Origin of the sequence: Chitinophaga skermanii, assembly GCF_003259335.1 — a bacterium.
In the GTDB taxonomy this organism is placed as follows: Bacteria; Bacteroidota; Bacteroidia; order Chitinophagales; family Chitinophagaceae; genus Chitinophaga; species Chitinophaga skermanii.
On the sequence record NZ_QLLL01000006.1, the window covers coordinates 1 to 57,671 of the forward strand.

At 42.1% G+C, this 57,671-nt stretch carries 46 protein-coding genes (1 of these 46 running past the window's edge); 22 read left to right on the plus strand and 24 right to left on the minus strand.

The window, feature by feature from the left end; genetic code table 11:
* Window positions 1-4,934 (minus strand): Calx-beta domain-containing protein (locus LX64_RS15740; RefSeq protein ID WP_158538640.1); only part of this gene is annotated, 4,934 nt, incomplete at its 3' end.
* A 588-nt stretch (window positions 4,935-5,522) separates the two neighbouring features.
* Between LX64_RS15740 and ahcY the strand changes: the two genes are divergently transcribed.
* Window positions 5,523-6,851 (plus strand): adenosylhomocysteinase, encoded by a 1,329-nt coding sequence (gene ahcY, locus LX64_RS15745; protein ID WP_111598648.1) that lies wholly within the window; start codon window positions 5,523-5,525, stop codon window positions 6,849-6,851.
* A gap of 130 nt (window positions 6,852-6,981) precedes the next feature.
* On the plus strand, window positions 6,982-7,713 hold the full coding sequence (locus LX64_RS15750) for a pyridoxine 5'-phosphate synthase (RefSeq protein ID WP_111599086.1): 732 nt from the start codon (window positions 6,982-6,984) through the stop codon (window positions 7,711-7,713).
* 20 nt (window positions 7,714-7,733) lie between these two features.
* Here the strand turns inward: LX64_RS15750 and LX64_RS15755 are convergent, their stop codons facing one another.
* From LX64_RS15755 to LX64_RS15790, 7 genes are all read right to left on the minus strand, one after another.
* Window positions 7,734-9,419: a hypothetical protein gene (locus tag LX64_RS15755; protein WP_111598649.1), complete on the minus strand. Its 1,686-nt coding sequence runs from the start codon at window positions 9,417-9,419 to the stop codon at window positions 7,734-7,736.
* Window positions 9,420-9,424: 5 nt separating this feature from the next.
* On the minus strand, window positions 9,425-10,207 hold the full coding sequence (locus tag LX64_RS15760; protein ID WP_111598650.1) for an ABC transporter ATP-binding protein: 783 nt from the start codon (window positions 10,205-10,207) through the stop codon (window positions 9,425-9,427).
* Between the two features lie 31 nt (window positions 10,208-10,238).
* Complete coding sequence (porQ, locus tag LX64_RS15765; RefSeq protein WP_148707343.1) at window positions 10,239-11,273, minus strand: type IX secretion system protein PorQ; 1,035 nt, start codon at window positions 11,271-11,273, stop codon at window positions 10,239-10,241.
* Between the two features lie 152 nt (window positions 11,274-11,425).
* A complete protein-coding gene (lon, locus tag LX64_RS15775) occupies window positions 11,426-13,828 on the minus strand; it encodes an endopeptidase La (protein ID WP_111598653.1) in 2,403 nt (800 codons plus the stop codon).
* A 204-nt stretch (window positions 13,829-14,032) separates the two neighbouring features.
* Entirely contained in the window at window positions 14,033-14,632 is a 600-nt protein-coding gene (locus LX64_RS15780; RefSeq protein WP_111598654.1) for a porin family protein, read from the minus strand.
* 557 nt (window positions 14,633-15,189) lie between these two features.
* Window positions 15,190-16,083, minus strand: a complete 894-nt coding sequence (locus LX64_RS15785) for a hypothetical protein (protein ID WP_111598655.1) — start codon at window positions 16,081-16,083, stop codon at window positions 15,190-15,192.
* Between the two features lie 109 nt (window positions 16,084-16,192).
* Complete coding sequence (locus LX64_RS15790) at window positions 16,193-17,464, minus strand: metallophosphoesterase (RefSeq protein WP_111598656.1); 1,272 nt, start codon at window positions 17,462-17,464, stop codon at window positions 16,193-16,195.
* A 290-nt stretch (window positions 17,465-17,754) separates the two neighbouring features.
* Between LX64_RS15790 and LX64_RS15795 the strand changes: the two genes are divergently transcribed.
* The 9 genes from LX64_RS15795 to LX64_RS15835 all read left to right on the plus strand — a co-directional run bounded on the left by LX64_RS15795 (window position 17,755) and on the right by LX64_RS15835 (window position 25,444).
* Entirely contained in the window at window positions 17,755-18,435 is a 681-nt protein-coding gene (locus LX64_RS15795; RefSeq protein WP_111598657.1) for a metal-dependent hydrolase, read from the plus strand.
* A gap of 33 nt (window positions 18,436-18,468) precedes the next feature.
* Complete coding sequence (locus LX64_RS15800; protein WP_111598658.1) at window positions 18,469-19,290, plus strand: ParA family protein; 822 nt, start codon at window positions 18,469-18,471, stop codon at window positions 19,288-19,290.
* Window positions 19,274-20,191 carry a ParB/RepB/Spo0J family partition protein gene (locus tag LX64_RS15805; RefSeq protein ID WP_111598659.1) on the plus strand — a complete coding sequence of 306 codons (918 nt, stop codon included), beginning with the start codon at window positions 19,274-19,276 and terminating at the stop codon, window positions 20,189-20,191. Before LX64_RS15800 ends, LX64_RS15805 begins: the two co-directional genes overlap by 17 nt.
* 10 nt (window positions 20,192-20,201) lie before the next feature.
* Entirely contained in the window at window positions 20,202-20,939 is a 738-nt protein-coding gene (locus LX64_RS15810; protein ID WP_148707344.1) for a DUF5683 domain-containing protein, read from the plus strand.
* Between the two features lie 75 nt (window positions 20,940-21,014).
* Window positions 21,015-21,731, plus strand: a complete 717-nt coding sequence (gene dapB, locus LX64_RS15815) for a 4-hydroxy-tetrahydrodipicolinate reductase (protein WP_111598661.1) — start codon at window positions 21,015-21,017, stop codon at window positions 21,729-21,731.
* A gap of 161 nt (window positions 21,732-21,892) precedes the next feature.
* The gene (locus LX64_RS15820) at window positions 21,893-22,309 is read left to right on the plus strand and encodes an RrF2 family transcriptional regulator (protein ID WP_111598662.1); all 417 of its coding nucleotides are present in this window, start codon (window positions 21,893-21,895) and stop codon (window positions 22,307-22,309) included.
* Between the two features lie 155 nt (window positions 22,310-22,464).
* A complete protein-coding gene (locus LX64_RS15825; RefSeq protein ID WP_111598663.1) occupies window positions 22,465-23,154 on the plus strand; it encodes a phosphoadenylyl-sulfate reductase in 690 nt (229 codons plus the stop codon).
* Between the two features lie 49 nt (window positions 23,155-23,203).
* Window positions 23,204-24,109, plus strand: a complete 906-nt coding sequence (gene cysD / locus LX64_RS15830) for a sulfate adenylyltransferase subunit CysD (protein ID WP_111598664.1) — start codon at window positions 23,204-23,206, stop codon at window positions 24,107-24,109.
* Between the two features lie 84 nt (window positions 24,110-24,193).
* Window positions 24,194-25,444: a sulfate adenylyltransferase subunit 1 gene (locus tag LX64_RS15835; RefSeq protein WP_111598665.1), complete on the plus strand. Its 1,251-nt coding sequence runs from the start codon at window positions 24,194-24,196 to the stop codon at window positions 25,442-25,444.
* A gap of 512 nt (window positions 25,445-25,956) precedes the next feature.
* Here the strand turns inward: LX64_RS15835 and LX64_RS15845 are convergent.
* A complete protein-coding gene (locus LX64_RS15845) occupies window positions 25,957-26,913 on the minus strand; it encodes an NAD-dependent epimerase/dehydratase family protein (protein WP_111599087.1) in 957 nt (318 codons plus the stop codon).
* A gap of 220 nt (window positions 26,914-27,133) precedes the next feature.
* Between LX64_RS15845 and kdsA the strand changes: the two genes are divergently transcribed.
* Window positions 27,134-27,961 (plus strand): 3-deoxy-8-phosphooctulonate synthase, encoded by an 828-nt coding sequence (gene kdsA / locus LX64_RS15850; RefSeq protein ID WP_111598667.1) that lies wholly within the window; start codon window positions 27,134-27,136, stop codon window positions 27,959-27,961.
* 1,052 nt (window positions 27,962-29,013) lie between these two features.
* On the plus strand, window positions 29,014-29,409 hold the full coding sequence (locus tag LX64_RS15860; protein ID WP_111598669.1) for a hypothetical protein: 396 nt from the start codon (window positions 29,014-29,016) through the stop codon (window positions 29,407-29,409).
* 176 nt (window positions 29,410-29,585) lie between these two features.
* On the opposite strand, the gene LX64_RS15865 is transcribed toward LX64_RS15860, so the two are convergent.
* A complete protein-coding gene (locus LX64_RS15865; protein ID WP_111598670.1) occupies window positions 29,586-29,807 on the minus strand; it encodes a PspC domain-containing protein in 222 nt (73 codons plus the stop codon).
* 216 nt (window positions 29,808-30,023) lie between these two features.
* Between LX64_RS15865 and LX64_RS15870 the strand changes: the two genes are divergently transcribed.
* Together LX64_RS15870 and LX64_RS15880 are read left to right on the plus strand one after the other, a co-directional pair.
* On the plus strand, window positions 30,024-32,288 hold the full coding sequence (locus LX64_RS15870; RefSeq protein WP_111598671.1) for an aconitate hydratase: 2,265 nt from the start codon (window positions 30,024-30,026) through the stop codon (window positions 32,286-32,288).
* A gap of 779 nt (window positions 32,289-33,067) precedes the next feature.
* Window positions 33,068-36,436 carry a M43 family zinc metalloprotease gene (locus tag LX64_RS15880; protein WP_111598673.1) on the plus strand — a complete coding sequence of 1,123 codons (3,369 nt, stop codon included), beginning with the start codon at window positions 33,068-33,070 and terminating at the stop codon, window positions 36,434-36,436.
* A gap of 195 nt (window positions 36,437-36,631) precedes the next feature.
* Here LX64_RS15880 and LX64_RS15885 read toward each other — a convergent pair whose 3' ends face one another.
* Window positions 36,632-39,091, minus strand: coding sequence for a TonB-dependent receptor domain-containing protein (locus tag LX64_RS15885; protein ID WP_111598674.1), 2,460 nt, complete (start codon window positions 39,089-39,091; stop codon window positions 36,632-36,634).
* 422 nt (window positions 39,092-39,513) lie between these two features.
* On the minus strand, window positions 39,514-41,976 hold the full coding sequence (locus LX64_RS15890; protein WP_111598675.1) for an outer membrane beta-barrel family protein: 2,463 nt from the start codon (window positions 41,974-41,976) through the stop codon (window positions 39,514-39,516).
* 327 nt (window positions 41,977-42,303) lie between these two features.
* Between LX64_RS15890 and LX64_RS15895 the strand changes: the two genes are divergently transcribed.
* Complete coding sequence (locus tag LX64_RS15895; RefSeq protein WP_111598676.1) at window positions 42,304-43,446, plus strand: hypothetical protein; 1,143 nt, start codon at window positions 42,304-42,306, stop codon at window positions 43,444-43,446.
* A gap of 62 nt (window positions 43,447-43,508) precedes the next feature.
* On the opposite strand, the gene LX64_RS15900 is transcribed toward LX64_RS15895, so the two are convergent.
* Together LX64_RS15900 and LX64_RS15905 are read right to left on the minus strand one after the other, a co-directional pair.
* On the minus strand, window positions 43,509-43,865 hold the full coding sequence (locus LX64_RS15900) for a hypothetical protein (protein ID WP_111598677.1): 357 nt from the start codon (window positions 43,863-43,865) through the stop codon (window positions 43,509-43,511).
* A gap of 108 nt (window positions 43,866-43,973) precedes the next feature.
* Window positions 43,974-44,717 (minus strand): glucose 1-dehydrogenase, encoded by a 744-nt coding sequence (locus LX64_RS15905; RefSeq protein WP_111599088.1) that lies wholly within the window; start codon window positions 44,715-44,717, stop codon window positions 43,974-43,976.
* Between the two features lie 85 nt (window positions 44,718-44,802).
* Here LX64_RS15905 and LX64_RS15910 point away from each other — a divergent pair, with 85 nt between their 5' ends.
* Window positions 44,803-45,159 carry a winged helix-turn-helix transcriptional regulator gene (locus LX64_RS15910; RefSeq protein WP_111599089.1) on the plus strand — a complete coding sequence of 119 codons (357 nt, stop codon included), beginning with the start codon at window positions 44,803-44,805 and terminating at the stop codon, window positions 45,157-45,159.
* Here the strand turns inward: LX64_RS15910 and LX64_RS15915 are convergent, their stop codons facing one another.
* The 4 genes from LX64_RS15915 to LX64_RS15930 all read right to left on the minus strand — a co-directional run bounded on the left by LX64_RS15915 (window position 45,160) and on the right by LX64_RS15930 (window position 49,022).
* Window positions 45,160-46,647 (minus strand): arylsulfatase, encoded by a 1,488-nt coding sequence (locus LX64_RS15915; RefSeq protein WP_111598678.1) that lies wholly within the window; start codon window positions 46,645-46,647, stop codon window positions 45,160-45,162. It abuts the gene before it with no gap.
* Between the two features lie 67 nt (window positions 46,648-46,714).
* Window positions 46,715-47,128: a hemerythrin domain-containing protein gene (locus LX64_RS15920; protein ID WP_111598679.1), complete on the minus strand. Its 414-nt coding sequence runs from the start codon at window positions 47,126-47,128 to the stop codon at window positions 46,715-46,717.
* Window positions 47,129-47,137: 9 nt separating this feature from the next.
* On the minus strand, window positions 47,138-48,430 hold the full coding sequence (locus LX64_RS15925; RefSeq protein WP_111598680.1) for a prolipoprotein diacylglyceryl transferase: 1,293 nt from the start codon (window positions 48,428-48,430) through the stop codon (window positions 47,138-47,140).
* A 178-nt stretch (window positions 48,431-48,608) separates the two neighbouring features.
* Window positions 48,609-49,022 (minus strand): BrxA/BrxB family bacilliredoxin, encoded by a 414-nt coding sequence (locus LX64_RS15930; RefSeq protein WP_111598681.1) that lies wholly within the window; start codon window positions 49,020-49,022, stop codon window positions 48,609-48,611.
* Between the two features lie 215 nt (window positions 49,023-49,237).
* Between LX64_RS15930 and LX64_RS15935 the strand changes: the two genes are divergently transcribed.
* Complete coding sequence (locus tag LX64_RS15935; RefSeq protein ID WP_111598682.1) at window positions 49,238-49,687, plus strand: Hsp20/alpha crystallin family protein; 450 nt, start codon at window positions 49,238-49,240, stop codon at window positions 49,685-49,687.
* Between the two features lie 167 nt (window positions 49,688-49,854).
* Window positions 49,855-50,754: a hypothetical protein gene (locus tag LX64_RS15940; protein ID WP_148707345.1), complete on the plus strand. Its 900-nt coding sequence runs from the start codon at window positions 49,855-49,857 to the stop codon at window positions 50,752-50,754.
* On the opposite strand, the gene LX64_RS15945 is transcribed toward LX64_RS15940, so the two are convergent.
* Complete coding sequence (locus LX64_RS15945; protein WP_111598684.1) at window positions 50,738-51,217, minus strand: nuclear transport factor 2 family protein; 480 nt, start codon at window positions 51,215-51,217, stop codon at window positions 50,738-50,740. The genes LX64_RS15940 and LX64_RS15945 overlap by 17 nt on opposite strands.
* Before the next feature lie 319 nt (window positions 51,218-51,536).
* Between LX64_RS15945 and LX64_RS26065 the strand changes: the two genes are divergently transcribed.
* Window positions 51,537-51,689 (plus strand): hypothetical protein, encoded by a 153-nt coding sequence (locus LX64_RS26065; RefSeq protein ID WP_158538641.1) that lies wholly within the window; start codon window positions 51,537-51,539, stop codon window positions 51,687-51,689.
* A 100-nt stretch (window positions 51,690-51,789) separates the two neighbouring features.
* Here the strand turns inward: LX64_RS26065 and LX64_RS15950 are convergent, their stop codons facing one another.
* The 3 genes from LX64_RS15950 to LX64_RS15960 form a co-directional block, all read right to left on the minus strand.
* Window positions 51,790-53,211, minus strand: a complete 1,422-nt coding sequence (locus LX64_RS15950; protein ID WP_111598685.1) for a type III PLP-dependent enzyme domain-containing protein — start codon at window positions 53,209-53,211, stop codon at window positions 51,790-51,792.
* Between the two features lie 250 nt (window positions 53,212-53,461).
* A complete protein-coding gene (locus tag LX64_RS15955) occupies window positions 53,462-54,103 on the minus strand; it encodes a WbqC family protein (RefSeq protein ID WP_111598686.1) in 642 nt (213 codons plus the stop codon).
* 1,172 nt (window positions 54,104-55,275) lie between these two features.
* Window positions 55,276-55,629 carry a hypothetical protein gene (locus tag LX64_RS15960; RefSeq protein ID WP_111598687.1) on the minus strand — a complete coding sequence of 118 codons (354 nt, stop codon included), beginning with the start codon at window positions 55,627-55,629 and terminating at the stop codon, window positions 55,276-55,278.
* On the opposite strand from LX64_RS15960, the gene LX64_RS15965 reads away from it, so the two are divergent.
* Window positions 55,628-56,083, plus strand: coding sequence for an LEA type 2 family protein (locus LX64_RS15965; protein ID WP_111598688.1), 456 nt, complete (start codon window positions 55,628-55,630; stop codon window positions 56,081-56,083). The two genes, LX64_RS15960 and LX64_RS15965, sit on opposite strands and share 2 nt — an antisense overlap.
* A gap of 141 nt (window positions 56,084-56,224) precedes the next feature.
* Here LX64_RS15965 and LX64_RS15970 read toward each other — a convergent pair whose 3' ends face one another.
* Both LX64_RS15970 and pyrE read right to left on the minus strand, forming a co-directional pair.
* Window positions 56,225-56,614, minus strand: a complete 390-nt coding sequence (locus LX64_RS15970) for a heavy-metal-associated domain-containing protein (RefSeq protein WP_111598689.1) — start codon at window positions 56,612-56,614, stop codon at window positions 56,225-56,227.
* Window positions 56,615-56,654: 40 nt separating this feature from the next.
* The gene (gene pyrE, locus LX64_RS15975) at window positions 56,655-57,290 is read right to left on the minus strand and encodes an orotate phosphoribosyltransferase (protein WP_111598690.1); all 636 of its coding nucleotides are present in this window, start codon (window positions 57,288-57,290) and stop codon (window positions 56,655-56,657) included.
* A gap of 68 nt (window positions 57,291-57,358) precedes the next feature.
* On the opposite strand from pyrE, the gene LX64_RS15980 reads away from it, so the two are divergent.
* A protein-coding gene (locus LX64_RS15980) for an NUDIX hydrolase (protein ID WP_111598691.1) crosses the window boundary here: on the plus strand, window positions 57,359-57,671 show its start. Its footprint extends 314 nt past the window's final position; the window shows 313 of its 627 coding nt (coding positions 1-313); it begins with the start codon at window positions 57,359-57,361; its stop codon lies off the right edge, out of view.

The window sequence follows — 57,671 nt, forward strand, 5'->3', positions numbered from 1 at the left end:
CCGTTATTGGTTAATGTAACTGTAATAGGCGTAGCTGTAGAAATTCCACTAGGCAGGCTAGCTGTAATGGATTTCGTTTCGCCTTCTTTGATAGAAGTTGGCGCAGTAATGGTGATTACTTTATTCGCAGCAATTGTGCTGGTTTTATCTGCAATACCTACTGTAGTTGTGGCTGTGGATGTTGTACCGAATACGTTTGCACTGGCAGCGATTTGGAGGTTTTCTAGTCCTTCCAATACATTATCATCTGCACTTGCTGTTAAGGTAAACGAACCTTCATTGCTATTCGCTGGAATCGTTACGGTTGTTGGGAAGCTGTATTCGCTGGCTTGTAAAGCGGCATCGCTTAATGCACCACGACTTAAGTTCACCGTGATCGCTTCTGTTGTAGTAATATTACTAGGTAAGCGTACAAACACTTTCGTGCTGTTGCCTTCTAAAATTGTTGTTGAATCGGCTGTTAATGTAATGGCAACATTTGCTGGTATATCGCTGGTTTTATCTGCAATTAGTAAGGTAATTCCGCTTACTGTATAACCATCGCTATTTGTACCTGTAATTACCAATGTTTCTTCTCTTTCCAATAAATCATCATCCAAAGCAGCAACTGTAAATGTTGTAAAGCTGGAATCTTTCTTAATGGTTACACTTGTAGGTAATGCACTATGGTCGCTAGCCGATGCCGTAGAACTAGCGTTTTTACTCAAATTCACCACAATATCTTTTCCTGCTACAGCACCACTTGGTAAACTTACTGTAACTACTTTAGCCGGATCACCTTCTGTCATACCTAATGGCGATGCTGTTAAGGCAATAATACCACTCACATCCTCATCTTCAATATCTATATTAATACCACCATTAAAAGTAAATCCATCTGCACTACCTGCTGTTAACTTCAAGGTTTCAGTACCTTCTACTGAATTGTCGGCTATGGGTGAAATGGTAACAAATGCGCTATCGTTATTAGCCGGTATAATGGCTTCCGTTGGAAAACCACCGCTAAAGTCGGCCGCTACCGTTGTACTACCATTGTTTACTAAGCTAAATGTAATAGGGTATGTGGTTGAAATACCAGCTGGTAAACGGAATACAATTCTGCCAGTATTACCTTCTTTAATGCTAGCAGGCGTAGTAATGTTTACTACCCTATTCGCTGCCTTCGTAATGGTTATATCTTTGATGTCTACATCTTCATTAATATTATTCGCTGTTCCCCAAACATTTGCTGTAGCATTAATTTCCAAACGCTCATTTCTTTCAAACAAATTATCATCTCCTGTAGCGGTTAATGTGAAAGATATTTCGTTGCCGTTTGCAGGAATGGTTACAGTTGCGGGGAAGCTATACTCACTTGCCAATAAAGCGGCATCGCTAGATGCACCACGACTTAATGAGACCGTTATAGCTGTTGCTGTTGTAATATTTTCCGGTAACCTTACCCAAACAGTTGCACTATTACCTTCAAATAAACTTGTAGAATCGGATGCGATCGTTAATACCTTGTTAGCCGCTACGGTACTTGTTTTATCGGTAATCGTAAAGCTGATACCATTAATTGTATAACCATTCACATTCGTACCTCGAATCGTTGCTATTTCATCTCCTTCTAATATATTATCATCTTTCGCAGTAAATGTGAACGATGCACTATTCGTTCCTTGTAGAATTGTAACGCTGGTGGCCGACAAATCAAAGTCTGTTGCCGCAGCTGTAGAGGCTGCATCTCTTTGCAAGTTCACTACAATGTTCTCCCCTGCCAATACGCTATTCGCTAAGGCAACGGTAACTGTTACCGCTGTAGCACCTTCTTGTACCGTGGTGGTGGTAGCCGACATGCTAATCGCCTCATCGTAGTTGATTACGCTCATTTCAAGATTACCACTACCATTTACATTGCCACCGAAAGTAAAGCCTGCTGCTGTTGGTTTCATTTGCAGGTATTCAGTTGGCTCGTGTTTATGGTCTTTCACAGCTTCTACGCTTATCATACCACTTGGTGCACCTTTCGCAATAACAATCTGTGTTGGCAATCCTCCTACAAAATCAGCAGCATCTACCGATGATGGTACTGCAACTTGACTTAAGCTTACCGTAATAGGATAACTTGCTGTAATACCAGTTGGTAATGCAGCGGTGATTGTTTTTGTTTCACCTTCCGTAATGCTAGCCGGTACGGTTAAACTAATGACTTTATTCGCTGGAATCGTGCTAGTTAAATCTTTGATCGTAATAATTGTATCTGCCGATGCAGCAAATCCGTATACGTCGCCACTAACAACAATATCTAAATCTCTTGCTAATTCTAATATATTATTATCTCCCGTTGCTACTACATCAAACGAGGCTTTCGTTTCACCCGTGTGAATCATCACAGTACTAGGGAAAGTATAAGCGCCCGCCGGTAAATCGGCCGATGTACCACTGCCAGCCGCAATATTGAAAGTAAGATCTTGGGTAGCTGCTACGTTGCTCGCCAATTTCACCCACACCTTCACGGTACCACCTTCTAATACTTCAATAGCTTCAGGTTCTAGTTTAATATTCTTATCTCCACTATTATTATCTACCGGTTTATTAATAATGGTAACCGGCACACTGTAAAAGCTGAAGTATGGAGAGGATAATAATACATAGGCATCCTCGTCACTTTCCTCCTCATCATCATGATCAGGATACAACGTGAAACGGAACTCGCTCGCGTTTTTCGGGAAGGTAACTTTCGATGGGAAGTTCACAAAGTCGGCTGCTTCGGCAGTTGAACCACCTTCTAAACTTAGATCTAGGTCAAAGTCTTTACCGGCAATTTTATTACCTGGTAACGTTACTACGAATGTTACACCAGCAGGGTCGCCTTCTTCTATCGTGAACACGAATGGATCGGTGTACATATTGCCCCAAGGGTTGCCTGGATCGTAGTCAACATCCTCTACTTCAATTACACCTGGTTCTACGGTAAAACCTTCGGCATAGCCATTCAACCAACATTCTTCTTTGAACTCGATTTTATCATCTAATAAAATAGATAAGTATTCTATGATCGCGCTCGATTCGCCCGGGTTGATGGTAATTTCTGTTGGAATTGGATCGAAGTCGGCATTGTCGGTGGTCGATTTTGTAGGATCTACAGAAATCGTCACTTTCAATTCTTCTTCCGTTGTAATACCTGCCGGTAAACTTACACGTACCCAGAAGAAATCGCCTTCGTAGGCTCCGAGGATATCATCGATTCTAATCACCATATTATCCGGGTTCAAACGTGTTTCATCTACAATGTTCACGTTGGCTTTCGCGAATTTGGTGAGGCCCGATACGGTAGCTGTGGCTGTTAATTCCAACAGTTGCGTAGGTTTTTCGATGATTTGATCTGTGGCTGCTGTTAAGGTGAAAGTTGCTTCATTGCTGCCTGCCGGGATGGTTACGGTGAATGGGAACGGCGTAGCTACTTGGTAATCTTCGTCTTGTGCATCGGTATTGCTGCCTTTGTCGATTGTTACTGTAATATCTTCGCCCGCGATACCACCGTTTAACTTCACGCGTACTTGCATGCTTTGCCCTTCGTGTAATAAAGTATCGATAGGTTCAAGGGCAATTTTACCATTGTCGTCGTCTAAAATAGTATAGGCCGCTATGTTAGCAGCCGGGTCGATGTTGACTAACGGGGTTCCGCTTTCCAACTCGAGTTGCATGCTACGGTTGGGTTGAAGGGAGGTATTGCCTTTGATAAGAATGTTCGTGATGTCGATTTCTACCGGGGTTGCATATACGTTGGGTTGAATCACTAATGCGCCCAGGTATTCGTAATCGGTATTCGTTACGCCGGCAGATGTGTGCGGCTTCACTTTAATTTTTAATAATTGTGGTGAAGTAAGTACACCGGTCGACACCCTAATTTTCAGGCCATCTAGTATATGCGTATCATCCCCTTCTGCCACCCCTACAGAATCGGCTGTAAATCCAACTGTTACGCCAGTACTGTTATTAGCAACAAATGGATCGGTGTAGTCCAATCCATTGAAAGTAGTATCTAAGCCGTAGCCAACTAATATTCTTTTTGTTTTAGGTTCGTAATATGAGCTACCAAGGGTACCATTGAACTCGATCATTTTGTGCACCGAAATACCTTTGGATGGTTCCGGGAAGAGCGAGGCGTTGGTAACACTGCGTAATAGGTAACCGGGTACTAGCTTTTCATCGCGCAAATCGGGGTTGGAAGCGAAGTACGAAGTAAAACCACCCGATGTTCTATATATATGAGCGTCGAATGGTAAGTTGCTACATTCATTCTCTGGTCTATACACACGAACAATATCGGGGAGTAATACGGCAGGACCACGGTATTCGTCCCAATTAATTAGCTCTCCTGCTTGCCCCATGCTACAGCCAGAGCCACCCATCCAAATTCTTTCACTATGGTACAAGTGTACATAGTAAGATTCAGTACCGGGAGGGGCTAAGATTACGTAGTCTAGGAAAAAGTAATTATCTCCTGCTGTATAGGAGATCGTTGTATTGATGGTATATCTTTTATGATCGAAGTTGCTAACGGTGTCCGTCATGATCACTTGCCATGGCGAAGACACGTCGCCTGTGCCGGTGATTTGTGAGATGAAGCGGTTTTGGATGCGGTGTATCGAGGGGCTCCCCGATGCCGATAATCTTTTTTCGAAGATAATGTAAGGCCTGATCCCTTGGTCGCCCGCAGCGCCGGCCACATTGGCGGCTTCCCAAATGCCGTTCCTACGAACGACGATATTGGTGTCGGTGATTTTGATTGCCAAGCCATCGGTTGTAGTGTTACCACCGTTGGGGTTAATGATAGTTCCGCTTTGAGCATAAGCATGGCTCGAAGCACCCACCAAGATCATCAACATGAATAACAACGAAGCATACGCAGCACGGAATGCTTTGCATGCAGCTGCAAGCTGTTTCATAGGATAGGATAGGACAAACATAAAAAATCAAAATTTCTTTATAATGACAATACTATAAAGGATCGCTTCCTCGTTAATAAGCTACTACTTGCGTGTGTATAGGTTTACATATTCCTAAAAACTCGTTACAGCATATGTCGCCTCGATGGCCTTTTACAAGGCACTACTTTTCCGCGCTTTCACAATAGCGACCAATAAAAAATTGCTGAAGCTCCTACCTCGGGGTTGAATTATTCTAATCTTCTGCTTTCAAAACCTTCCTATTAGTCTATTTTCCAATCTATAGGAGAAATGGTACATATGTATGTAATAGAATTCGTGCAATCTATATACTACAATAAGCAAATCTATATTATTTATTATATTAAAACAAATAAACTTGCGTGTATTTTATACTATCTGGGTTGATTTTGAGGTTATTAAGCATTAAAAGTTACTTGCTGACTTGGATTTGAAAGGGCAAAATAAAGGGGTGGATAAGAAGAGATAAGCCCTTGTTATCGAATTGATTCACACTCACCGCGGTATAGGTCAAAAACATTATGGAATAAGTTAAAATAACGGTAACTTTGCGAAAAATTTATTAGCATGTCTATCGTTGCAAATTCAAAAATAGATTTAAGCTTGCCTTACAAAGTAAAAGACATGTCTCTTGCTGAATGGGGCCGTAAAGAAATCGAACTAGCTGAAGCAGAAATGCCAGGCTTGATGAGCTTAAGAGAAGAATATGGTGCTGCACAACCATTGAAAGGTGCTCGTATCGCCGGTTGCTTACACATGACAATCCAAACAGCGGTTTTGATCGAAACTTTAGTAGCATTAGGTGCTGAAGTTCGTTGGAGCTCTTGTAATATATTCTCTACGCAAGATCACGCTGCTGCTGCTGTTGCTGCTGCAGGTGTACCTGTTTTCGCTTGGAAAGGTTTGAATGAAGAAGAATTTGACTGGTGTATTGAACAAACCCTTTTCTTTGGTAGCGAAGACCGTCCTTTGAACATGATCTTGGATGATGGTGGTGATTTAACGAACATGGTGTTCGATAAATACACAGAATTAATCCAACACGTGAAAGGTTTGAGCGAAGAAACTACAACAGGCGTTCACCGCTTGTACGAAAGAATGAAAAACGGTTCTTTACCAATCCCTGCGATCAATATCAACGACTCTGTTACTAAATCTAAATTCGATAATAAATACGGTTGCCGCGAATCTTGTGTGGATGCAATCCGCCGCGCTACCGACGTTATGATCGCTGGTAAAGTAGCTGTTGTTGCCGGTTTTGGTGACGTAGGTAAAGGTTCTGCTGAATCTTTAGCTGGTGCAGGTGCGCGTGTTATCGTTACTGAAATCGATCCTATCTGTGCTTTGCAAGCTGCTATGGAAGGTTATGAAGTGAAAAGAATGGCGGATGCTGTGAAAGAGGCTGATATCATTGTTACCACTACAGGTTGCCGCGATATCATCACCGGCGAACACTTCAAAGCAATGAAAGACAAAGCGATCGTTTGTAACATCGGTCACTTCGATATCGAAATCGACGTTGCTTGGTTGAACAAAAACTACGGTAATACCAAAGTAGAAATCAAACCACAAGTTGATAAATATACCATTGATGGTAAAGACATTATCTTGCTCGCTGAAGGTCGTCTCGTGAACCTCGGTTGTGCAACTGGTCACCCATCTTTCGTAATGTCTAACTCCTTCACCAACCAAACATTGGCGCAATTGGAACTTTGGGCTAACCACGGTAATTACGAAAACAAAGTATACGTGCTTCCTAAACACCTCGATGAAAAAGTAGCACGCTTACACTTGAAGAAAATTGGCGTAGAACTCGATACGTTAACGACTGTACAATCTGAATACCTCGGTATTCCAGTAGCGGGTCCTTACAAACCTGATTACTACCGTTACTAGTCGACGTAACAATCCAAATAGTTTTGAAAATCGCCATGGTGAATGCTTTGCCATGGCGATTTTTATTTCCACTGCCGTTGGTACAATTTTTAGTTTTTACATCCTTGTACAAACCCGTAATTTTGCAAACATGACGAAGCTGAGTGTTAACATCAACAAATTTGCAACCCTGCGTAATGCAAGAGGTGGCAACATGCCAGACCTATTAAAAGTGGCTGCCGACTGCGAACGCTTTGGCGCCGATGGCATTACCGTTCACCCCCGTCCAGATGAACGCCATATTCGCTACCAAGATGTACGCGACTTACGTCCCATCGTAAAAACGGAGTTTAATATCGAAGGTTATCCTTCACCAGATTTTATGGATTTAGTGCTGGAAGTAAAGCCAGAACAGTGTACGTTGGTGCCAGATCCACCAGGGGTATTAACTTCAAATACTGGTTGGGATACTATTCGTTACCAATCATTTTTAAGAGATGCTATTAGCGCCCTAAAGGCTGCCGGTATCCGTGTGTCTATCTTCTTGAATGCAGATGTGCAAATGGTAGAACCCGCTAAAACAACAGGTGCAGATCGTATCGAATTGTATACAGGGCCTTACGCCGAAGAATACCACAACGCGCTTACACAACCGCAAAACTTAGCGTTGTTCAACGACTATAAAAACACCGCACGCGAAGCGTCTAATATCGGGCTTGAACTGAATGCTGGCCACGATCTTAACTTGGACAACCTCCGCTACTTTAAGCTGCATATCCCGCAACTCAAAGAAGTATCCATCGGCCATGCCCTCGTTTGCGATGCTATCTACTTAGGTTTAGAAAATACCATCCAACTTTACAAGCGATTGTTAGTTGACTAAGCATATAAAAAAACAACTGGCTAATATTTAGCCAGTTGTTTCCATGATGTTTCTTTAAAGTTCATATACAATAGGTAAAACCCTCCAAGCGACAACAACAGCAACCCCCAAATCAAATACACCGACAAAATACTCGCCAGGTAATGCAGCCCGCCCAAAGCACCCGGTATAATCAATATCATCAACCCACGCATAAAGCCTCCCCCACTCTTATCTGTTTCCACCTTTACCGAGAAAGGGAAACGACGTAAGTAAAACTTCGCTAAGAACAAGTTCGTTAATGCCACATTCACAAATCCCAATAACAAGTTCGGAATAGCCTGGTAGCCCCACACACCAATTGTAACAGCTGTAATGCAGATATAAATCGGTACAAAAAACTTCAATAAAGCCGCCTTAAACGAACCCATGAGTATATCGCCCGGCGTTTGAATAGGTGTAGCGAAATAAATCCAAGCACTCTTATATTTATCAGTATACGCTATGTTGCTAATGGCACTAATAAACCCGAGCGTAGAAGCATAGATCAGAATAATGTAAGCATGCGATTGCGTAAGCTTATCCATAAACTCGTTGAACGACAACTTCTTCCCATTCATCGAGGAAAAAACAATCACAAAAAAATAGATAACAATATATGCTAACGATGGGTACACCTTCAACTTAAACTCGCGCGTACGCCCCGTTAACAACCACGATATTTCAAAGCCCATACGTTCGGCATTATTGCCCGTAAATAGGTTCGCTAAGCGTTTATATAATGGTGTACGCGTAACTTGCTCTTGCGTAACCTTTACCGGTTCACTACTACTACCGCTAATACTTGCCAACTTCGCATTAAAACTCGGTGCAAATACTTTGATTACAAGCCAAATACAAACCAATGGTACCACCACTGTTAGTACTGTAAATAGCATGAAAATACCTTTTGCATCGCCGGTAATTAACCATTTATAGGTACCCGCAAACCAAGTAGGAGGCGCGAAATAGAAGAAAGGATAATCCAACAAGTTGATATTCACAGCACCGAGCTTAGAAATCATACGCGGCAGGATATTGTATATGCCAAATACTAAAATGGTAAACGCAATTTGGATATAATTGATGATCTCTTTGAACTTCGTTGGCGTAGTTACTTTTAGGGCAATAACATACACCGCGTTCACTGTAAACACTACAAATAAAGCCGCAAAGAAAACTAATGCTAGGAACAATAACGCCCCTACTACCGAATGATAGCCGAATATGATATAGAAGAATGCCGGCAAACTCGAAGGCAAAATAATCTTCGACATATGTATACCTATGTGTAATAAACGCGAGAACAACACTGTTCTATCATTTACCGGCTTCGGTAAAATGATGTAGTTATCTTTTACATCAATTAGCACATGTGTAAAATCTGAAATCAACGTAATGGCTAACATAACCATGAACATGAAAAAGTACACGGTTAAGTTCAAGAGCGGATCATCGCTTATGCTGAAGGCCATTAAATAAAACAAGCCCATCAAACCCGAAATAAAGATCAGTACATACGTGGCATTCTTACTCTCTTTCTGCTTCTTATGATTAAGGTTCATCGGCCTACGATCGTCCATCATTAGCTTCGTTTGCAAAATAACTTGCAACTGCAAAGGATCAACCCCCAGCTTGCGCCATACAGGGTTGAATAATGCTACTAAGTATAAATAGAATTTAGCCATGGTACTTAGTTTTTAAATGCATTAATAAACTCGTCGGCCATGGAACTCAAATTCTCTTTACCTGTTAATTGCGCAAAGATGTTTTCCAACGTATCGCCCTCGCTTTGCTTCAGTTCTTCAAACGTAGCATTGGCTACTATTTCACCATTATTCAGCAGCACAATTCTATCCGATACTTTCTCTACCACGTCCATCATATGCGAGCAATAGAAAATCGTTTTACCTTCTTTCTTTAAGAGGGTCATGATCTCTTTTACGATAATTACAGCGTTGGCATCGAGGCCGCTGAGGGGTTCGTCGAGAATCACAATTTGCGGGTTGTGTAATAAGCCGGCTGTGATGAGCACTTTCTGGCGCATCCCTTTCGAGAATGTATCCATTCTTTGGAAGCGGTTATCGTGCAACCCAAAGGCTGTAAGCATTTTAACGGCTCGTTCTTCGATCGTGGCAGGCTCCATACCGTATAATAAGCCGGTGAAATTGAGGTACTCCATGGGTGTGAGCACATCGTAAATCTCGGCGTTCTCGGGTACATAGCCAATGATCTTTTTAATATCGAGGGCTTGGGTACGTAAATCCATTCCAGCGATGTTTACTTCCCCTTCAAAATCGGTGATTAAACCTATCAACGTTTTTACAGTGGTAGATTTACCGGCGCCGTTAGGGCCAATATAACCAATTACTTGACCAGGGTAAACAGTGAGGTTAATGTCTTTTAAAACAACTTTATCGTCGTAAGATTTACCCAAATGGTGAATGGAAATGATGGGTGTTGCGTCTTGTTGCATAGTTAACGATTAAATGATGTTGAATGCAGTATCAACTACCGCTTCGTCCGAATTTTCCGAAGCTCATCCATCGATGCATAGGGATGTTGATACCAATATGATTATAAGCTTGGTTACGTTGATACATGGCTCGGCCGTAATACAGTTGCATTTTTTGTAGCAGGATGCCTACCCCTAACGAAAAACCACTCAATCCCTTTTGCTGCATGGTGGCTAGTTCTACTCGCTGCTGGTGATTATACGCCACGTCTACCGCTACGTATTTCGCTATCGTTAATCCTGAAGCCAATACAATATGCTGCATCACCCGGTCGAAGGTGCCCGTTTGTAGGCTTTCCTCGCCCTGCGTGCTTTTTACAGCGCTGTCGAATTTGTACAATTTTCTAAAGCTGGCTGATACTTGTAAGGGTACATGTGCCAGTCGTTTGCTAATGCCTGCTTGTAAATCGAACGGCATGGGTTCAGAAGATGACCCCGCTTTTTTCAATTGGGTACCCATATTCTTCGCCACAACGGATACTTGCAAGCCATTTGCAGTATCAATATACGACAACCCTACGTCGACTGCAAATCCATTCGACGTAAATTCTTGGTATTTACTTTGTATGAACTTTAAACTCGCCCCATAATACCACCGCGATAAGTACTGCCTACCGGCCGAAACTTGCCAAGCAAAATCCACAGGTGCAAATTGCCCATTTACTTGCCCTGTTTCATCGGTATAAGCCATTTGCCCGTAATGTATATATTGTAAGCTCGTAGCAAAGGTGGTAGCGATGTGATCGAAGTAAAAGGCTGTGGCGAGGTTCGTATACTTCACCCCGGCGAAATAATCAGCATAATTCACCTGTAAATGGGTATGCATACTTGGCCTTAGTAAGGCGGGATTTTGGATACCGAAGGCTATATCGTTCGATTGCCAAGCCGTAGCCGTGCCACCTAAAGCTGTTAAATGTGCGGAAGTAGGGAGTTGAAGGAATGAAAACGTTTGAGCACCACCCAATTGCTGCCCCCCAGCCTGGATCGAGCAAAATAAAAGGCAAAAAAGGAGACGATATAAAGGCATGGGCGCTTAGGATAGTAGTTCTACCCCTGCAAAATACGAAAATCCGGAAAAGAATAAAGCCATCTCTACTATGTAGAAATGGCCTTACTCAAACCCTTAAAACAATCAACATGAATATGTACATGCATTGCCAAGATTAGCTGCTCGTACTGCTATCTCTTTAATAACGCAGTTTCGAGCACTTGGTTCACTTCTTTTACATAATGGAACTTAACTCCTTTAATATATTCAGGATTTATGTCCTTCACGTCCTTCTCATTCTGCCAGCAGAGCACGATTTCCTTGATACCGGCTCTTTTTGCAGCGAGAATTTTTTCTTTAATACCACCCACCGGCAATACTTGTCCTCTCAGGGTAATTTCACCCGTCATAGCCAAATAATTCTTCACTTTACGACCAGTGAAGGCGGATGTTAATGCTGTTACCATGGTAATACCCGCGCTAGGACCATCTTTTGGAACGGCGCCTTCGGGTACGTGTATATGGATGCTCTTAGTAGAGAATAATTTCGGGTCAATTTTATACTCTTTTGCATGTGCTTGTAAGTAACTTAAAGCAGTTGCAGCCGATTCTTTCATCACGTTGCCAAGGTTACCTGTTAATTTCAATTCGCCTTTACCTTCGCTTAGGCTCGTTTCAATTAAGAGGATATCGCCACCTACGTATGTCCATGCAAGGCCCACAGCTACGCCGGCTGGGTTACCTGCTTTGTACATCTCGTTGGAATAGCGTGTTTTACCAAGCACCTGCTCTACTTTCTCGTCGGTAATGATAGACGGTACATCTTCTTCCAAAGCAACGTTCTTCGCAATACTACGCATGATGGCAGCAAATTGGCGGTCCAATTCACGTACACCACTTTCGCGGGTATAATCTTGGATCACTTTCTCAATAGCGGCTTTGTTGAAGCTGAACTTCACATCTTTCAAACCATGTCCATCCTTTTGCTTAGGGATGAGGTGACGTTTTGAAATTTCCACCTTTTCTTCGATTGAATAACCACTTAAATCAATGATTTCCAAACGATCGCGTAATGCTGGGTGGATATTGTTGATGTTGTTCGCCGTAGCGATGAACAACACTTTACTTAAGTCGTATTCTAACTCGAGGTAGTTATCGTAGAAGGTATTGTTTTGTTCTGGGTCCAATACTTCCAATAAAGCAGACCCTGGATCGCCGCGGAAGTCGCTACCGATTTTATCGATTTCGTCTAAAATCATTACCGGGTTAGAGGATTTGATTTTGCGGATCGATTGTACAATACGGCCTGGCATAGCGCCGATGTATGTTTTACGGTGACCGCGGATTTCGCTTTCATCGTGTAAACCACCTAAGCTTAAGCGCACATATTTACGGCCAATGGCATTGGCAATAGAGCGACCTAAAGAGGTTTTACCGATACCTGGAGGGCCTACAAAGCATAAAATTGGTGACTTCATATCGCCTTTCAACTTCAATACTGCTAGGTATTCCAAGATACGTTCCTTGATTTTGTCCATTCCGTAATGGTCGTGATCGAGGATTTTCTTTGCTTTCTTTAGATCGTAAATATCGTCGGTGTATTCGCCCCAAGGAAGGTCGAGCATCAGGTCTAAGTGGTTGTATACCACCGAGTAATCTGGTGTGCTGGGGTGCATACGTTCCAACTTCTCGATACCTTTGGTGAAGGCTTCTTTCACGGCTTGTGGCCATTTTTTCAACTCGGCTTTACGTTGCATTTCGCGGATTTCGCGGTCGTTCGTATCGCCCCCGAGTTCTTCCTTGATGGATTTCATCTGTTGTTGCAGGAAGTAATCGCGTTGTTGTTTATCGAGGTCGGCTTTTGTTTTATTGGTGATCTTGTTTTTGAGCTCGGCGAGTTGTAACTCGGTTTGCAACAGCTTCAACAACAGTTCTGCACGCGTGTGCAAATTGTTGGTTTCCAACAATTGTTGTTTCTCCATGAGGTCGCTATTCAAGTTAGACGACACGAAATGGATCAAGAAGTTAGCGTTTTCGATGTTCTTTAAGATCATGCTGGCTTCCGAAGGGATATTCGGAGATAAGGCAATGATTTGGCCGGCGAGGTCTTTAATAGAAGAGATGTAGGCCTCGAATTCTTCTTCGTTGCTGGAAGGCTCATCTTTCAGCAAGGTGTATTTTATTTTGAAGTAAGGCTCTTCTGTAGTGATTTCATCGATTTTGAAGCGTTTGCGGCCTTGGATGATTACGGTAGTACCACCATCAGGCATTTTAATAAGCTTCACAATTTTCGCTACCGTACCCACTTCAGATAAATCTGTAATGGCTGGTTCTTCTACGTTACTGTCTTTTTGCGCTACAACACCTATCATTTTGTCAGCCTTGTAAGCGTCGTTTACAGCTTTTATTGATTTATCTCTACCAACAGTAATGGGCAAAACTACGCCTGGAAATAACACGGTATTTCGCAAAGGTAAAAGGGCCAATTCGTCGGGAAGCTTGTCGTCGTCTGCATTCTCGTTCTCATCGCCCAGTGGAATCAATGGCATGAACTCCATCTCATCCTCTGAATTTCCTAAAAAAAATTTGTTCATCTGATTAGTTTAATTCCAAAAAGACAAGCTGTCAGTTAAAACACTCTGCTTGTCGATTTATGAGGTTGTACCCCTATTAGTCAACTTTAATGCCAACCCTAGCGTGGATACAGCACGGCAGAAAGATAGGTAAAAAAAAGCGTTCCGCAGCTTACCAGTGTATGGTAGGTGCGGAACGCATGCTATGTGGAATATAAATTAGCCTTATAAGGTTACACCAACACCCAATTGGATAGATTGATTTTTCCAGCTACCTGTGTTACCAAGGTCGCTGATATCATTCAAACCTACTACGTAACGAGCAGAAATGTTCACGATTGGCAATTGCAACCATAAGCCACCCAATACGGAGAAGTCGCCGTTTTTAAAGGCTTTTTCACCGTTTTGCAAGAGGTTATCGTTTTTGCTCATGAGGATGCTATACTGTGGACCAACTTGCAATTTCAAACGTTGATTTAAAGCAATTGGAATGTTAGCCATGATTGGAATGCTCAAGTAATTGAGTTTAATGTCTTTGTTGTTGGCGGTAGGATCAGTTGTATAGATATCTGAGAACTTATCGGTTGTTTTTTGCTTCGATTCGGAGAAAATCACCTCACCTTGCACACCGAAACCTTTCATCAAATTAACCTGCACCAAGCCACCTAAATGGTACCCCCAGTTAAAACCTTTGTCAAAACCTTCTGCATCTAATTTTTGGAGGTTAGCACCGCCTTTGATACCAAAGCGGACAAATCGTTGGGCATTAACTGTGGATACGGTTAGCGCAGATAGTAATACCGCGGCAAATAGTAGTTTTTTCATAAATTGTTTTTTGTACTGGTTTTAATAAAGACGTGTTTTTTATTCACCTCCCCTATATACTGTTAAAGAAATGTTTCAGATTTGTTTCAGAAATGCAAAAGTCATGCCTTCCTTTCTACAAACTTCCTAGTACATTGTATGCGAGAGATTTACAAATAGCCATAACGCTATTTGAGCGCAGAAAATTTTAGATAGCAGAGATTAAAATTCTTTAATGATGCGTTGAGGTTGGTACATGAAATAATACAAAATCTCTCATTAAAGGGATATCAATTGTTGAATCAACAGTATATAAAAGGAAAGATAACTGTTCCATATATCTAAATAATATCTAGATAACATCTCCATAAGAAGAAGTATATATCGAATACCTTGAAATTACATGGAATTACATGGGATTTACATGGAACTTACTTGGAAACTACATGGTAGGTACTTGGAGCTTACATGATCCACACATGACACACACATTGGCATTACCTAACCATAAATCCCTCACAAGCATAGATATACAGTAACAACAGCGTACAACTACCTTCTAACAGCTACCCAAACAACTAAAACCCAAACTTCATCGTAGCCGAAAAATAGCCAAGCATACTCCTGTCATCGCCTTGCAAAGGTTTAAATACCGTGTAAGCAGGCGAAATAGTAACAAACTTGTAATTATAAGCCACCCTTACTCCTAGATCTGCAAAGCGGGGGCCAAAGCTGAGCCTATCAATGTAATTGATTTCCTGCGGTTTAGTGTGTTTGTTACCTAACGGCATCGTTCCTCGTAGGTTGGTCAGGTAATTGGTGGTGCCAAAGGTGAGCGAAGCTACAGGGAGAATCATCAACCCATCATTCCGATTCAGCACGTCGATCCAAAGAAAGCTATGCCGTACATCGAGATTGAGGTTAAAATCGCGGCCACTATTTGTATAGGTAACCCGTTTGTATTGTGCAGATTCCTTGCCCCATCCGAAGTCAATATTAATACCGGGTTCTAACCACCATTTGCGGTAACTAAAGTAGGCATATAACTCGTTTTTTATGGGCGTTAGTGGCACATCACTAGAGTCGGCGTAGAAATAGTGGTTGTACGAAATACCGGCGATAAAGTTAGGGTGCTTATTGTAATCGTAGCCAATACCCAGGTCGTGCTCGAACCATGGGTTCTTCGTGGCGCCAAACATGTAATAAGTGCTTGCATTGGCATATAAACCACTTTTATGGTAGTAGGAAATACTGGGAGAAAGGAAGGGCTTTTGCACAAGGGAGCGGGCGTAGTTCATTTTACCATCGGCATAAGCAGGATTATTGCCGTAGCTGATGCCGACCACGAATTGGCTTTTATCACGAAGGCCCAATAGGGAATCAAGTGAACGCTCCAATTCTTCTAAAGATTGGGCATGCGCCGTTTGGCTGAGTAAAATACTACAGATTATCAACACGATACGTTGCATCATAGATATAGGTTTCCTTGTTAGGCCAATAAAGAACCCGCCATGCCGCCAGTACGAAACTAGCCGGTAAAGCGGGTTGAATAAAATATAATGAATGAGATCTTGTATAAGCTTATACCAATTCTATAACGGTAATTTCCGGTAAAATACCCACGCGGCCGGGGTATCCCAAGAAGCCAAAGCCCCTATTCACGTATAGCACCTGGCGCTTCTCTTTGTACAAGCCAGCCCATTGTTTATACAAGTACTGGGCAGGACTCCATTTGAAATAAGGTATTTCGATGCCGAATTGCATACCATGGGTGTGCCCGGCTAACATTAAATCGATACTAGGGTACACCGGGCGCACTTCTGCATCCCAATGGGTAGGATCGTGCGATAATAATATTTTGAATGGCACTTGTTCTGTACCTGCCATTGCCTTTGGCATATCGCCCTTACGAGGGAAACGTGGGTTGGCGCTCCAGTTCTCGATTCCTACAACGGCTAATTGTTGGCCATTGCGGGTGAAGATCTTGTTTTCATTCATCATCAATTGCCAGCCCAATTCGCCGTGGATCGCCTTCAACTGTTCGAGGTTGGCCGCTTTTTGAGCGCTATTACCATTGGCGTCCCTGTCGGGCCATGGGAAATAGTCGCCGTAATCGTGGTTACCCAAGGTACTATAAACACCCATGGGCGCTTTCACTTTATTGAATACGCCCATGTATTCTTGCATTTCAATGGCGCGATCATTTACCAGGTCGCCTGTAAAAAACACGATATCGGCATTTTGGGCATTGATCATGGCTACGCCTTTCTCTACGGCTTGCTTGTTATTGAAGCTACCACTATGAATATCAGATATTTGTACAATCTTCAACCCTTTCCATGCCGAAGGCAAGTTGCTAAAGTGCAACTTTACGCGGCGGATATGGTAGTTGTATTTATTAGAGAAACCGTAGGCCAAGGTAGCAAATAGGCCACCTCCTAGGAACATACCTGCACGGGTAAGGAACTGCGAACGAGTGATGCCGCTTTTTAAACCTGGCTCCCTGGATTCAGCTTTCGGTGGGCTTACACGGTAAATGATCCAGGTAATAAAACGACGTATATCGTCAATAATCATGAATAAAATTACGATCGCCTTTGCGAAGAACTGCCCCATAATTAACGTAATCACATGGCTACGTAATGATGGCACCAGCTCCCAATGCACGGATTTTAACCCGAAGGTGATGAGAATGATATAAATAATGATAGAGAAAGTCCAATATGCCGTATAGGTAATCTTCTTGGTTTTACTTGACGTGTTCTTTACGACTGCCCGTACGCCCATAAAAACGTAGAGGTCGACCATGAACATCAATAAAACGAAGATCCAGTAATTTAGCCCTTGTCGCATGTAATAGTTTAATAAATCTAACCAAAAGAAGCCCCGAAATTACGCTGCGCAACCCTAATTAAAAAGTTAAAATGTACAACATTCTAATATATAAGGTGGTGAGGCGGGGAGAATACAAAGACGAATGGGCTGAAAAAAAATTGTATCTTACTAGAAAATAACCCAAGCTCCCGGGGTAAGGGGCCTAGGGCCATGTTATTTGTGAATAAATAATATAGGGGCCTTGGCCTGAATTTTGGGTAATCGTTGTATTTTTGTTCGATTGGGGATAATTTAATTTAACTAACGATATGAAGTTCACCTACTACGGACATTCCAGCTTTTTGGTGGAAGTTAAGGGAAAGAAGATTTTGTTTGACCCGTTCATCACGCATAACGAGTTGGCAAAGGCGATAGATATTAGTACGATTACAGCTGATTATATTTTTGTATCTCATGGTCATAGCGATCACGTAGCAGATTTAGTAGAATTGGCGAAACGTACCGGCGCGAAAGTGGTGTCGAACTTCGAGATCATAGAATGGGCTCAAAAGCAAGGCGTTACGAATGTTCACCCGATGAACACGGGCGGTAAATGGAACTTCGAGTTCGGTACTGTGAAATGTACAGCTGCACAACACAGCTCTGGTTTACCGGATGGTAGCTATGGTGGTAACCCAATGGGCTTTATTTTCAAAACAACAGAAGGTAATTTTTATTATAGTGGGGATACGGCGCTTACTTTGGACATGGAATTAGTGCCATTGTATACACCGATTGATTTCGCCATCTTCCCTATTGGTGATAATTTCACGATGGATGCGGAAGATGCAACAATCGCGGCCAGCTTGGTTGAGGTAACGAAAGTTATTGGTGTTCACTACGACACTTTCGGTTACATTAAGATTGACAAGAAAGAAGCATTGGCTACTTTCGAAGATGCGGGTGTAGAATTACTTTTACCGGCTATCGGTGAAACGATCGACGTCTAACATCCTATTAACCTATATATTTTAAAAAATACAATGGCAAGAATTATTGCAATCGCCAATCAAAAAGGGGGTGTTGGTAAAACTACCAGTGCCATCAACCTAGCCAGCAGCTTAGCTGTATTGGAATTCAAGACACTACTGGTAGATGCGGATCCGCAGGCTAACAGTACAACTGGATTGGGTTTTGATTTGCGTAATATCCAACAGAGTTTATATGATTGCATGGTCAATGATGTAAAGGCGAAAGACGTGATTTTAGAATCGGATACGCCGAACCTACGCGTATTGCCTTCTCACATCGACTTAGTTGGGGCCGAATTGGAGTTAATTAATCATCCGAACCGCGAGCGTGTGATGAAACAAGTGATTGACGGTGTGAAGGATGATTATGATTTCGTGATTTTAGACTGTTCGCCTTCTTTGGGTTTGATTACTGTGAATGCTTTAGTAGCAGCCAACTCTGTAATTATTCCGGTACAATGTGAGTTCTTCGCGTTGGAAGGTTTGGGCAAGTTATTAAATACCATCAAAATTGTACAAAGTCGCCTCAATACCGAGTTGGAAATTGAAGGTATTTTAATGACGATGTACGATGGCCGTTTACGTTTAAGCAACCAAGTGGTTGACGAGGTTAAACAACACTTCGAAGAAAGCGTGTTCAATACCATCATCCACCGTAACACGAAACTGGGTGAAGCACCTAGCTTTGGTAAATCGGTGATTATGTACGATGCATCCAGCACGGGTGCTATCAACTACTTGAACCTGGCAAAAGAGATTTTGCAGAAACACAACTACACGAAAATCAAGTCAAAAGATAAAATCTTAGTTAGCAAACATGACCAATCCGAGTAAAAAAGCGGCGTTGGGGAAAGGCATCCGCTCGCTATTGCAAAATATTGATACCGAATTACAACAGACTTCCAACGCGTTGGATAAACAAGTTGTGGCTGCTGCTACCGGTATCGAGCGCATCCCGTTGGATGATATCGAGGTCAATCCCAAGCAACCCCGTAGAGATTTTGATGAACAGGCTTTACAGGAGCTGAGTCATTCAATTAAGATTCACGACATTATACAACCTATTACCGTTGCAAAAGTTGGTAAGAAATACCAATTGATTGCCGGTGAACGTCGTTTACGTGCCAGTAAAATGGCGGGGTTGAAAGACATCCCGGCGTACGTGCGCCAGGCGAACGACCAAGAGCTCTTGGAGTTGGCTTTATTGGAAAACTTGCAAAGGGAAAACCTGAACGCTATCGAGATTGGCTTGAGTTACAAGCGCTTGATGGAGGAATGTGTATTTACCCAGGAGCAAGTAGCCGATAGGATGGGTAAAGAAAGAAGTACCGTTACGAACTATATCCGTTTGCTGAAATTGCCACCGGATATTCAAGTAGCGGTGCGCAATGCGAGTATTAGCATGGGCCATGCCAGGGCGCTAATTGGGGTGGAAAACATCGAGAAACAACTCTTTGTATTCAACGAAGTGGTGAAGAATGGCTTATCGGTTCGTCAAACGGAAGAGTTGGTTCGCAAGGTCAACTTCAACGAGAAAGCAAATGTTAAAAAACCTGTAAATAACGGGTTACCTCCTGCATATAAAAAAATTGAAGATAAATTAGCCTCTCATTTTTCTACCAAGGTAAAATTAGACAGGAGTAAAAATGGTAAAGGCAGTATCCAGATCGAGTTCTATTCTGATGAAGAGTTGGATAGCATTCTCGACAAAATATCAATGTACGGTGAAAAATAAGGCAAGGAATATGTATCCATTGCTACGCACAATGTTATTAGTGATCGTTGTAATAGCGAGCATGGTAACGAATTTAAAGGCACAGCAGAAAGATTCGGTAAGAAGGGCAAAATTTGTAGCAGATTCCATTGCATTAAGCAACACAGCGAAATTGCGCGACACCGTTCCACCTAAAGTGGATACGGCCGTAACACCTACCGTACTTACACCTGTAGCAAAGCCCGATAGCACAGCGAGAATTGTATTGAAATCGAAAGCTTTGCACAATCCTACCAAGGCTGCATTTTATTCAGCCGTATTACCAGGATTAGGACAAATGTATAACCGCGAATACTGGAAAGTACCGATCGTTTATGCCGCATTGGGTGTAAGCGCGGGCTTTTTTGTTTGGAATATGGACCAATATAAAACCTACCGCGATGCTTACCGGGTAAGATCTGCTAACCAAGGCAACCCGAACTTCGTGGACCCTTACAAACGGTATTCCGACCAAGATTTAACGTATTTACGAGATGCATATAGGCAATACGTAGATTATTCGGTGCTTGTGTTTGTTTTAGCTTATGGCTTGAACATCGTCGACGCCACCGTATTTGCCCATTTGAAACAGTTTGATATATCGAATGATTTGAGCATGCAGGTATACCCAAAGGTAATTAATGGCCAAGGTATTGGTGTGGGTATCAACTTCCAACTCGGTAAAAAGAACTCCTACAAGCATAGCTATGCAGGCGGCTTGAGATTTTAACAACAAAGATAGAAAGAATGGCCAGCACGAAAGGCCGGCCGACCGGCCAAGGCAGGCGGCACAAACTACAACCATATGAAAATTGCACTGATTGGGTACGGTAAAATGGGTAAAGCCATTGAAGCCATTGCTACCGCGAAAGGACACGAAGTAATTCACAGGATAGATATGAACAACTTGCATTTGCTGGAGCCCAATGAATTGAGCAAAGCAGATGTAGCCATTGAATTTACAACACCGGCAACGGCTGTAGATAACATCATGAAATGTTTCGCAGCAAATGTACCCGTTGTAGTAGGTACCACGGGCTGGTTGGATAGATTACCGGAAGTGGAAGAGCGTTGCAAAGCAGGTAACCACGGTTTCCTCTGCGCTAGCAACTTCAGCATCGGGGTAAATATCTTCTTCGAAGTAAATAAGCGTTTAGCAGCCTTGATGGCCCCTCACAAAGAGTACGATGTACAAATGTTAGAGATCCATCATACCCAAAAGAAAGATGCACCCAGCGGTACTGCCATTACGTTGGCAGAAGAAATTCTCGCAGTGAACAGCAGCAAAACCAAATGGGTAGAAGGTAGTGCACACAATCCAGGCGAATTGGGTATCGCTTCCGAAAGAATCGACCCTACGCCAGGTACACATACTGTTACGTATACTTCCGACATCGATGATATCTCTATTACCCACACTGCCCACAACCGCCAAGGATTTGCGGCAGGTGCCGTAGCGGCTGCCGTGTACATGGTAGGTAAAAAAGGTGTTTATACGATGAAAGACGTGTTGAACCTCTAAAAAAGGCTCAAATTTGCTACCGGTCGACCATTGATCATGTCAAAACCACCGACCGAAGGGCGCTTGTATGTAATTTTAGCGGAAAGCCGTTATATTTGCAACAAGTGTGCATATAACAACACGCTTTTTAAAACGGGAGTGCAAACAACCCAGAATTCATTATGCTTTCTAAAAAAACACAGTACGCGTTTCACGCATTAATTCACCTAGCTGAGAATGTGGACAAAGGACCCATCCTTATTTCCGAGATCGCAAAAGAGAAAAATATCTCCATCAAGTTCCTTGAGAATATTCTCTTGGAGTTAAAAAATGCGGGTATCCTCGGTAGTAAAAAAGGTAAAGGCGGCGGTTATTACTTGATGCGCGCCCCTAAGGAAATTGCCTTAGCACGTATCATCCGCTTATTGGACGGTCCTATCGCCCTCCTTCCCTGCGTGAGCTTGAATTATTACGAACGCTGCGAAAATTGCAAAGATGAAGCGGTGTGCGGGTTACACGACGTAATGAGCCGCGTCCGCGATGCGTCCCTCAAGATTTTAGAAAATAAAACGTTGAAGGACCTAGTTACTAAAAGCTAGTCCTACACTATAACTCACTCATTCACAGCGAAAGTTAGTCACCGTACTAGCTTTCGCTTTTTTATTCCCCAAAAAAATTCAAAAATAACTCCATATAGTCTACCTTTTATGTAGGATTTGTGTATTTTTGTTGAACGGGTTTTAATAATAGATACATGGAAAATATTGATCAGGTACTGGCCGACCAACCCAGTATACAGGAAGCTATTCTACGGCTCACGCAAACTTTCCCCGGCGCGGTGGCCTTTTCATCGTCGTTTGGGCAGGAAGATCAAGTTATTGCCGACATTATTTGGCGCCACGCATTACCAGTGCGCGTATTCACCTTAGATACCGGCCGCCTTTTCCAAGAAACATACGATTTAATGGACCTCACCCGTGCACGTTACAAACAGCCATTCGAAATCTACTTCCCGGGTACATCGGCAGTAGAGCGCTTGGTGGCGGAAAAAGGGGTGAACAGCTTTTATGATTCGGTGGAGAACCGTAAAGAATGCTGTTTTATCCGCAAAGTGGAGCCATTGAACCGGGCATTGGAAGGAACGAAGGTTTGGATTACAGGACTTCGTTCAGAACAATCCGACAACCGGCAAAACATGCCGGCTATTGAATGGGACGAACAACGGCAGTTGTACAAATACAACCCGCTGATCGACTGGAGCTACGAGCAGATGCTCGCTTACCTCGACGAACACAATGTGCCTTTCAATAAACTTCATAAAAAAGGGTTCATCAGTATCGGTTGTGCCCCTTGTACAAGGGCCATCGAGCCGGGTGAACACCCAAGAGCAGGACGTTGGTGGTGGGAACAATCGCAAAAAGAATGCGGTTTACACAGTCACTAAGGTTCAATTATCAAACACGAATTTATCATCCTCCAATAAACATCATGCAATGAGTAATATACAATGGCAATTTCCTAGGGCACTAGAAGATGAAGCAATATACATACTCCGCGAAACTGCAGCCCAATTTGAAAGACCAGCCATCCTTTTCTCTGGTGGTAAAGATTCTATTACCCTTGTGCGTTTGGCGCAGAAGGCTTTCCACCCCGGTAAAATTCCTTTTCCATTGTTGCACGTCGACACCGGTCATAACTTCCCTGAAACTATCCAATTCCGCGATTGGCTCGTGGAAACATTGGGATTGGAATTGATTGTACGTAATGTACAAGACAGCATCGACCAAGGGAAAGTGAAAGAAGAAACCGGTAAATATGCCAGCAGAAATGCTTTACAAACCGTGACATTGCTGGATGCCATTGAAGAGTTGAAGTTTGATGCATGTATTGGAGGGGCCAGAAGAGACGAAGAAAAGGCACGTGCAAAAGAACGCATCTTTAGCGTAAGAGATGAATTTGGACAATGGAATGCCAAAATGCAACGTCCAGAATTATTCGATCATTTAAACGGTAAGATCAATATTGGTGAAAACGTGCGCGTGTTCCCGATTTCTAACTGGACGGAGCTCGACGTATGGAATTATATCCGGGAAGAAAACTTGGCCATCCCAAGCATCTATTTCTCCCATGAAAGAGAGATCATAGAACGCGACGGCATGTATTGGCCTTACTCTTCCTTCCTAAATACCACTGAAGAAGAAGTACCCTTTAAGAGCAAAGTACGCTTCCGTACCGTAGGTGATATGACTTGTACAGCTGCTGTTGTATCTGAAGCAGATAAGCTGGAAGACATTATCACGGAAATCCTCGCTGCGAAAATCTCTGAAAGAGGTGCCCGCATCGACGATAAACGCTCTGAAGCAGCGATGGAACGTAGGAAACAAGCCGGTTATTTCTAATCAACCCGCTTCACTCCTATTCCATCCAGTAACTCAATATTCAACAATCCCAACTGCTCGCGCAGTTCAAAATATGCAAATAGTATGGACGTTTTACGTATCACCACTTCCGGCAGTGTAGACGATGGCAAAAGCACCCTTATTGGCAGGCTTTTATACGATACCAACTCTATCACCCAAGACAAACTGGAAGCCCTGCACAACGCTAGTAAACGCAAAGGTTTAGACTTCACGGATCTTTCGTTATTAACCGATGGCCTTATCGCGGAACGTGAACAAGGTATTACCATCGATGTGGCGCACATTTACTTTAGCACACCCAACCGCAAATATATTATTGCCGATACCCCGGGCCACTTCGAGTATACCCGTAACATGGTTACTGGCTCCAGTACTGCCCAAGTATCGCTTATCCTCATCGATGCCCGCAAGGGAATCGTAGAGCAAACCTACCGCCATTATTACATTGCACAACTTTTACGCATTCCGCACTTGGTAGTATGTGTAAATAAAATGGACTTGGTAGACTACGAACAAGCTCGCTTTGATTCCATCGTAAATGATTTCAAACAATTGCAAGCCAACTCGGATTTCCAAGCACAAACCATCCAGTTCATCCCTATTTCCTCGATCTATGGCGAGAACTTGGTAACGAACTCCGATAAAATGGCTTGGTATAGTGGCACCCCACTTTTACCTTACTTAGAACAAATCGAACTCGACTTCGCCGCAGAACGCCCTGCCCGTTTCCCGGTACAATACGTGATTCGCCCGAAAACCGAGCAGTACCACGATTTCCGTGGCTTCGCCGGCAAAGTAGCCAGCGGCGAATTCAAAATAGGCGACGAGGTAGTATCGTTACCTTCTAACCACAAAAGCAAAATAAAAAGCATCGAAAAGTTTGAAACACAACTATCATCGGCCCATGCCAACGACAGTGTAGTAATCACCTTAGAAGATGAAATCGACGTAAGTCGCGGCAACTTGCTTGTAAAAAGCAGCAACATCCCCGAAGGCTTAAAAGAAATAGCCGCCCGCGTATGTTGGATGGACCAACAAAAGCTCACACCCGGTAAAGCCCTTTTAATTCAACACGGCGCTAACCGCGTAAAAGCCAAAGTACAATCCATCGACTTCGTAGTAGAAGTAACCACCCAACGCATCTTAGACGACAAGAAAGAGTTAGGCCTTAACGACATCGGTAAAATCCGCATCAAAACCGCCCAACCCATCTTCGCCGACGCATACGAACAAAACCCCGCAAACGGTACCTTCATCCTCATCGATGAATTCACGAACGCCACCGTTGCCATAGGCTTTGTTTCAGAAGCATAAAAATGCCCACGCATACCATTCATGATAAAAAGCCGTTTCAACAAAGTTGAAGCGGCTTTTGCATTTACATCAATGTCTACTCAATCCCCACCCTCCCATTCACAATACCTTCATCCCCCCTTAATAATCCCCCAAAACCATTAGCTCCTCCCGTCCCTAAAGGTTCCCCCATCTCCCCCATCTCCTTCATCTACATCATCCACATTACTTCATAACCAAACCCCAACACAACAGGCACCACAAAGAACCCAATGCCCTTCACCACAGTAGCACCAAAGCCCCATCGACATCCCGATCAAACGGCGACGCAGTCTTTCGCCGTTTGTCCTCCTTTCTTTGGTTACTTTCTTTGGAGAAGCAAAGAAAGTAACACAATGGGATGTAACCCAAAACAGCCTACTCGACACCCATCAAAAGAAAAAACAATTAATCTCCTCCCTCCGGGATACACGCAACAAAAAGGCCTTTCCAAAACTGGAAAAGCCTTTTAAAAACGTAACGTATTGTTGTAATTATTTTGCTAATTGAGCAGGTAGATTCGTCAACATATCTTCCACCATTTTCGGCAGATCGTATTCATGGTTCCAGCCCCAATCTTTACGCGCTAACTCGTCGTTAATGCTACCAGGCCAGCCGTCGGCGATTGCTTGGCGGTAATCTGGTTCGTAGGAGATGGTGAAATCTGGGATATGTTTTTTGATTTCCGCGGCGATTTCTTTTGGTGAGAAGCTCATAGAGGCGAGGTTATAGCCTGCGCGCACGGAGATTTTAGATGCATCGGATTCCATCAATTCGATGGTAGCGCGGATGGCATCTGGCATATACATCATGGGAAGGTAGGTATCTTCGCGGAGGAAGCATTTGTAAGACTTTTCTTCGAGTGCTTCGTGGAAGATTTCTACGGCGTAATCGGTAGTACCGCCACCTGGTGCTGATTTGTAAGAAATGAGACCTGGGTAGCGAAGGCTGCGTACGTCGACATTGTAGCGATGATTGTAGTATTCGCACCAACGTTCGCCGGCGAACTTGCTGATACCGTAGATGGTAGTAGGTTCGATGATCGTGTGTTGTTCGGTATCTTCCTTAGGGGAATTAGGACCGAAAACAGCGATAGAACTTGGCCAGTATACTTTATCCAAACCTTCTTCTTTCGCGATATCGAGCACGTTTAACAGGCTAGCCATGTTAATGTGCCAAGCGAGGAGTGGGTTTTTCTCACCGGTAGCTGAGAGGATGGCAGCCAATAAGTAAACTTGGGTGATGTTATGACGGATAACAAGCACGTGTAACATCTCCTTGTTCATCACGTCCAAAGAAACGTAAGGACCAGTGCCGCGGAGTAATTCGTGTTCTTCCCTTAGATCGGAAGCAATAACATTGCCTTCGCCGTACATTTTACGGAGCGCCAAGGTAAGCTCAACGCCGATTTGTCCGCATGCGCCGATAACTAGGATCTTATCTTTCTTCATACTTTGCTGGTAATTAAAGGCCAAATTTAGTTTGTTGCATGTAATATTAGTGGGTTCGGGGAGAATTTTAATACACATCCTCTCCTGCTTTACAAATACGCTACAAAATGTGTTAAGGTTCTTATAAAAAAGAAAACAATTATCATACAATTGTTATATGCGGTACCTGTGGGGCTTTCCGGGGGGCCTCCTTCCAATTATTTTTCATTAATTTTGCGGCATGAAAATTTTAAAAACTCTCTTTAAAGAACAATATAACCCCGACAATTTCTTCTTAATTGCCGGCCCTTGCGTTGTAGAAGACGAAGCCCTGTTGATGACTGTTGCTGAAAAAGTATCTGGCATCTGTAAACGATTGAACATTCCTTACGTTTTTAAAGCTTCTTATAGAAAAGCCAACAGAACGAGCATCAACTCCTTTACTGGCGTAGGTGACGTAGAAGGATTAGAATTAGTACAAAAAGTAGGACAACACTTCAATGTGCCTACCACTTCAGATATTCACTCTGCAGCAGAAGCAGCGATGGCTGCCGCTTATGTAGACATTTTACAAATCCCGGCGTTTCTTTGTCGCCAAACCGACATTTTGATTGCAGCTGCTGATACCGGCAAATTTGTAAACGTGAAAAAAGGTCAATTCTTGAGCGGTGAATCCATGAAATTCGCTGTAGAAAAGATTGAACAAGCAGGTAACAAGCACATCATGTTAACTGAGCGTGGTACCACTTTCGGTTACCAAGACTTAGTGGTAGATTACCGTAACATCCCTACCATGAGAAGCTTCGGTGTACCTGTTATTATGGACTGTACCCACTCTTTACAACAGCCTAACCAAACGAGCGGTGTTACAGGTGGTAACCCACAAATGATTGGCACCATCGCCAAAGCGGCTATTGCAGCAGGTGCAGATGGTCTTTTCATCGAAACCCACCCAGAACCCTCTAAAGCCAAATCCGACGGCGCTAACATGCTCCGCCTAGATTTGTTGGAAGAACTTTTGGAAGATTTAGTAAAAATCCGCCAAGCCGTTCACAAACCACAACACTAATTCAAGTGAAATATAAAAGGGTGTCACCCATAAGGCGGCACCCTTTCTTCTTTATAATAGTATAATATTATATTTACAATCTTTTCAACTCCGACCCTCACCCACTCAAAATGCCAACGTGACACCTGCAACAATTTAATCATTCGCCCTCCCCTCAAAAACAAGATTAACCCCTCCCGAAAAATCAATTTAAAGGCCACTTTCAGCCCAATTAAGACCACCAAACACACCTTTCGATAAACTCAGTAAAAATTCACAAAACAGCCTTAAAACGGCTTTAAAACGAATTTTCAACCAAACCTTTACCCAGCCTACAAAAAGGTTAAAAATATCGACTTTTCAACCCTAAACTCAAACCTACAAAGCCTTTCATCGAAAAATGTCGACAAACAGTCGACAAAAGCCTTACTAAACCCTTATAAACACTCGCTTTCCCTCGGTGAAGTGTCGACAAACACTCGACAAATACTCGGCAACACCCTTACAAACACCGGGAAATTATGGGAAAACACTGGGTAAATCCTCGAAAAAAACGTGGTCAACCCCCTCCCTTCATCGACAAATTGTCACGTTAAAATACCATCACTTTTATAATACTACTTAAAAACACTCAAAACATCTCCATACCATCCAAACTATATGGGATATATATCCTACATATTGGAAAAACATTGACCTAACATTAGAAGAACATTGGAAGAACATTAGAAGATATTACTAGTACATAACAGCAACCTTATAACCACTTCAACACCAGCTCATTAAAAAAATATCCAACACTGCACGCACAATTCACCTAAAAAACGCCCCCCACCCCTCCAACAAAACACGCCCCCCAAAGACCTAACGCCCTTCACCACAGTAGCACCCAAGCCCCATCGACATCCCGATCAAACGGCGACGCAGTCTTTCGCCGTTTGTCCTCCTTTCTTTGGTTACTTTCTTTGGAGAAGCAAAGAAAGTAACAATTAGGATCATTACCACAGCAACATGACCGATGTTCATCAGCAGAATTTTCCGTATATTCATATTGCACCAAAAAGGAAGCAACCATGATTCAATTAAATGAAGTAAAAGTGGGTGATTGGGTTTTGGCGAGGTATGAAGAGCAATTAAAAGAAGGCACTGTAACGCAAGTAGACCACGAGTTACGGCAGGCCTGTTTACAGCAAGGCGATGCGGAATATTGGTATTCCCCGGAAGATTTATCGCCGATTCCACTGAATGAAGAGCAATTGGTAAGGTTGCAATTTCAGCGTGATGATAGTGGTGGTGATGCCGGTAGGAAGTATGTACGTGGCCCGTTTTCGGTGGTGATGTACGATGCGCCGCATCATCCATTGTTAAGCTTGCATTACCGGGATGAGACGAGAAATCTCAACGAGCCCATCATGGTGCATCAATTACAGAATCATTATCATGGTATGACGAACTGGCAACTAGACTAAGCGCCGTTTGTTATACATTTCATATTCCACTATCTACTCTACTCCTATACTTTTTATTGAATGCAATTAAAAATTTGATATAAAATATCAATACGGTATCGATTTGCCTATAGGAAGCGGGCAAACGAGGGGCCTATTACACTGTGTAGGAAGTGAAAACGTTGGCAATAAATGGCTTACAGGTAGCGTAAGGGGTTTCTTCGGGCGTTGGCAATGTAATTCTTCATATTCATCCAAAAAGCGAGAATCATGTACACAATTACGGGTGAACCCATGGTGATAAACGTGGTGTATATGAAGAATAGCCTGATTCTAGCCGTTGCCACTCCCAGCTTATTACCGATGGCTGCACAAACGCCAAAGGCCTGCCATTCAATAAAATCTTTCAATCTATTCATATATCAAATTTATCGTAATTATTTGTCAATTCAAAATGACAATTCTCCCCTTTGGGGCATCTTTTAACAATTTATAAAATTAACGGGATAAAACAGGCGGGTGGCGCTTGAACCAATATTATTTCGTATATGTAAATGCGTTAAAAGTTTAAAAACTGTTCAAATTTGATTAACTTCGCGGTGCATTTTTTAACCGCTCTTAAATTCTTTATTTCCATGGTGTTTGATATAGACATGATTAAAAGAGTGTACGAAGCATTACCGGGTAAGGTGGAAGCTACCCGTAAAATGTTAGGTCGTCCGCTCACATTGGCCGAAAAGATTCTCTACGCTCACCTTTACGCACCTACTCCTACTGCATACGAACGAGGAAAATCTTACGTAGAGTTTGCACCTGATCGCGTGGCGATGCAAGATGCAACGGCGCAAATGGCGCTTTTGCAGTTCATGACTTGCGGTCGTGATAAAGTTGCTGTACCATCAACCGTACACTGTGACCACTTAATTCAAGCGAAAGTTGGTGCTACACAGGATTTGGCAATTGCGATTGATACAAATAAAGAAGTTTACGATTTCTTATCTTCTATCTCAAATAAATACGGCATCGGTTTCTGGAAACCGGGTGCTGGTATCATTCACCAAGTAGTTATTGAGAACTACGCATTCCCTGGTGGTATGATGATTGGTACAGACTCACACACACCGAATGCCGGTGGTATGGGTATGCTCGCTATTGGTGTGGGCGGTGCCGATGCGGTTGACGTAATGGCCGGTTTACCATGGGAACTTAAAATGCCGAAATTGATCGGTGTTAAGTTAACGGGTAAATTGAGCGGTTGGGTTTCTGCAAAAGACGTTATTTTAAAAGTAGCTGGTATCTTAACCGTTAAAGGTGGTACTGGTTGCATCGTTGAATACTTTGGTGAAGGTGCCGATAGCTTAAGCGCTACCGGTAAAGGCACTATCTGTAACATGGGTGCTGAAATTGGTGCTACTTGTTCTGTATTCGCATACGACGAGAAAATGGCCGATTACTTGAAAGTTACTAGCCGTGCAGAAGTTGCTGCTTTGGCTGATGGCGTGAAAGATCATTTACGTCCAGATGCTGAAGTATACGCTGATCCTGCTAAATACTACGACCAAGTAATTGAAATCAATTTGGATGAATTGGAACCATATGTAAACGGTCCTTTCACACCAGATTTGGCTTGGCCTTTATCTAAATTCGCGCAAGCGGTGAAAGAAAACAACTGGCCAGAAAAATTGGAAGTTGCTTTGATCGGTTCTTGTACGAACTCTTCTTACGAAGATATCTCTCGCTCTGCTTCTTTAGCGAAACAAGCGATTACTAAGAATTTAAAAGTTCAATCAGAATTCACGATTACACCTGGTTCTGAATTGGTACGCTATACAATCGAAAGAGATGGTTTGTTAAATACCTTCGATCAAATCGGCGGTGTTGTATTGGCAAACGCTTGCGGTCCTTGTATCGGTCAATGGGCTCGTCACATCGATGATCCTAACCGCAAAAACTCTATCATCACTTCTTTCAACCGTAACTTCGCAAAACGTAATGACGGTTTAGCTTCAACACACGCGTTCGTAGCTTCTCCAGAAATCGTAACTGCTTTGGCTATCGCGGGTGATTTGACATTCAACCCAATGACAGACACCTTGAAAAACCAAGACGGCGTAGAAGTTAAATTGGATGAGCCAACAGGTTTCGAATTACCACCAGCAGGCTTCTCTGTAGATGATCCAGGTTACCAAGCTCCAGCAGCTGACGGTAGCGGTGTACAAGTTGTTGTATCTCCAACCAGCGATCGTTTACAATTGTTAGCACCATTCACAGCATGGGAAGGTGTTGACTTGAAAGGCTTGAAATTGTTGATCAAAGCGAAAGGTAAATGTACGACGGATCACATCTCTATGGCTGGTCCTTGGTTGAAATACCGCGGTCACCTCGACAACATCTCTAACAACATGTTGATCGGTGCTGTAAACGCTTACAACGATAAAACAGATACTGTTAAGAACCAATTAACAGGTGAATACGGTGCTGTTCCAGCAACTGCACGTGCTTACAAAGCTGCTCATATCGGTTCTGTAGTAGTGGGTGACGAAAACTACGGTGAAGGTTCATCACGCGAACACGCAGCGATGGAACCACGTCACTTAGGTGTTCGTGCTATCTTGGTGAAATCATTCGCACGTATCCACGAAACAAACTTGAAAAAGCAAGGTATGTTGGCATTGACATTTGCTAACAAAGAAGATTACGAATTAATCCAAGAAGACGATGTGATCGACATCTTAGGATTAACCACATTCGCACCTGGTAAAACATTAACCGTGGTTGCACACCACGCTGATGGTACTAGCAGCGAAATCGTAGTTAACCACACTTACAATGAACAACAGATTGAGTGGTTCAAAGCAGGTGGTGCGTTGAATGTTATTCGTGCTTCTTTTGCTAAGTAATTAGTAGAATAGATCTCTTATATAATCCCGTTTCTAGCGATAGAAGCGGGATTTTTTTATGCTTAATTTCTTAGAAAGGTTTTTATAATAGCGGTGTTTTATCTTTTATTCAAATCCTATTTGTTACTTTCTTTGCTTCTCCAAAGAAAGTAACCAAAGAAAGGAGGACAAACGGCGAAAGACTGCGTCGCCGTTTGATCGGGATGTCGATGGGGCTTTGGTGCTACTGTGGTGAAGGGGCATTGGGTGCTTTGTGGTGCCTGTTGTGTTGGGGGTGTGGTTTGATTATATTGGGGTTTGTGTTTTGATTGGGATGGGGGAGATTGGGTGGTTGGGTTGAGTTAAAATCTGTTCAATAGTTGTCAATATTGGGTAAATGGAGTGCTGGATTTTGGGGTAGTTTCGTTTATCACAATTAGGCTGACCTGTGTTAGTTATACTCATTCTTTGAGGCATGTTATGGCCTTTGTTGTTGTGTTGCCCGTTTTACATGTCTTTTCTTTAGTGCTGCTGTCCAACTGAAATCAATGAAACAATAGCTTATATTTTTATTGCCTGCAGGAAATTTTTTTGTACCAAAATCTAGTGTATGAAGTAATTGATGAACATCTATTATTGTTGACTTTTGTTTTTGTTTTTTTACTTGTTGTTCTGTTCTTTTCTTCCACAAAACAGAACGTAACCTGCCATTCTACTATTCTAAGCAATCAATTTAACAACCAAAAAAACTGCGCTAAGTAAGGCTTAGTGACGGGTATCTATTTCCTTAAACGTTTGTTATGTTACAATTATCTACTCGTGTAATTGTGCAATGGCTATGCTTTGGCCTTTGCTTTTGTTGTACCGTTGTGTCGGGACAGCAATTATCTCCTGAACATTGTGGTGCTACGCGTGCCATGGAAAGTTTGTATAGGAAGCATCCTGCTTCTAAAAAAGCGGCTTTATTGGAAGAGGTGAAAACGAAGGCGTTTGTGCAGGAAAGGGAAGCGAAAAGATGGGCGAAAACGGCGCTGGCTTCACAGACTTTTGTTATTCCAGTGGTGTTTCATGTGAATGATCCTGTGAACCCGTATAAGGTAACTTTAGAACAGGTGCAAAGTGCGATCAATATTTTAAACCAAGATTATAGTTTGACGAATGCAGATGCATCGACGATTGATGCACGGTTTAGTGGACTAGCAGCGAATGTTAATATACAGTTTCGCCTGGCTGAAATTGATCCACAAGGGAATCCTACAACCGGTGTTACTTATCACTTTAATGATTTGGATGGGCGTGCGCCCGATGGAACGGGATCGGCGGTGAAAAGTATTTCCTATTGGCCAGGGGAGAAATATTTGAATATTTGGGTGGTTAGTGAAGTAGAACAAAAAGGGGTGTATAATAACTCGGGCTGGGCCTACTTACCCGATAATTGGGTGGCCACTAATCACCTGGATGGTATTGTATACAATTGGCGGTATTTAGGGGCGCCAGGGATAGGAAGTTCCGAAGCTGGGTCTGCTTACATGAAAAGGGTACTTACGCACGAAGTAGGACACTTTTTGAACCTGTGGCATGCATTCGATAATGAATGTAATGCGCCGGGGGATTATGTGGATGATACACCGCCTACGAAGTCGAATTACGGGGGGTGTAATGTGAATGCTAATTGGTGCGGTGTAACAGCCAATGTGGAGAATTATATGGATTATTCCAATTGTCCTAAGATGTTTACAACGGGGCAGGCCGACCGTATGATAGCGGCTTTAAATAGTAGTGTTGCCGCTAGGAATAACTTATGGTCGGCAGCTAACTTGGCGGCTACTTTGTTACCGGCGAATACGAAACGGTTGATTCCGAAGTTCAATATATTCTCGGAGAGTGATGTGAACAATGGTAGTTTCAATGAAGTGGATACGTTGAAATTATTGTACGGGGCTAAGTTTACGGCTAGCAGTGGCAGCTTTACGCAAGGCACACATTTTACCGTGGCAAACCTGCCGAGCGGGTTAACGGCCAGTATTCAATTGATGAACGATTCTGTGGCTACGCTTCGCTTTAATGGTGCCGCTAGCAACCACGTAGTGCTCAATAATACCGACAGTGTGAAAATTACGATGCTCAATGCCGCTATTGTTGGAGGTGCAAGTGTATTATACAAACCTGGTATTACGCTTAGTCTTCGCTTTATTAATCCTTACAAAATTGTGTACAACGATATTGCCGACTTTACTATTAGTGCTAACAATGTATGGACGTACTTTAGTTTGGGTGTAGGTGATGCTGCATATGGAGGATGGTTTAATGCCAATAAATTGCGATTAGAGACCTACCAAAAAGCAGCGATTAGCGTAGGTAGTACACGGAATATCCGGTTGATTAATGCTGGGGCTAATATCTCCGATACATCGAACTTTATAGCTGGTGGCGCTTACCCAGACGAGCATGATATTTACAGTAGCAGCTACACAGCATGGGCAGGGAAAACAGGCTATGTTGGGATACGTTTTACAGTAGGTGGTAAATACCGTTATGGTTGGTTAAGAATTAGCGTTGCCGCTAATGGTAGCAGTTACACGATTAAGGATTATGCGTATAACGAAACCCCGAATGCTAATATCGTAGCCGGTAATGCTGGGGCTCCTACCCTTTCTTGGTCGAAATTAGCTTTTAGAGAAAGCTTGGTGAATGATGGCGCCTTGGGTGATACAGCAGAGCTGCATGTATTAGGCGCTTCGTTTGTAGTACCGAGTGGTAATTTAACAAGTGGTACACATTATACCATTAGCAATGTGCCCAGTGGGTTAACAGCGGTAGTGAAAGTAATAAATGGGAACACGGCGCAATTGTATTTTACGGGCAAAGCAACAGCACATGCTACTAGCAATAATGCCAATGTAAGTATACAATTATTGCCTTCGGCATTTTCGGGTGGAATTGCTGTAGATAGCGCTTCGAAGCAATTGGCTGTGAATTTCCGTAACCCGTACCTTGTAAAATACGTGGATGTGAACGATACGACGTTTACCATTCATACAACGAGTAATTGGTATTACTTTTTGGTAGATAATATAGCAACAGCTGCTTACGGTATGTGGGCAGATAGCGGCAAGCTTAGGTTGGAAACTTATACCAAACCAATGGTATGCGTGGGCAATACGCGGAATATTGCTTTGTTGGGAGCGAATGTAAATATCAGCGACACGTCGAACTTTGTGGCGGGTGGCGATTACCCGTATGAGCATGAATTGGTGACCAATAGTTACACCGCATGGAAAGGACAAACCGGCTACGCGGGCTTCTCGTTCAATATAGGTGATGAAAAATACTACGGTTGGTTCCGTTTCAAAGTAAATGCAGCGGGTACTAGTTATTCCTTGATGGATTATGCGTACAATACGCAACCCAATGGCGCCCTCAAAACAGGCCAAAGTAGTACCCCTATTGATACCAGTACCCAAAGTGCTTATTGCACCGCTTCCACGGCCTTAGATTACAACACCATTACGCGTGTACGCTTTGCGAACTTGGATAAAACATCCAGTTGGAATGGCTACAGTGATTTCACCACTAGCATTGCCACGGTAACAGCAGGACAATCCTATTCGCTTGAAGTGAATTTGAATGTTGAATACTGGCCAGATATAGCTGTGGGTGCGTGGATAGATTGGAATAACAACAAGCAATTTGAAACAAGTGAACGCGTGTATTACAAACGCGGTAGTGGTCCGTTTACAGCAAGCATTCCTGTGCCGGCAAATGCTGCCATTGGGAATACACGTATGCGCGTACGCATGGGATATGGACAAGATATTTCAGCTTGTGGTGTAGATAATTACCAAGGCGAGGTGGAAGATTATACGGTGAAAGTAAATGCCGGCAGCCCTGGGATGCAGGCACCTGTGGAAGGGTTATATACTGCGTTAAAAGCGAATAGTCCATTTGAGCAAACCTTGCAAATTCAATATGTTAGCAAACAAAACGGGCCTGGTATCGTACGCTTGTACAATATTAAAGGCGTGTTGGTGTATACGGAGAAAGTCAATACTGTAAAAGGTGCGAACTTGTTCAGTTTGCATGATGTGGGTAGTTTGCCTAGCGGGGTGTATGTATTGGAAATTGTATCGAAGTTTGATATTAACAGGATAAAAGTGGTGAAACAATAATTGTATCAATGTTTGATACAACAACTAAAAGATCAACTGAGCGTAGCAACGGCTGTTTAATAGAATGGCCGGTGTTCGTTCCACACAAAAACAAAGCGCGACCTAAACAAGTCGCGCTTATTATCCATCCTTATATATACCTAAAACTGTTATGCAGTTTTTCGGGTAAGTTTTGATGTTTTACCATCTATATTTTTACATGCGGCTGGCTTCTTCTTCGAGGCCGGCTTTACGTTTTCTGCTTTCTTTTACGTTCATGTTACCGAAGCGGTAGTTGAATGAAACATTTATTTGGCGGCTTTCCCAACGGTTACGAATTTTCATTTCTTGTCCACCGATGCTTTGCGAACCGCGGAACATGCGGTTTTTAAAAATATCTTGCACATTTACATTCAACGTAGCGCGTTTACCGAACAATTGTTTGCGCATACCTAGATCAACACCATACATAGCTTCCATGCGGAACATACCTTGATCGGCTATTTGTGGAGAGATGTAGTTGCCCGTTAACTCTGCGCTGAGGGTTTTCGTAATGGTGAAAGTATTTTGTAATTGGCTATATAAACCCATGCTGCTGGTAGCTTCCAACTTGTTATACAGCATTACTTTGAATGAATTGTAGTACACGGAAGCGGTTGGCATAATTTTCCACCATTTGAATAATTGGATGGGGGCTGAAATATTGAAGGCAATATTTTCTTTCGAGCTACCATTTAATTTTGTATTGGTGAGAATTGTAGTATCACCGGAAATGGGATCGGTACTAGCTACCACAATATTCATAATAGAATTGTTTGTATAAGTATACCCGATGCTGGTGAACACCATTTGTTTAAAGTTGTGCGAGATTTCAAAATTGTTCGCATACTCAGGTTTCAAATAAGGGTTACCGGCTTCTTTGGTGTATTTATCCAAGAAGAATTCGAAGGGGTTCAACGATTCGTAGCTAGGGCGGCGAAGCCTGCGGCTGTACGAGAAATTGAGGGTATTGTTTTTATCTAGGTTGTAATTAATGAATACGCTGGGGAATAAGTTGAAATAAGTGGTATCGGAAGAGCGGTTCACATTCGCGTAAGAATCGCCGGTTACATGGGTATTCTCGCCGCGTAACCCGATTTGATACCCCCATTTTTCATATTGCTTATTAAAGTTAACATATGCAGCGCTGATGTTTTCGCGGTAGATGAAGTGGTTTGATCTATTGTTGTCGTATATCCAGCCTTGTGTTTTTAACGAGTCGAAACGCACCTTGTTATCCGATTCTACGAAACTGATTTTCACACCTGCTTCAAACTTCGCTTTATTTTTAAGCGGCTGTACATAATCTGCTTTGAATGTGTATACATTGATGGTAGCGGGTTGCTGTGAACGAACGGTATCGCCATTTAGGTATCCTTTTTCTATACCATCGAAGAATTGGGAATAGAATTGAGCACTTTGATCGATAAAGTTGCGACCATAATCGAGATCCACGTTTAACTCTTTCCCGGTTTTATCGAGTACACCTTTATAGTTAACGTTGAAATTGGTACGGCCACCAAAAGCTTCGTTATAATTGTGGGAGCGCAATACCGAGTCGACCATGTTATTTTGGCCGATTTGGGTACGACCGTAGCTATGCATTTTGAAATCGCGGTAGTTACCATCTATCATAATACCTACGGTATGGTTCTTATTGATAAAGTAATCGGCACCAGCTTTAAACCCGAATAGTTTAAGTATACGATCCATATCGGTCGATTGGTTGAAGCGGGTAGATTTATTGCTGCCTTCGGTTAACGTGCGGTCGATACTAAGGTTATTGATATTCTCGCGGTACGAGTGGTTATAGCTACCGTATACGTTTATTTTCTCGTTACGATAATTGAGGTTCATACTCCCCATTAGTTTTTCTTTTTCACCGTAACCTGCGCTAACGTTAATAGAACCGTTGGTACCGAAGTTCTTATTCTTTTTGAGTTTGATGTTGATGATACCTGCATTGCCCGCAGCGTCGTACTTGGCGGAAGGATTGGCGATTAGTTCAATGGTTTCAACATTTGAACTAGGCATGCTTTTGAGCAATTGGGCTACATCTTGCGAACTCATGTTGGTGATCTTCCCATCGATCATAATGATAACACCGCCTTTACCTTTGAGAGTGATGTTATCATCTTTGTCAACCATAATCGTAGGCGATTTCTCTAAAACTTCCATAGCGGTACCACCGGCTCCTACTATACTACTTTCCACGTTGATGACCATTTTATCGGCATGTTGTTCAACGAAAGGTTTTTTGGCAGTTACTTCAACGGATTTCAAATTCTTCGCGGTGTTATTTAAAACGATGGATGGAATGGTAAGGTGTTGACCATTGAATTCGAATGGGCTGGAATATACTTTATCCATCCCTACGTGGTAACCGGCAATAATGTAATGACCGGCTTTAATGTTTTCGAATTCGTACTTGCCTTCGATGGTGGCAATGGCACCTTTAACGAGGCTAGAATCTTTGGCTTTTAAGAGGGTTACGGTAGCGAATTCAACGGGTGCGTTCCCGCTTTTTAGGATTTTCCCGGAGATAGAAGAGACTGTATTCGACCCTTGGGCGAATACAGCAGCACTTATACATATGCATAAAGTACTGAATAATAAGGTTTTTATAAATGTTTTCATATAATTAGTTCGTTATAGATCTTGATTAATTATAGTTCCTTTCTTAAACAACTACAAGGCAAAGGTAGGTATTATGCATTGCATAGTACAATAGAATACATGAAAGGTGATTTTTTTGTGATGATTGGTCGAATTATTGGGGTTGAACTGTTTACTTGCGGGTAAGCGTTCGCTTCTGAACATGGCAAAATTTGGGGGGATATAACTATTATATAGGGCGTACACTTCTTCTATTGAAACCTATTTAAACACAAAACGCCACCATCCCGGCAGCGTTTATTAGGCAAACTTGTTGTAAAACACAAAACGCGGCCATTACAGCCGCGCTTGTGTTGTCGTCATCCGTATAATACCTAATATTTTTCATGGCGGTAAAAAATACTTGGCAGTAGGATGCCGACTTATATATGTATGTTATTATGTTATTTGGCGCGGTTCAATTCAGATTCTACACCGGTGCTTCTATTTCGAGCTTCTTTCACGTTGTTGTTACCAAAGCGGTATACGAAGGCGGCGCGGATGGTACGGCTCTCCCATTTGTTGGCTAAGCGTACAGAGCGGTTAGCATTATCGAATACACCCGTGAAGTGGTTTGTGCGGAAAATATCCGAAACAGTAAGTGAGAACGTGGCTTTCTTATCCCACAATGTTTTACGTGCACCGATATCTACCCCACCCATGGCTTTCATTCTAAACAATCCTTCATCAGCCACTTGTGGTGAAACGTACTGACCAGTTACTTCAATGGAGTAATTCTTAGGCAAGGTGAAAGTATGTTGCATCTGCGCGTAAACCGCTGTTGAGCTTAATTTTACAAGGTTGTTGCTCACCATAGTATTGAACCCATTGTAGTAAATAGATACCGTTGTAAACGAGTTCCACCATTTTGTAATAGGCACTGGTGCAGATAAATTCAAACTGATATTATCACGTTCTGCCACGTTTTGGTAACGGTATTTTAAGATCAGGGTATCACCAGATGATTGGTCAACATCGGCTTCGATAATACGCATGATCACATCTTTGGTATGACTGTAACCCAAGCTTGCTGATAACATGCTTTTGAATGTATAGGACAATTCGAAGTTGTTCGAGTATTGTGGTCGTAATCCCGGGTTGCCCGCAACTTTGGTGTATTGATCGAGGTACGTTTCGAAAGGGTTTAAGTCGTCGTAACTTGGTCGTTGTAACCTCCTGCTGTAAGACACGCCCCATGTGTGGTTAGCACTAGCATTATAGCTTACAAAAACGCTTGGGAATAAGTTGACGTAAGAAGAATCGTTTACTACCGGTGTGTTTACTTTGCCTGTTCCGCGTGAAGTACCGGTGATGTTTGTTTGTTCTGCACGTAAGCCTAACTGGATGCCGAACTTCTTGAATTGCTTACTATAGTTTAAGTAAGCGGCATTGATATTCTCTTCGTATAAGAAAGTGTTGCTGCGCGTGGTATCGAGCATGTACACATTTTTGCGTAATGAATCGAAACGCAGGTTATTGTCGCTTTTTACGAAACTGGTTTTGAAACCAAGTTCAAACTTTGCATTGTTACGCAAAGGATGGATATAATCGATTTTAGCGGTTTTAATATCGATGTTAGAAGGCGTCATGTTACGTACAACATCTTCGGGCGACAATACATTGTTTCTTTCAAATTTTGAGAAAATGAAAGACGTGCCTTTATTCATATTGCGTGCATAATCTAAATCGACATTGATTTCGCGGCCGGTGGTATCGAGTTTACCTTTATAGTTAACGTTGAAGGCATAGCGATCCCAATTAGCCGAGTTGTCGGTGATAGTTCGCAGCGTGGAATCTATCCTATTATTCGCACCAATACCCGTTGTACCTTTACCTTTACCGGCCCAATTAGCCAGGTTTCCATTTGCAATAACACCAATAATGTGGTTATCATCAATAAAATAATCGGCCCCTACTTTAGCACCATAATATTCGTAATGTTTGCTGAGGAAGGTTTGTTGGTTCATGAATTGGAGATCTTTTTCTACCGTGGTTGTACGATCGACGAGTAGGTTTTCGTAGTTACCATTTTGACCGTAGTTGAGGTTACCGAATACATTGAATTTCGCGTTGCGATGGTTTAATGACAAGCTGGAATTTATGCGGCCATAATCACCAGCACCACCATTAAGACTAATACTACCGTTGGTACCATAGTTTTTATTTTTCTTTAGTTTGATGTTGATGATGCCTGCAGTACCTGCTGCATCGTATTTAGAAGAGGGATTACTAATTAATTCGATTTGCTCAACATTGGAGCTAGGCATGCTTTTAAGCCACTGTGCTAAATCGGCTTGTGTCATATTCGTGATCTTTCCATCGATCATAATTAACACGCCGGCTTTACCTTTTAGGGAAACGTTGTCATCTTTATCGACTGTAACACCAGGTGATTTTTGCAATACTTCCATAGCAGTGCTGCCAGCGCCGACGATACTGTTTTCAACGTTTACGACCGTTTTATCGGCGCGTTGTTCGATGAAAGGTTTTTGAGCGACTACGTTTACTTCTTTTAAGCTTTTTGTTGAAGGTTGCAGTATGATTTGAGGCGCAGCGAATTTGGATTCGCCTTTTAAATCGAATGCCGGGGAATAATTTTTCGTCATGCCCATATTCGTACCGGCTAGGAAATATTTACCTGGTGGGATGTTATCGAATTCGTAATAACCGTTTATATCAGCGACAGCACCTTTAACGAGTGCAGAATCTTTTACGGTGTGTAAAGTAACTGTTGCAAACTCGACTGGCTTTTTTTCGTTGTTGACGATGGTTCCGGTGATCTTGGTTTTACCTTGCTGAGCATGCGCAGCTACAGTGGTAAAAATACATAAGCAAATGATAACCAATGCTTGAATACACGTTTTCATACAATGAGGGGACGGATTTAATCTTGTTTTGTTGGATAATCTGTTGCAAACCTATAGTATTATGTTTTGCATAGTACCATAGTTTACACAAATGGTAAACTTATAATGACAATTGGCAAATTTGCATGGTCAGAATAAAGACGTCCGGTTTTGTAATTAGTTACAGGAAAAACTTAGAAAATCTTTAAAGTTTACTTGAAACTCTTTTCTGTATTGGGTTTTATGGGAATAAAATAATTCCAATCATGTAGGAAGTCATATTAGAATCGGGGAAGAATGTATATATTGTGCTCCTATTATTACCATTTAAACCTATAAAGTATACTTATGAAGAAAGTATTATTAGGAAGTGCATTCCTAATGTTGACTCATTTTGCGGCCAAGGCGCAAACGAATAAAATCGAAACAACCGGCAACGTGGGGATAGGCACCACTTCCCCATTGCAACTATTACATATTGAAGCTGTTACTCAACCTTGGGTTTTAATCCGTTCAAACACTTATACAAACAACCCCAGTTCGCTTACAATTAAAGGCGGGTTGATTTTTAACCAAGAGTTTACCGATAAAACGGCGGGTATTGCCTTTGCTATTCCGCCAGGTTACCATACCCCAGGCCTGCTTTTCGGTACAAAACTGAATTACCAAGTTCCATCTACTAGCGCTACAGATTGGTCGCCTAGGATGTTCATACATCCTGCAGGGAGCATTGGTGTAGGTACCGTAACGCCCGGTGCACATGCGCATTCCAATTCGGCCTATGCAACATATACAGCAACCAATAAGGTGCTCGATTTCCAGGATTCTACCAATTTCCCTGTGATAAACATGGGCCGGGTTATTGGTAACAATACCGGTAAGGTGGGCGCCATTTACTTCACCAATACATTGAACCAACAAGATGCGCATAAACAAATTGCAGGCTTGTGGTCGACAGTAGCTACTAGTGCCAATTCACCTACTTTATCTGGAGGTAAATTGGTGTTTATGACAAAAGCTGTTAACAGTGGTGTTCAAAATAACATGACGTACGACGAGCTAGGAAACTTAATGATTGGTACAAGTACCAATACTAAGAATTACCGCCTTGCTGTGAATGGTACCATCGGAACAACCCGCGTGGTTGTTACCACAACAGGCTGGGCCGACTACGTATTTGCCGACAACTACAACCTGCCTTCTCTTCAATCACTCGCCGATTTCATCAAAGAACATAAACATTTACCTGGCATCCCGAGTGAAAAAGAAGTACTAGAAAATGGCTTGGATGTTGGCGAATTCAATAAAGCACACTTAGAAAAAACTGAGCAACTCACCTTATATACTTTACAATTGGAGAAAAAAGTAGCTGCCCTAGAAGCGGCGCAAGCGAAGAAGGATGAAGCATTACAAATACAATCCAACAAGCTGAAAGACCTTGAAAATAAATTAAACCAAGTGCTGCAGCAACTCGAAAAATCAAAACAATAATTGATACATCAAATAAAAAGGCCTCTAATAAATAGAGGCCTTTTGCTATACATTACCATTCGCTATTTTTCACTTGAAATTTTATCCAAGAATGCTTTCAGCACTACTCTTCTTTCTGCTATCATGGCCTCATCGGCACCCAAATTCATCCATACCACCAAATCATTCCCACTTTCAATAATCTCTTTTACATCATGTAATACAGTATCCTGTAATGATCCTGTTTCCCACTGTGCCAAGGCTAAACCGAAAAGCGCGTTGTTTCGATCGTCCATATCTTCAAATACATCGGCGTATTCTATGAACAACATTTTTGTAATGTCGACCGGCTGCTTGCCTTCATTTACGTAATCGTGGAATGATTGATAAATGTCTTGAAATGTATCGTTGCCGTGAATCTCCGTGCTCCAAGTTCCCATATTGTTCCTGTTTTGCTCAATATTAGGGTATTACGTACAAATATCCATCATCTGCTACCCCTCACTCCAAAAATTGCTTCACCGGGAGAAAATAATTCGATCGTGGGGTTATAAAGTCATACCACCATCGATCACAATCTCGGCACCTGTGATAAAGCTCGCGGCATCGTCGCTTAAGTAAGTAACCATTTTAGCTACATCGTTGGCGGTGCCAATTTTGCGCAACGGGATCAAGGTTTCTAGGTGATCGTATATGGCGGATACTGCTTGTGCATCTGCACCGTTTTTTGCCATGACTTCTGTCCTGGTTGGGCCGGGGCTTACAATATTCACCCTTATTTTACGGGGAGCTAACTCCGCTGCGGCGGTTTTTGCAATAGAGTTCAGGGCAGCTTTACTTGCTTGGTACATGGAGCTTTGGGGTTTATAGGTAGAAGCTACGATCGACGATAAAATCACCACCGAAGCACCATCTGCCAACAAGGGAATGAACTTGCTTAATGTAAAATAGGCACCTTTGAAGTTGATATCCATTACCTGGTCGAAATTCTCTTCCGTGGCATCGGCAATCAACATTTGTTGTCCTGTAATACCTGCGTTGATAAATAGAATATCCAAGCTGCCGAATTGTTCCTTTACAGCTTTAACCAAGGAATTTGTATCACTTAAATTTGCTTGGTCGGCTACAAAATAAGATGCTCCCAGCTCAGTAGCAGCTTTCTCGATCGCTTCTTTTCTTCTTCCTGTAATGATCACCTTTGCACCTTGTGCCACCAATTCTTCCGCGGCTGCATAACCAATTCCGCTGTTTCCGCCGGTGACAAGCGCCGTTTTGTTTGCTAACTTTTTCATCTGTTCTAAATTTTTATCAAAGTTATAGGCGAATTGGTATACATTTGTAACCAGTATCACGGAGTATACCAATCAACGAGTGCATATGGAAAGAAATCAAACCGAAGAATTAATGGCCTTGCAAGACACGCTGTACTTTATTGGCGGCAAATGGCGCGTGCCTATTATTAACTCGCTTTGCAATGGCAATAGGCGTTTCCGGGAAATTGAGCGTAGCATCCCCGGTATTACCACCCGGATGTTATCGAAAGAATTGAAGGAAATGGAACTGAATAAACTGGTTACCCGGCAAGTATTCGACGAAACGCCGGTTTTGGTTACTTATGAGCCTACCCCTTATTGCCGCACTTTTGGCAAGATTATCCTAGAAATGATCAATTGGGGCCGTCAACACCGGGAAGTGATTATAAAAAATGAAGGCACCCTTGCGGATGCCTCTTGATTATAAGTTCTTAGGGTGAAGGAATTCCCATTCCACCAAGTGCGGTGGCATATGCGCTTTCTCCACGATGGCGTTCAGTTGAGGTACCAAGTCTTGGTGATTAACGGCAATATCATGTTTTTCGTAAGGGTCATTTTGTAAATCATAGATTTCCCAAGCCGCATTCTTATCCTTCTTTAAGCCGCTACGCACACCTTTATAACGACCTATTCGAACAGCGATTTGTCCACCTTTTTCGGGGTATTCGAAATATAGGTAGGGATGTTGCTGTTGTTGGGTTTGCCCGAGTAGTGTTGGTAAGATATTGATCCCATCGGTGTTTGCTAGCTTTTGTTTTGTAATGGCGGCGAAGGTGGCTAGCATATCGTATTGTGTAGAGATTTGATTAGATACTTTACCGGCTGGGATTTTGCCTGGCCACCGTGCTATAAACGGTGCCCGGATACCGCCTTCATACAAATCCATCTTTCTTCCTCTTAAACCTGCTGTACTATTAAAGAAATCGGTATTTGCACCGCCCGTATTGAAAGTAGCGCCATTATCACTCGAGAATAGCACAATGGTATGATCATCCAGTTTCAAGTCTTTCAATAATTGCATAATTACCCCTACTTGCGCATCGAAATAGGTAATCATGGCCGCGTAGGTGGACAATGGGTACATGGTAGATGCATATCCTTTTTCTCCCCGGTATGGCTTTTCATCGAATTGACCTAAGTATGCTTTTACAGCTTCCGGCGGGGCTTGCAGTGAAACGTGCGGGCCGGTATAGGGTAAGTATAAGAAGAATGGTTCGTGTTGATGTTGTTGGATGAATGCTTTTGTTTTCTCCACCATTTTATCGATGGAATATTCTTTGCCTGTGAACTTGCTATAGGCTTCGGGGCCTTGCTCGTTGGGTTGTAGCGGGGTGTGTACAAACACGTAGTTATTCTGTAAGCTATCCCAACGACCGTTTTCCCATAAATGCGTGGGATAGAAATTATGTGCTTGCTTTTGATCGAGGTACCCGTAAAAGTAATTGAAACCTTGCTTATTGGGGTTGCCCGTGTTATACGACATACCCAAGCCCCATTTACCAATGGCGCCTGTATAATAACCGGCTTTTTGCATTAAGTGGCCGATGGTAAAGGTACCTTCCGGTAATGGCATTTGTCCTCCTTCGGTGGAATCTGCGAAGCCACCTAGCTCGTAGTTACCCCGGATATAAGAATGCCCGGCATGTTTGCCCGTTAAAAGCATGCACCTAGAAGGTGCGCAAACGGCGGTGCCGCTATAGTGTTGGGTGAATCGCATGCCTTCGGCTGCGAGTTGGTCGAGGTGCGGGGTTTTGATTTTCTGCTGACCGTAACATCCCAATTCGCCGATACCCATGTCATCGGCGTAAATGTAAATGATATTCGGTTGCTTCGTTCGGGTAGCTTTTTGTTGGGCGAATAGCTGTATTGGGATGCATACAAAAAGCATCATCCATATTTCCTTTCTCATAACGTTTCAATTACAAGAATGAAAATATAAATGATGCGTGATATTTTAAAGCGTAATCTTTACTCTTTTAGTACTTTATTTGATCCAGTACGTGCGGGAGGTTGACTTGCAATTGTTGGAACACGATCTCGTCTTCTTTTAAGATATGTGCTTCCAAGTTGTTGGCGAGTATATCAAGATCCCTGGTGAGGTCTTCGCTATCTACTAACCTGCTGTACATTCTTGAAATGAGGTGATGTTCTTCACTCATTTCTTGGAGCAGGTCGTCGATTTTAGGAAGATAGCCTACACAATTCTCGTATAAGTAATCTTCTTTTTGCAAATGCGGAACCATGATCTCTTTAAAAACCTTCACCACGAAGTCCAGTTTTTCATTTGGCGACAATGCGCCATTGCTTGCATCTTTTTTGCAAATACGGCAAGCTTCTAATAAGCGCTCATGCTCTTCTATAAGAGGCAACAGGCTTGCGTGTTGCTGCATAAATATTAATTAGGAAGCGATATTTTGTTGGTGTTTCTTACGACAAACCGCGATCCATATTGCACCACCCAAGATTAAAACGACAGATATAATTTCTGCTTGCGTGGGTTTAAGAGGAAGGAAGTCGTAAGTTGTATTTACCCTGATCAATTCTACGAAGAACCTTTCTAGCCCTACGAAGATCAAGTAAATACCAAATATAACGCCAGGTATCTTGATTTTCTTGCGGATAGCCCATAATACCCCGAACAGCAATAAGCACGTAATAATTTCGTACAACGGCGTTGGATACACCGGTACTGGCAAGGCATTACAATATTCGCCTGAACAGTTCGGTAACGCTACACCTTCGTGAATAACGTTATGCGGGTAACTGTATGCGAAGAACCAATCTGGCAAGAAGCTCAATGAATTTGGCTTTGGAAACGCGGCATGTGGAATGTTTTCTAAGCTACCATATTGGCGCATAAAAAAGGTTGTATTCTTTTGCAGTGTTTCCTGGAATTGTGCCGGCGCTACTTGCACGGCTTTTCCATTAATATCTGTTACGTATGCAGAGTTGTAAATCCCCCAATCGCCATCACCTGAAAACTGGCAGCCCATACGACCAATAGCATAAGCTAACATCAATGCAGGAGCAGCGCTATCGATTAAATGACGAAGGCTGATTTCTTTCTTCTTCGCATAACGTAAAATAACATAAGAAGCGAGGATTAAGCCTCCATAGAAGGTAAGCCCACCGCTCGAGAATAATGAGCCTACTGGATCTTGTAAGAATTCGCCGAAGTTTTCCAAGTTATGGAAAATCTTAGCACCTACTAAACCCGCAACTGCAGCCAATACCGTAAAATCTGGTACACGCTGGTGAGGCCAAATATCTTTTTCTGTTTTTACTTTTTGAACGTTACCATTCGTTTTTTTGGCTTTACGGTACCTCATAAAACCGGCAATACCGCCTATGATTAAACCGCCAATAATATTCCCCTGCAAGGATAAAATATAAGCACGGTAATCGGCATCCTCGCCCAAGCCAAATATACCCGATACCTTGTACCCTACCGCAAACCAAATAACTGCCGATAACACAATATCCATCGTAGTAATCTGCTTACCTACCACAACGGTTTCACGTACCGGCTTCATGAGTCCTAAACGCTCGCGCCTTTGCAACTCTTTAGTCAATACGTACGCAGCCGCCAAAAAGGCCACCGCTACGAAAAATCCGAATGTTTGAAACACCTTTAAAAAAGGAATGTTTACACCAAATAAATCCTGGAACGCGTAATATAAATTAGGATACATAGGCAAAAAAAATTGGTGATCTGAATTCTCCTATGAACAAAGCCGAAATGAATCATTAGGAAAATCAAACCACCAAAGTAAGTTGGTTAATCTCGAAAAACAATAGCCATCAATAAATATTATAACATTGTTAATGTACATATGTCATTCACTGATGGCTATTATTTGGATAATTTTCTTAACAGTACTCTTCGAATACATCAACTAAAGCTGCCGCGATCATTTGAGCAGGGCGACCTTCAATCATATGTCTTTCGATGAAATGCACCAATTGACCATCTTTGAACAATGCAATAGATGGAGAAGATGGTGGATAAGGTAATAAATGCTGGCGAAGTTGTTGAACAGCGGCAGTATCAAAACCTGCGAAGCTGGTAGTAAGTTGACTAGGTTTCTTTTCGCTAGCGCTTACAGCCATTAAAACACCCGGACGAGCAGTGCTTGCAGAACATCCGCAAACAGAATTTATAACAACGAGCGTAGTGCCTTCTTTCTTCAATGTTTCTTCAACGCTTTCTGGCGTCAACAATTCGGTAAAACCATTATCTGTTAATTCTGCCTTCAAGGGCATCACTAATTCCGCGGGATACATATTTTATGCTTTTTGGCAAAGTTACGCATATAATCGATCCCGAAAAACAACCTTAATCAGACAGTTTGACATATAAAATCAATTCAATAAGACATATTGACATTTAAATTTAGCCAAAACTAGCACTTTAGCAGTTTTATGCCAATGGTATTTAATTTGATCTACTTCCTGTACAAACGATAAAAATTTAAAAAACTTAAAAAATTACAAATACTATGACAACGGTAAAATTTAATCAACACCCTGCAAAATCATTCAATGGTTTATTAGATGAAGTTTTTGGACACAATGGTTGGAATAAGTTGTTTAAAGATGAAGTTGCCCCGCACTTCTTCAGCACCTTGCCACCAGTGAACATTACAGAATCAAAAGAAGGTTATGTTTTAGATATAGTAGCCCCTGGTTTTGAAAAAGCAGATTTCAAAATTAACCTCGACGGCAAAAGCTTGGTTGTTAGCGTAGAGAAGAAAGAAACCGTGAAGAACGAAAACGAGAAGCAAGTTCGCCGCGAGTATAATTTCCAAGGTTTCAAACGCAGTTTCACATTAGATGAAAATGTTGATGCAGAAAAAATTAACGCCAAATATGAAAACGGCGTATTAAAGCTCACCTTGCCTAAAAAAGAAAAACAGCAAGACGCAGCGAAAGAAATTGTGGTTGCTTAAGGAATTTGAGTGGGAATTATAGTAAATAGGGTTAGTGCCGTCTCTACTTCTTAGGGACGGCTTTTTTATGCCATTTTAATACTATATACACCAATTGTGTTATATAATTAATACCGCATACAATTTGACACAAACGTTTCATTTGCGCGATGAATAATTGACCTACCTTGGTGCTACAATCTGGCGATTGTGATCCTATATCTATGGCAGGGCGATTATCTCATAACCTATCGAAACTTGGAAAACAAGTTTACTTCGCTAGTGAAAAGCGAGTGATAGGTCGCATTTTGCCATTGGCAGCCAACTCTTACGAGCAAGCCAAAATCAAACTTCTCTTCGATTATCTCTTTTTCGCTTTACTGATCAGTGTTCCCATTATCTGCTTACTAATAGTACAGCAAGATTATATAGGCCTGTTAAGCAACAGCCTGTTCTGCGGAGTGTACGTGGTTTGCTTATTACTTATTAGGAATGGCAGAACCACTGAACACGTAGGCATGCTAGCTGCTTACACTACAATGTTATTTGCTATTGTAAGCTCCATCCTAAATGAATGGGATTTAGGCCCTATGTTCTCGGTGTCGTGGCTTTTAGGCATATTACTGGGGTATGTAACGGTGAATCTCCGAACTGCTATTATGCTGGTTGGGATACTCTTTATTTACTTATGCATTGCAGCATATGTTAAGATAACGGGGATTGAAGTATATACGAAACCGGGGTATTCAATTATGAATACGTATATCGCTACACCGTTGTTGACCATCATGTTTATCTTTTTATTATTGCGTGTTTGGGGGTTACATTACAGGAACGTCATTCTCTTAGCGAGGGAAGAGTCGAAAGAGAACCAGAAACAGTTCTCGGCCCGCATCAACCAAAACCTCATTAAACAATTTATCCTTGTAAAGGGTTTAAGCCGCAGTGGCAAATCTAAATACCTCGATGGCTCCATCGAATTAATGGAATGCTTATCCGAGATCGAACGCCAATGCGATACAGCTATCAACTACCTCGATCAAGAACCGGCTAATACAAACCCGGCCGCTACTACTTCACAGCAATAGCTTCACAACCTTCTTTCCTACGGGAATCAATTAAGTAAACAATTTTCCACCCGGCAGGCGTACGCGCTAATTGGAAAGAGTTCGCGCCGCAATGACTAAACTTATCGCCGATGTAGAATTTATAGGGTGTCCAGGCACTTGCTAGGGGGCCGTCGATTAAAACCTGGTCAAACACGATACGTTCATCCCACACGTCCGTGTGAGGCGTACCTACTGCTTTCAAAAAATTGGCCAAAGCTTCTGTTCGCACGGCATCGGTGCCATCTTTCTTCCGTACAATGGTCTGCAAAATAGCATCATCTGCAAAGGAAGCCTTTACCAGCGTGCTATCTCCTTTCCTCATGCCTTCAAATAGTTGCTGGATAACGGCTTTCACCTGCTCATGATCGGCAGTTTGCGCCTGCATTGGTTTTGCAGAGACTAACGCAACAAGAAAAAAACTAATAAAAAACAATTTCTTCATATTACAGGGGTTGTTAATTTAATAAATTATAGCATACGGTGTATAGATCGATTAGTTAAAAGCTTGTTAACGGATACAAAAATTACAACTATTGGGGGTTTTCCGTGAACATAAGCCGTACTACCTTTGAATTGAGCAAAAAATCATAACCTATTGCCATAAATTATCTCGACAATATATTTATCCCTAATCTATGAATTTTATCTCGCTTTAACCTATGAAGTTGAGGGCTCTCCAGGAAGGGAGCCTTTTTAATTTAGGAGGTACATAAGCGATAAGTTGGCAGGGTTTTAGAATGCAGTAGTTGTAAAAACAGTATATGAAGCAGGGAAAATTTGTGATGCTGGTATGTATCCTTTCTATTTTGGTAGGCACTATGGCCTGCCGCACTTCCAAATCTTACACCAAAACCTACCGTGCCGGTAATGCCGTACCATATGTACTACCCGAACAGGTAGAAACGGCTAAGTAATTGGTACACACAATTTCGCTAAGAAGGTTATGACATATATAAATAGAAAAACCCCTCGAAAAATCGAGGGGTTTTTTAAGCGGATTACTAACCCATTATTTTAATAACCCAAAATCTTTAACATGCTCTGAGCGCTCTGCTCTTTCGCATATAACCAATCTTTTAATTGACCATTTTTGTCGTACCCAACAATTACGTGTTTCGGGGAAGGAATCAAGCAGTGCTTAATACCACCGTAACCACTTAATTGATCCTGGTAAGCACCTGTGTGGAAGAAACCAATGTACAAAGGCTCTACTGCACTTTCTTTCGGCTCACCGGGTTGGTGTTGTTTCGGTAAGAACACGGCATTAATGTGCTCTTCCGAGGTGTAGAAGTCGTACCCATCACAGGTTAAACCACCTAGATGGACTTCCTGGTACTCGTTATCCCATTTATTAATGGGTAGCATCAAGAACTTCTCACCAATACCCCAAGTGTCGGGCAATGTTGTAATGAAAGAACTATCAATCATGTACCAAATCTCGCGATCGTTCTGCATTTTCTCTCCTACAACGCTGTAAATAACCGCGCCGCTCTCGCCTACTGTGAACGAACCGAACTCTGTATAGATATCCGGAACCGGTACTTTGTTCTTTTTACAAACACTCTTAATGTTAGCTACGATTTCGTTGACGATATATTTATAGTCGTAATCAAAACCCAGCGAGTGTTTGATCGGGAACCCACCACCTACGTTGATAGCATTCAACTCGGGGCAGATTTTTTTCAATTGGCAGTAAAGACTTAATACTTTATTGAATTGGCTCCAATAGTAGATATCATCTTTAATACCCTTATTCATAAAGAAGTGGAGCATTTTCAACTCGAACTTCTTATTGTCTTTTAATTTGTCGATGTAAAATTCTAAAACATCCCTAGAACGAATACCTAACCTAGACGTATAAAAGTCGAAAGTTGGCTCTTCTTCGGCGGCGATCCTGAGTCCCAGTTTCACCGGCTCTTTTGTTCTAACTGTTTTGGTGTAATCTTCCAGTTCCTCTTTATTATCGAGCACCGGGATTACGTTTCTGAAACCGCTGTTGATTAATTTGGCGATCGCTCTTGTATAAGCTTTCGTTTTGTAACCGTTGCAAATTACGAAGGTATCCTTAGTAATCTTCTTCCGCTCATATAATTTATTGATAATATCAATATCATAGGCGAATGATGTTTCAATATGTACGCCGTGTTTTAAAGTTTCCTCCAAAATAAACGAGAAGTGCGAACTTTTCGTGCAATAACAGTAATAATACTGCCCGTCGTACCTATTTTTCTTAATCGCTTCGTTAAACATGGTTTTAGCCCGGTTAATTTGGCTACCAATTTTAGGCAAATACGTCAACTTGAATGGAGTACCGTATTTGTCGATAAGCGACTTAATGTCCAACCCATTGAATTGCAAGTAATTATCTTTTACTTGAAAGTCTTCCTGGGGAAACTCGAACGTTTGATTAACGAGATCCGTGTAGGTGTTGTTCATTTAATGCTGAGAATGAATTTTAGAGTTATAAATAAAATTTAAACTTCAGGATAAATGTCCTTGATTTACGGCTGGATGACCTCTGGTTTACACACCTACGTAAGTTAATTTCTCCAGCAAAACAGGTTGCAAAAATACTATTTTGTTTTTGGGCTTTCCCAAAAAAATTTCATCTTTTTTACGAATTACAAAAGTATGCTTTTTTTAATTGTAAATCAATGAATTATGTAGAATGATTTATATTTAATAATTAACCTTGCAGTAGCTGCAAGCTGTGTTTACCTTCACAGAACAATAAATCTAATATGCCCAGGTTTGGCATGAAACCCGTTCTCTCCTCGAAAACTTGTGTATAGCTTGGTAATGAACTACCTAGCTCGGCCATGTTGCCTGGCATAATAGTATTACGGGCGTCTACCGTTCCAGCCGGCAGCTCTTCCGTAGCCCGGTAGGTATCGCTAAAGGTAACCGGGGTAGCTACACCCAACTTCTTATTGACCCATTCGAAACAAGCCATATTCCAATCAATCAAAAATTCGTGGCGCTGTTCAAATAAGCCAGCGAGGTCGTCTTCATAATATTCAAACCATGGAGAACGACGGTAAGCCGATACCAATGTTTTGAAGTGCAACGATTGCCAACGTTCCTCGTAACTGATTCGAACATCCTTCATTACCGTGCGCTGGTTTTTACCTTTCGTGAGGGGAACACTTAATAGTACCATCCCGTTAGGCCCAGCAACATAGCAACGGTTCCTAAAACTAACCTTCTGGTAGTGTTCATATTTCTCAATCTCTAATATATCGTGCTCAATTAAAGCCTTATAATAGCTAAGATTCGGAAAGTACTGGCTTTCAATGAGTAATGTAGATTGATCAGCTCCGCCTGACATAACGACTGTTTTACCGTTTAAAAAGATGAAAATGTATACAAAAAGCTTATTTCATATTTAATATTAAATAACCTTTCGTAACTGGTAATTAATTGAAACACATTTCATAGAATTATGAAAAATATGCTATTGTAATTAGCAAAGTAAGTTCTCGATTTGCATTCCAAGAAAATGCAAAAATACTAAAGTTATTAGTACTAAAAATGTTCATTTTGAGCAAGTTTTGCAAAGCGCTCACCTACCCAATCGAGCCTGGAGATTTTTGAAAGCGAGGATACCGGTTAAGGGAATTTTGCTTTAAGTGGAGAAAACTGCCAGGTATAAAGGATGTCGCAAGATATCACATTTTTCGAAAATATTGACAGAAATGATGATGTGAAAGGAAAATAAATCCCACTTGCACACATGACATTTTGCCAAAATATCACGCATTTATTATATGCTAAATAATTACTACCCCTCTTTCTTTCAAAAGGAAAAAGATCAAACACTACGTTTTCTATTTAACATATTTAGGATTATGGGCAAGCTTGGTAATACCCTTTCTCGGTAAAGTTGCATAAAGACATGTTCGTTTTTCGTCAACTGGTGTGACGATACAAACCGGTTAACATGAAAGATATTTAACAAGTGATGACCCCTCAGGCGAATTTCATAATCGCTATTAGATAACAAACACATGATCATTTTTTAGCAAATGAAATGCAACTTCAACCGGGTTAACATGAAAAATTTTACGAAGTGTTGCTAAATTACCAGGATATATGATCTCTATTTTGAAGTAAACACATGATCATTTTTCACTAATTGAAGTACGAAACAAACAGCTTTTTTCATAAAATAACAGGCTGATAAAAATAACTTTTGGCACTTTTTAGCACAAAAGACATGATGAAATTTCAACAATTGATTTTGTTGGGATGGAAAGTTAAGAGGTCAAATAGGTCGATTTTTAGCATCTACAATTTGTAACTCATAGCAATTTTTCATCCTTTGAACGGGGTGGTAACTTGCAACTTCTTCTTCATCATCCCCCTTTCCCGTGACAAATTATAATCCTCCCATACAACTTACATTTTCTATCGTCCCCCTTTCATCTCATCATCAACTCGAAACGCCTATTCATTTTCATGAAAACTAAGTGTAAGCAGTTCAAAAACATGCACTGTAACTCATTCATTATCAATAACCGAAAAATCACAACCTTCATAATTAACTGGTATACATTCAATTACAAGGGTCGAATCGGCTGGAGGATAGGCTTTTACTGGAAAAAGATAGGGTGGAGATAGGCTTAGGATAGGCTTGAGATAGGCTTGAGATAGGGTGAAGATAGGCTTTAGATAGGGTTGGGATATATAAACATACTTTTTTAGATAGGAAAGTGACCAGTTTGGCCACGTGCTTGGAATGGTTGGGTAGCTTCCCTTCAGCCCCGTTAATTTTTTCCCAATTCCGCCTATAACCTTTGCAATATTCTTCCTTTCGCGTAGGTTTGAGGTATCATAACTCTTTGCTATTTTCATGAAATATTTAAAAGTAATGCTCCTGGTAGCAGTCGCTTGGTGCGGTATATCGGCCTGCGGCAATATCAAGGATTTACAGTTTGTTCGAATTGCCGACGTAGCGCTTGGTGAAATGGGGTTCTCTAAAACGACCGTGAAAATGAATATCGCGTACTTCAACCCCAATAATTTCGCCCTCAAATTGAAAGATGCGCAGTTCGACGTGTATATCGACGATTCCAAGGTGGGCCATTCTATGCAAGACACGCTGATCCTTATCCCGGCGAAAGACACGTTCTATTTCCCCGTGAAAATCGACGTAAACATGGGTAACCTTATGAAAAATGCAGCTAATATCCTTGCCAACAAGGAAGTAACGTTGAAAGCGATGGGTAACTGTAAAGTTGGGAAAAGCGGGGTGTTCTTCCCATTCCCTATCAAGGTGGAATCCAAACAACAATTCAACTTATTCTAAGCTCGTCTCCATTTTAATTAGTATATAAAGAAGCCTTTCCTACGGGGAAGGCTTTCTTTTTGCCGCCTACCCCTATCCAAGGCATAAAAAAACCCGCCTCTACCATGTAGAGACGGGCAAAAAAATTTCTTCGTAGTACAATTAGCCTTTCTTCTTAGCCGGTTTCGATTGCTCCATGCCACCACCGTCTTCCGGTTTCTTGCAACATGTAGGTAAAGCGGTGTAAGAATCTGGGTTGGCCGTTACATCATCTGCATCGTAACCTGCGTTAGCAATAGCAGTTTTCACGTTTTCAATATTTGTACGATCAGGGTAAAACTGAACAGTCGTGATTTTCTTTTTCACGTCTACTTTTACAGATTTTACACCGTCTTCTTTAGTCAAATACTTTTCAATGCGGTTCTTGCAAGATTCACATTGGATAGTTGGCGTGTTAATTTTGGATGTAACGATGCCTTTTTTCGCTTGTTGTGCCATGGCCATTGACGTACCGGCAAACAAGAACACGAGTAACAATTTTAAAATTCGCATGGATCAGATTTTTGATAAAACGAATATATACAAAAAATTATTATCTACCCCATTCAGATGGTGCTTGGCGCCAAGCTTCTAATGTAGCTTGTTCCTCGGCACTAACGGTACCTTTATCCACTGCTAATTCGATCATAGCATTGTAGTTGCTCATTGATTTGAATGGCACGTTGGCTGCTTCGAAAGCTTTTACGGCTACATCAAAACCATAGTTGAACACCGATACCATACCAATTACGTTACCACCGGCTGCACGGATACCCGCCACCGCTTCTAAGCTACTTTTACCGGTAGAAATCAAGTCTTCTACCACTACTACTTCCTGGCCTTCTTGCAACACACCTTCAATTAAGTTGCCCATACCGTGTTCTTTCGGTTTAGAACGCACATAAATGAAAGGCAGTTTCAATTGGTCCGCCACTAAAGCGCCCAATGGAATACCACCGGTAGCTACGCCCGCGATTACAGCTGCATCTGGCCATGTTTCAAACACGATGTTGCACATTTCAGATTTGATGAAGTCGCGTACATATGGGTACGACAAAATCTTACGGTTATCGCAATAAACAGGCGATTTCCAACCTGAGGCCCACGTAAATGGCGCCGCCGGGCTTAATTTCACGGCTTGAATTTGCAGTAATTTCTCTGCTACTTGCTTTTCACTAATGTTGTTCATACAGCGCAAAATTATTCATTTCAAATGATGTACCCGCAATATTTTAGTTTTGGTTGTATTTTTGTTCGATGGAAACACTTTTCACTGTCTATATTAACGAATCTCCCCTTTTCATTGCTGCGCCCGGTACCACGCTACCACAAGATTTCAGCGATGCTAAAGTTTTCAATACACCCAACAACGCCACCATTCAAACCGTAATCGAACAACTCGAAAACAACGAGTTGCCCGCTGCTGTACTTACCAGCAACGACCCCGTTGCCCTCTTCGAAGAAGTAAAGGCATTCTACGAAGTACTGGTAGCAGCAGGAGGACTGATCACCAACGCCGCCAACGGCGAAATTTTGATGATGTTCCGTCGTGGTAAATGGGATCTTCCCA

Coding starts and splice junctions, on each gene's coding strand:
- ahcY (WP_111598648.1), top strand. CDS start 5,523: ATGTCTATCGTTGCAAATTCAAAAATAGATTTAAGCTTGCCTTACAAA.
- LX64_RS15750 (WP_111599086.1), top strand. CDS start 6,982: ATGACGAAGCTGAGTGTTAACATCAACAAATTTGCAACCCTGCGTAAT.
- LX64_RS15755 (WP_111598649.1), bottom strand. CDS start 9,419: ATGGCTAAATTCTATTTATACTTAGTAGCATTATTCAACCCTGTATGG.
- LX64_RS15760 (WP_111598650.1), bottom strand. CDS start 10,207: ATGCAACAAGACGCAACACCCATCATTTCCATTCACCATTTGGGTAAA.
- porQ (WP_148707343.1), bottom strand. CDS start 11,273: ATGCCTTTATATCGTCTCCTTTTTTGCCTTTTATTTTGCTCGATCCAG.
- lon (WP_111598653.1), bottom strand. CDS start 13,828: ATGAACAAATTTTTTTTAGGAAATTCAGAGGATGAGATGGAGTTCATG.
- LX64_RS15780 (WP_111598654.1), bottom strand. CDS start 14,632: ATGAAAAAACTACTATTTGCCGCGGTATTACTATCTGCGCTAACCGTA.
- LX64_RS15785 (WP_111598655.1), bottom strand. CDS start 16,083: ATGATGCAACGTATCGTGTTGATAATCTGTAGTATTTTACTCAGCCAA.
- LX64_RS15790 (WP_111598656.1), bottom strand. CDS start 17,464: ATGCGACAAGGGCTAAATTACTGGATCTTCGTTTTATTGATGTTCATG.
- LX64_RS15795 (WP_111598657.1), top strand. CDS start 17,755: ATGAAGTTCACCTACTACGGACATTCCAGCTTTTTGGTGGAAGTTAAG.
- LX64_RS15800 (WP_111598658.1), top strand. CDS start 18,469: ATGGCAAGAATTATTGCAATCGCCAATCAAAAAGGGGGTGTTGGTAAA.
- LX64_RS15805 (WP_111598659.1), top strand. CDS start 19,274: ATGACCAATCCGAGTAAAAAAGCGGCGTTGGGGAAAGGCATCCGCTCG.
- LX64_RS15810 (WP_148707344.1), top strand. CDS start 20,202: ATGTATCCATTGCTACGCACAATGTTATTAGTGATCGTTGTAATAGCG.
- dapB (WP_111598661.1), top strand. CDS start 21,015: ATGAAAATTGCACTGATTGGGTACGGTAAAATGGGTAAAGCCATTGAA.
- LX64_RS15820 (WP_111598662.1), top strand. CDS start 21,893: ATGCTTTCTAAAAAAACACAGTACGCGTTTCACGCATTAATTCACCTA.
- LX64_RS15825 (WP_111598663.1), top strand. CDS start 22,465: ATGGAAAATATTGATCAGGTACTGGCCGACCAACCCAGTATACAGGAA.
- cysD (WP_111598664.1), top strand. CDS start 23,204: ATGAGTAATATACAATGGCAATTTCCTAGGGCACTAGAAGATGAAGCA.
- LX64_RS15835 (WP_111598665.1), top strand. CDS start 24,194: ATGGACGTTTTACGTATCACCACTTCCGGCAGTGTAGACGATGGCAAA.
- LX64_RS15845 (WP_111599087.1), bottom strand. CDS start 26,913: ATGAAGAAAGATAAGATCCTAGTTATCGGCGCATGCGGACAAATCGGC.
- kdsA (WP_111598667.1), top strand. CDS start 27,134: ATGAAAATTTTAAAAACTCTCTTTAAAGAACAATATAACCCCGACAAT.
- LX64_RS15860 (WP_111598669.1), top strand. CDS start 29,014: ATGATTCAATTAAATGAAGTAAAAGTGGGTGATTGGGTTTTGGCGAGG.
- LX64_RS15865 (WP_111598670.1), bottom strand. CDS start 29,807: ATGAATAGATTGAAAGATTTTATTGAATGGCAGGCCTTTGGCGTTTGT.
- LX64_RS15870 (WP_111598671.1), top strand. CDS start 30,024: ATGGTGTTTGATATAGACATGATTAAAAGAGTGTACGAAGCATTACCG.
- LX64_RS15880 (WP_111598673.1), top strand. CDS start 33,068: ATGTTACAATTATCTACTCGTGTAATTGTGCAATGGCTATGCTTTGGC.
- LX64_RS15885 (WP_111598674.1), bottom strand. CDS start 39,091: ATGAAAACATTTATAAAAACCTTATTATTCAGTACTTTATGCATATGT.
- LX64_RS15890 (WP_111598675.1), bottom strand. CDS start 41,976: ATGAAAACGTGTATTCAAGCATTGGTTATCATTTGCTTATGTATTTTT.
- LX64_RS15895 (WP_111598676.1), top strand. CDS start 42,304: ATGAAGAAAGTATTATTAGGAAGTGCATTCCTAATGTTGACTCATTTT.
- LX64_RS15900 (WP_111598677.1), bottom strand. CDS start 43,865: ATGGGAACTTGGAGCACGGAGATTCACGGCAACGATACATTTCAAGAC.
- LX64_RS15905 (WP_111599088.1), bottom strand. CDS start 44,717: ATGAAAAAGTTAGCAAACAAAACGGCGCTTGTCACCGGCGGAAACAGC.
- LX64_RS15910 (WP_111599089.1), top strand. CDS start 44,803: ATGGAAAGAAATCAAACCGAAGAATTAATGGCCTTGCAAGACACGCTG.
- LX64_RS15915 (WP_111598678.1), bottom strand. CDS start 46,647: ATGAGAAAGGAAATATGGATGATGCTTTTTGTATGCATCCCAATACAG.
- LX64_RS15920 (WP_111598679.1), bottom strand. CDS start 47,128: ATGCAGCAACACGCAAGCCTGTTGCCTCTTATAGAAGAGCATGAGCGC.
- LX64_RS15925 (WP_111598680.1), bottom strand. CDS start 48,430: ATGTATCCTAATTTATATTACGCGTTCCAGGATTTATTTGGTGTAAAC.
- LX64_RS15930 (WP_111598681.1), bottom strand. CDS start 49,022: ATGTATCCCGCGGAATTAGTGATGCCCTTGAAGGCAGAATTAACAGAT.
- LX64_RS15935 (WP_111598682.1), top strand. CDS start 49,238: ATGACAACGGTAAAATTTAATCAACACCCTGCAAAATCATTCAATGGT.
- LX64_RS15945 (WP_111598684.1), bottom strand. CDS start 51,217: ATGAAGAAATTGTTTTTTATTAGTTTTTTTCTTGTTGCGTTAGTCTCT.
- LX64_RS26065 (WP_158538641.1), top strand. CDS start 51,537: ATGAAGCAGGGAAAATTTGTGATGCTGGTATGTATCCTTTCTATTTTG.
- LX64_RS15950 (WP_111598685.1), bottom strand. CDS start 53,211: ATGAACAACACCTACACGGATCTCGTTAATCAAACGTTCGAGTTTCCC.
- LX64_RS15955 (WP_111598686.1), bottom strand. CDS start 54,103: ATGTCAGGCGGAGCTGATCAATCTACATTACTCATTGAAAGCCAGTAC.
- LX64_RS15965 (WP_111598688.1), top strand. CDS start 55,628: ATGAAATATTTAAAAGTAATGCTCCTGGTAGCAGTCGCTTGGTGCGGT.
- LX64_RS15960 (WP_111598687.1), bottom strand. CDS start 55,629: ATGAAAATAGCAAAGAGTTATGATACCTCAAACCTACGCGAAAGGAAG.
- LX64_RS15970 (WP_111598689.1), bottom strand. CDS start 56,614: ATGCGAATTTTAAAATTGTTACTCGTGTTCTTGTTTGCCGGTACGTCA.
- pyrE (WP_111598690.1), bottom strand. CDS start 57,290: ATGAACAACATTAGTGAAAAGCAAGTAGCAGAGAAATTACTGCAAATT.